We start from the raw sequence: 56,009 nt of genomic DNA on the forward strand, positions 1-56,009 counted from the left end.
GATGGTTGAAGAAGTCCCAGTGGGCGTCGACATGCCGGTCGAGATTCATGTTCATGAAGCCGGCCAGCTGCAGGAAGCCCGGATAGACCCGCCGGAAGGCGCCCGGATGGGGCATCGGCACGGTGTGGATCAGATTGTTCGCGAACCAGTCGAAGGGCTGCTCCTCGGCGAGCTTGTTCGGAACGGTCGGCGAAAGGCGCGTATCGATGGGCGAGCCCATGAAGGTCATCGAGGCCGGACGGGCCGGGTCCTCGTCCTGCGCCATCAGGGCAATGGCCGACAGGGTGGGCGGTCCCGGCTGGCAGACGGCGACCACATGCACGTCCGGGCCAAGCACGGCGATCATCTCGCGGATATAGGCAACGAAGGCGTCGAGATCGAACCGGCCCTCGTGCAGCGGCACCATGCGCGCATCCTGCCAGTCGGTGATGTAGACCTCGTGATCGGGCAGGAAGGCCTCGACCGTACCGCGCAGCAGCGTGGCGTAGTGGCCCGACATCGGGGCGACGAAGAGGACTTTCGGGTCCGGGGTCTCGCCGCGTGCAGCAATGAGCGCGTCGTGATCGCGCTCGAAATGCAGCAGATCGCACCAGGGCTTCGACCAGACGACCGTCTCGGCGACACCGACTTTCTGGCCGTTGATCTCGGTCTCTTCCAGCATCCATTCCGGCTTGCCGTAGCGGCGCGTCACGGACTCGAAGAGCTCGGCGGCGGCGGCCATGGTGCGGCCTGCGACCGTCTCTCCGACAGGATTCCAGGGCGCCCGCAGGGTCTGGCGGGTGGCGTTCGCAGCGGCGCGCCACGGGGTCATGGCGATACGATTGAATTCATAGACGCTGTAGAGCATGGACTCTCCTTATCGCGATGATGCGCGCGCTTCCTCAACGAAGTCTTGCAGGCGCGCCGCGATCGTGCGCGGATCGGACCCGTGCGTGAACACGTCGACGAATTCGCCGTCCGGTCCCATCAGATAAATGATGGACGAGTGGTCCATCAGATAATTCTCGCCCTCGCCGTTTTCGCCCGGGGCGCGGCGATAGACGACGCGATAGGCGTCGGTGACCGCTTCGATCTGGGCGTGGCTCCCGGTCAGGCCCGCAAGGCCGTCGGGAAAGGCGGGCGAGGTCACGTATTGCGAGAGCTGTTCGACCGTGTCGCGCTCGGGATCCACCGTGATCAGGACGGGCTGGTAGAAGGCCCGGTCCTCGGGAGAGAGCTGGTCCAGCGCAGCCGCCATCTGCTGCAGCGAGAAGGGGCAGACGTCCGGGCAATAGGTGTAGCCGAAATAGATCAGCATGGCGCGGCCGGCGAAATCGGCTTCGGTGACGGTGCGGCCGGTCTGGTCGACAAGTTCGAAGGGGCCGCCGATCGCAGCTTCACCGCTGACACGCGTGCCTGCGGTTCGCGTTTCTGCAGGGCCGCCATCGCGCAGCATGAGGGTGAAAAAGCTGATCATCAGCACAGCAGGCGCTGCGATCAGCAACCAGATCAGGGGACGCGGCATGCCGGCTCCATTCTCGAGACGCCCTGCGCCTGCAGGGCCGAATTCGATCCGCCAGCTTGGATTCGCCGATGCGGACGGGTTCATCGGAGCGGCGAAGCAGTTTATGCCTGATGCCGACCGATGCTGCACGTGCGAAGGTATGACGGCATGACCGGCCTGTCCATGGTTCAGCGCCGCCTGTCTTCGGAGATTGATTATGAGCGATCCGGATTGGGACCCCTACGGCAATACGGCTGCCCTGACGCCGGTCTTCGGGCGTTTGCGCGTCCGCACCCTCGTCATGCTGCGCTGGCTGGCCGTCTCCGGCCAGACCGCCACCGTCCTGGTCGTGCATTATCTGGTCGGATTCGAACTGCCGCTCGGCTTCTGTCTCGGTATCATCCTGACCAGCGTCTGGATCAATACCTGGCTCACCCTCGCCGTGCCGCCGCAGAAGTTCGCGCGTAACCGCGAAGCCTTCGTCCAGCTCAGCTATGATGTGGCCCAGCTCTGCGCCCTGCTGATGCTGACCGGCGGTTTGCAGAACCCCTTTATCGTCATGCTGGCTGCGCCGGTGACGATCGCCGTGGCTGCGCTGCCGGCGCGCTGGTCGACCGGCGTAGCGGCGATCGCCATGCTCGGAACCGGGGCGATGTGGCTGTGGAGCCTGCCCCTGCCCTGGCTCGACGGCGAAGCCTTGCACCTTCCGGGCATGTATGTCTTCGGCCTGTGGTCCGCGATCTTTATCGCGGTTGCCTTCACGGCAGTCTATTCCTGGCGGGTCAGCCAGGAAGGGCGGCGTATGGCGACGGCGCTTGCGGCGACCCAGAGCGTGCTGTCCCGCGAGCAGCGCCTCTCCGCGCTCGGCGCGCTGGCCGCGTCGGCGGCCCACGAACTTGGCACGCCGCTCGCCACGATCCAGCTGACGGCCAAGGAAATGCTGCACGAGCTGAAGGGCAATGATCTTCTGCGCGAGGATGCCGAGCTCATGGTGACCCAGGCCCGCCGCTGCCGGGATATCCTCAAACGGCTCGGCCAGCAGCACGAGGCCAGTGACGAGCGCCATGACCGTGTGGAGTTTCTCGCAGCCCTGGAAGAGGCGAGCGCGCCCCTGCGCGGGCTCGGACCGGTCGTCGACGTTCATCTTGCCGAGGGGACGGGCGCGCCGCCCATGCTCAGACGCATGCCCGAGCTTCTCTACGGGATCGGCAATTTCATCGAGAATTCCGTCGATTTCGCCGCTTCGCGCGTCATTGTGGAAGGGCGCTGGGATCCGACTAATATCTATATCCGCGTGTGCGATGACGGCCCGGGTTTCCCGCCCGACATTCTGACCAAGATCGGCGAGCCCTATGTCACCACGCGTTCGGGTACGCCCGGACAGGGCGGGCTGGGTCTCGGCGTCTTTATCGCCAAGACAATGATCGAGAAGTCCGGCGGCGTGGTCCGCTTCGACAATAGCGGTCCGGACGGGGGTGCTGCGGTATCCATGCGCTGGCCGCGCAAACTTGTGGAGGCTTCCGGCTCCGTGAGCTAGGAAGTAGGGACGCTGAGCTTTGCAAGCATGAGGATTGAGGCGTGAGCGATATCGACTACGAACTGCCCGAAGACAAGAGCCTGCTCATTCTCGACGACGACGCGCCCTTCCGGACGCGTCTCGGTCGCGCGATGACCAATCGCGGTTTTGTGGTGTCGGCCGTTGCGACCGTCGACGAGGCGAAGGAAGTCGCCCGCTCCAACCCGCCGGCCTTCGCCGTGCTCGACCTGCGGCTGGAAGACGGGGACGGGCTGGACGTCGTGAAGTCCCTGCACGCCTCGCGGCCCGATTGCCGCGTCGTCATGCTGACCGGCTACGGCAATATCGCCACCGCCGTCGCCGCCGTGAAGGCCGGTGCGGTCGACTATCTTTCCAAACCGGCCGATGCGGACGATGTCATCAAGGCGCTGCTCGCCCATCCGGAAGACAAGCCGGAGCCGCCGGAAAACCCGATGTCGGCCGACCGTGTGCGCTGGGAACATATCCAGCGCGTCTTCGAACTGTGCGATCACAATGTCTCGGAGACGGCCCGCCGCCTCAACATGCACCGCCGCACCCTGCAGCGCATCCTGGCGAAACGGGCCCCGCGCTGATCCGGTTCAGCCTGTCGGGTCGCGGAAGGTGACGGGCGGCATGGGGCGGCGGTCGATCTCGAGTTTGAAAATGTCCGGGCGTCCATAGTGACCTGCCACATCCAGCGACTTGCGAGCCCGGCGCGCCTCTTCCGGGTCGATCGTTGCGTAAAGGACATCCTTTTCCTCGACAAGCGGTCCAGCGACGACCCCGCCGAAGGGTTTGACCACGATCGCGCCGCCCGGATTGATCCATTCCTCTTGGGAAAAGAGCGCATCGCGGCCCGGCATTGATGCCGGCAGGTCCTTGCCTTGCACCGCAGTCGCCGTACTCAGGACCCAGCAGCCGCCTTCGCGCGCGATATGGTTCATGGAGGCGGTCCACATATCGCCATTGTCCCAGGTCGGCGCGATATGGATGTCGATATTCTGGGCATAGAGCGCCTGCCGGGCGAGCGGCATGTAGTTCTCCCAGCAGATCAGGGTGCCGATCCGGCCGACCGGCGTATCGACGACCCGCAAGCCGCTGGCATCGCCGCTGCCCCAGACCATGCGTTCCGGATTGGTCGGCATCAGCTTGCGGTGCCGGTTCAGCAGGGTGCCGTCGCTACCGATCACGACGACGCTGTTGAAAAGCGTGGTGCCGCTGAAGGCGCCGTCGCGTTCATTGAGGCCGATGACGACGACGATTCCGTGCTGTGCAGCCGCTTCGCACAGAGGATCGAGATCGCCGGCATCGATATCGACCGCATTCTGCCGCAGCAGGGCATGCAGCTCATTGCCCAGCGCCATGTCTCCGCCCGGCTTCAGCCGCCAGATCCAGGTGGGATAGCCGGGCAGAAAGGCTTCCGGGAAAACGATGAGCCGGGCGCTGGAGCGCGCTGCTTCATCGATGATATCCAGGGCACGCTGAAGACTCGCATCGCGGTCGAGATAGACGGGCGGCTTCTGGCTGATGGCGATTTTCACGTCCAAGGCGACCTCCGGAAATCTCTGCAACCGGAAGTGTGGGGGAGGTTCGGGCGCGGAGCAAGCGCCTCGTGCTAGCGCTCTCCGGCGGGGGCTTCCGGGCCGACATGGGCGTAGCCGTAAATCGGGCCGCCATGGGCGCCCTGGACGATGGCGACGGTGCCGTAGCGGCGCATGCTCTCGCCCATGAATTCAGCCGGGCCGCCGGACCACATGCCCAGATAGGTCAGTGATTTGACCATGTTGTAATGATCCATCACCAGGCCTTCATTCTCGCCGGCGGTGATCTCCATCTGCGACCAGCCGGGATGATAGGCGACCAGCCAGACGTCGAGGTCTTCCTCCGGCGCCTCGCCGTCCAGCCTCACGATGAAGGAGCCGAAGGGACCGTCCTCGATCTCGATGACCGGACTGTCAGGCATGGCTGTGAGGCGCTGGTCGACTGCATGGGCGACCTTGTCCTGGCGCCAGCCCGGCGCGTCGATCACGCCGTCGACGACGAAATGGGGCGTGTAGAGGCGCGGCACGTCGAGGCGCGGCAGATAGGTGCGCTGGCGCTGCACGTATTCCGGCCGGGCATAGGTGTCTTCCCAGCCATACATGTCCCAATAGCTGACGCCATAGGCGAGCACGAAGACGTTCTCGCGCTGGTCCAGCTCGCCGAGATAGCGATTGGCGTCCGGGCAGAGCCCGCATCCCTGGCTGGTGAAAAGCTCGACGAGGACCGGCCGTTCGGCCGCCGGTGTCGCGGTCGCGTCCGGTGTCTCCTGCGCGGACGCGTTCGAGGCCAGCAGACTGCCGGCCAGGACGCAAAGGGACAATATCGGTGCGAGGCAACGCATACGGACTAGATAACCACGCCCGCCCGCGACGGCCAATCACTTGGCTGTGACGCGGGCGGGAGCAGTCGTGTCCGTTCCCGACTACGAGCGCGCGAGGTTGCGCAGGACGTAGTGCAGGATGCCGCCATTGCGGAAGTATTCAAGCTCGTTCTCGGTATCGATGCGAGCGATCACATTGGCGGTCTTCTCGGTGCCGTCCGGGAAGGTGACTTCGACCGTCATGGTCTGGCGCGGCGTCAGGGATTCGATGCCCTTGATCGTGACCGTCTCGTCGCCGGTCATGCCCAGGGCTTCCCAGCTCTCGCCTTCCAGGAATTGCAGCGGCAGCACGCCCATGCCGATCAGGTTGGAGCGGTGGATACGCTCGAAACTCTCGGCGATGACGGCCTTCACGCCCAGAAGGCGCGTACCCTTGGCAGCCCAGTCGCGCGAGGAGCCCGTGCCGTACTCCTTGCCGCCGAACACGACCAGCGGCGTGTTTTCGGACTGGTAGTCCATGCAGGCGTCATAGATGTCGACCTGCTTGCCGTCCTTCTTGGTGAAGCCGCCTTCGACACCGTCCAGCATCTTGTTCTTGATGCGGATGTTGGCGAAGGTGCCGCGCATCATCACTTCGTGATTGCCGCGGCGCGAGCCGTAGGAGTTGAACTCCAGCACCGGAACCTGGCGTTCCTGCAGGTAGCGGCCCGCCGGGCTGTCGGCCTTGATCGAACCGGCCGGCGAGATGTGGTCGGTCGTGATGCTGTCGCCGAAGAGACCCATGATCTTGGCACCGACGACATCGCCCGGGCTTTCCGGATCCATCGTCATGCCCTCGAAGTAAGGCGGGTTCTGGACATAGGTCGAGGTGTGATCCCAGGCATAGGTCAGGCCGCCGGAGACCTCGATGTCGCGCCAGGCCTTGTCGCCCTTGAAGACGTCAGCATAGCGCTTGGCGAACATGTCCGGCGTGACCGCAGTACGGACCACTTCGGCGACTTCCGCCGAGGTCGGCCAGATGTCCTTGAGATAGACGTCATTGCCGTCCTGGTCCTGGCCGAGCGGATCGGTGGTCAGGTTGACCTTCATCGAACCGGCAATGGCATAGGCCACGACGAGCGGCGGCGAGGCCAGATAGTTGGCGCGCACGTCCGGGCTGATCCGGCCCTCGAAATTCCGGTTGCCCGACAGCACGGAGGTCGCGACCAGATCGTTCTCGTTGATCGTCTTGGAAATGGCGGGCGGCAGCGGACCGGAATTACCGATACAGGTGGTGCAGCCATAACCGACGAGGTCGAAGCCGAGCGCGTCGAGATCGTCCTGCAGGCCGGCCTTCTCCAGATAGTCGGTGACGACCTGGGAACCCGGCGCCAGGGAGGTCTTCACCCAGGGCTTGGTGGTCAGGCCCCTGGCGCGCGCATTGCGGGCGACCAGACCCGCGCCCAGCATGACGGAGGGGTTGGACGTGTTGGTGCACGAGGTGATGGCGGCGATGGCGACATTGCCGTTGGTGAAGTCGTAGTCCTCACCCGCGACCGGTGCGGACTTGTCCAGCTCGTGGCCCTTGCCGTACTCGGCTTCCATCGTCTTGGCGAAGCCTTCGGCGGCCTTGGACAGCTCGATCCAGTCCTGCGGGCGCTTCGGACCGGACACGGCCGGCTCGATCGTCGACATGTCCAGGTGCAGCGTGTCCGTGAAGACCGGGGTCTCGGTGTATTCCGGACGGAACATGCCCTGGGCCTTGGAATAGGCCTCGACCAGGGCGACGCGCTTGTCGTCGCGGCCGGTCGCCTTCAGGAAGGCAAGGGTTTCATTGTCGACCGGGAAGAAGCCGCAGGTGGCGCCGTATTCCGGGGCCATATTGGCGATCGTGGCCTCGTCTTCCAGGGAGAGGTGATCCAGGCCTTCGCCGTAGAATTCGACGAATTTGCCGACCACGCCCTTCTGGCGGAGCATTTCGACGACCTTCAGGACGAGGTCGGTCGCGGTCGCGCCTTCCGGCATCTTGCCGGTCAGCTCGAAACCGATGACTTCCGGGATCAGCATGGAAACCGGCTGGCCGAGCATGGCGGCTTCGGCCTCGATACCGCCGACGCCCCAGCCCAGAACGGCGAGGCCGTTGATCATCGTGGTGTGGCTGTCCGTACCCACGCAGGTGTCCGGATAGGCGACGGTCTCGCCGTCTTCATCCTTGGTCCAGACGGCCTGGGCGAGGTTTTCCAGATTGACCTGGTGGATGATGCCCGTGCCCGGCGGAACGACGCGGAAATTGTCGAATGCCTTGGCGCCCCATTTGAGGAACTTGTAGCGCTCGCCATTGCGCTCGTATTCGCGCTCGACATTCTTCGCAAAGCTGTCGGCCTGACCGAAATTGTCGACCATGACCGAGTGGTCGATGACCAGGTCGACGGGAACCTGCGGATTGATGCGCTGCGGGTCGGCACCGAGCTTGGTGGCCGCGTCGCGCATGGCGGCGAGGTCGACCACGGCGGGAACGCCGGTGAAGTCCTGCATGACCACGCGGGCCGGGCGGTAGGCGATCTCGTGGGTCGACTTGCGGGTCGTCAGCCATTCGGCCATCGCCTCGATATCCGCTTTCGTGACGGTCTTGCCGTCTTCGAAGCGAAGCAGGTTTTCCAGCAGGACCTTGAGCGAGGCCGGCAGGCGGGAGACGCCGGCCAGGCCGTTCGCTTCGGCAACTTTCAGGTCGTAATAGGTGTAGGTTTCACCGGCCGCGGTGAGGGTGCGTTTACAGGAAAAACTATCCAAAGAAGCCATTTCTGTTCCTCAACTTCCTAATCAGAGCCTCACCACGAGGGTGGCGGGCGATTTTCGATTGGGCGGCGCCACTGCCGGGGAGGGCAGGTGTCGGAAGACGGGCGCATCCGTCGGCTAGGGCGGATCCGGTCGTGACCGTTCGCGCGCGTTTTAGCCGCACAGCCCCAGCACCGCAACGCAGATACTGCGCGTTGACGCCGGAGTGTTGTTGGGGCGACATGCGCGACAATGTCTCGAACCGCCAACTCCATCGCGGAAAACGCCATTCCCGAACCGGCCAGGCTCGTCGCCGAGGGGATAACCCTGTCGCGCGGCGAGGTCCGCCTGATGGAGGGCGTCGGCTTCACGCTCGAGCCCGGCGGCGCCCTTTTGCTGACGGGACCGAACGGGACGGGCAAGACGACCCTTATGCGGGCGATTGCCGGTTTTGTCCGGCCCGATACCGGTTCGCTTTCGCTGAACGGGGAAGCGGCGGCCCTCCTGGCACCCGACCTGATCGGCTGGCTCGGCCATGCGGACGGGCTGAAACCCGGCGAGACGCTGCGCCAGGCCTTGCGCTTCTGGGCCGGGCTGCACGGGCAGGACCGCAAGGCCATCATGCCGGTGATGCGGACGCTCGCTATCGATCATCTCATCGACCGGACGGCGTCCAGCCTGTCGCGCGGCCAGCAGCGCCGCGCCGGCCTGGCCCGTGTCGCGCTGACGGGGCGCCCGCTCTGGCTGCTCGACGAACCGGCCGGCCCGCTCGACGGGGCCGGGCGCGACCGCCTGGCCGAACTGGTCGCGGCGCATCGTGCCCGCGGCGGCTCCGTCATCGCCGCCACCCACCAGGTGCTCGACTGGCCTGATGCGCAGATCCTCGATCTGGGCGCTCATGTGAACGGAGCGCCAGCATGAGTGTGCTGACAGACGTCTTTGCGCGCGAGGCGCGGCTCGCCTGGGCCGGCGGTGGCGGAGCGGCCGGTCCGACGGCCTTCTTCCTTGCCGCGATCACGCTGGCCCCGCTCGCCATCGGCCCCTCGCCGGAGCTTCTCTCGGCGGCCGGGTCCGGCCTGATGGGTTTTGCCGCCCTGCTCTCGGTTCTCCAGTCGGCCGAGCGCCTGTTCGGCGACGATGTCGCCGACGGTACGCTGGAGCTCTACGCCCTGACGCCCGCCAGCCTGACCGGCCTCGTCCTTGCCAAGGTGACGGGTCAGGCGACCGCGACGCTCTGGCCGCTGCCGCTGATCGGGCTGGTCGGCGGCATGATGTACGGACTTCCGCTGGAGGCCGCCCTCGTCCTGGCGCTGGCGCTTCTATTTGCCATTCCGGCGCTGTCGCTCCTCGCCGGCTTTGCCGGCGCGCTCGCCGCCGGGGTGAAGCGCGGCGGTCTCCTGATCGCCCTGATCGCCACGCCGATGATGGTGCCGGTCCTGATCTTCGCCGCAGGCGCCGGACGCTCCGCCCTGGAAGGCGACGACCGCATCTTCGCCAATCTCGGCCTCACCCTCGCCGTCTCGCTGGGGACGACGGCGCTGGCGCCGTTCGGGATCGCGGCGGCGGTCAGGAGCAGACTGGGTTAACCGGAACAGGCTGTCATCGGGTCGCAGTTGCCCAGACAGGCGCGCCGAAGTAAGTGAGCAGGCATGTTCTCGTATTTCGCCAATCCTCAGCGTTTCGACGTGCTGGCCCGGCGGGCGATCCCCGTTCTGGGGGGGCTGGCCGTGCTACTGCTGGGCGCCGGCGTTTACATGTCCTTCTTCGCCTCGCCGCCGGATTACCAGCAGGGCGAGACGGTGCGGATCATGTATGTGCATGTGCCGGCCGCCTATTTGGCGATGGCACTCTATGCGGCGCTGGCCGGGGCGAGCTTCGTCTATTTCGTCTGGCGTCATGCCATTGCCGATGCGGCTGCCGAGGTGATCGCGCCGATCGGGGCGGTCTTCACCGTGCTGGCGCTGGCCACAGGCTCGCTCTGGGGCAAGCCGATGTGGGGAACCTGGTGGGAATGGGATGCGCGGATGACCTCCGTGCTCGTCCTGCTGCTGGTCTATCTCGGCTATATCGCCCTGCGCGCCGCGCTCGAGGATGCCCAGCAGGCCGCCCGCGCGGGCGCTGTCCTCGCCATGGCTGGCGTGATCAATCTTGTGATCGTGAAATTCTCGGTCGAGTGGTGGTCCAGCCTGCATCAACCGGCCTCGGTGATCCGCTTCGACGGGCCGACCATCCACGGCTCCCAGCTCTGGCCGCTGGCGCTGATGGCGCTGGGATATAGCTGTCTGGCCGGCTGGCTGGTCTTTTACCGCCTGCGCAGCCGCGCCATTGCGCGCCGGGCGATCAACCTGCAGCGCAAGCGCGAACAAGCCGCCCGGCCGACACGCGCCGGCGAGGCGGCGCGCGGCGTCGAGACGGGAGGGGCGTGATGAGCGAGTTCCTCGCCATGGGAGGCTATGCCGCCTTCGTCTGGCCGGCCTGGGGGCTGTCCGCTCTCGCCATTGCCGGCCTGGTCGCCTACGCTCTTGCCGAACGCCGGGGGGCTGCCGAGCGCCTGCGCCGGCTGGAAGAGGACGAGGCCTGATCGATGCAGGGGGTCATGAGGGGGATAAGGCTGGCCGCGCTGCTGGCGCTCATCGCGCTGGGCGGCATGATCGGCTGGCGAGTCTGGCAGGACGCATCGGTGCCGGCCGAGCCGCTGCCTGAACTGTCCGGACTGGTCGCCCTGGAGGGCCGGGAGGCCTTCGATCCGGCTGCGATCGAAGAGGCGTATATTCTCAATGTCTGGGGCAGCTGGTGCGCCCCCTGCCGGATCGAGCATCCGGTCCTGATGGCGCTGGAGGCCGAAGGCATCCCGATCTACGGACTCAACTGGCGCGACGAGCCGGAGGCCGCCAACGCCTTCCTCGAAGAGCTGGGCGATCCCTTCGTGGCGATCATGCAGGATCCGGACGGCGTGGCCGGGCAGGCGCTGGGGATTACCGGGGCGCCCGAGAGTTTCGTGATCTCCGCGGACGGACGCATTCTCGTGCGCTGGCCAGGTCCGTTGACGGCGGATGTGCTGCGAAACCGGATCTATCCGGCGCTGGAAGACGAGGCCCGCCGGGCGGGCTAGCGCTCAGGCCGCATCTGCCGCCTTGGCGGCTTTTTCGGCCCTGGCGGCCTTCTTCGCCTTCTTCTCGAGCTTCTTGGCCTTGGCCTTGGCTTTTTCCTTCGCCTTCTTCTTGGCCTTCTTCTTCTTTTCCTTGGCCTTCTGCCTGGCTTTCTTGGCCGCTTCCTCGCCTTTTTCGAGCGTGATGGCGATGCGGCGCAGGGTTTCCAGGAAGCTTGCGCGCTTGTTCTTGGGCAGGGCCGAGAGGATCGCCTTGTCGGCCTCCATGGCGCCGAGCGTTGCCGCTTCCAGGAGCGTGCGGCCCTCAAGGGTCAGCTTGACCGCATTGGCGCGGGCATCGTCGGGCAGTTTCTCGCGCTCGAGCAGGCCGTTCTTGACCATGCGGGCGACGAGTTCGGCGAGGGTGGAGCGGTCGATGCCGGTCGACTTCACCAGCTCGGTCTGGGTCAGGCCCTCCTTCTGCGCGGTGGCATGGAGGACGGCGAACTGACGCTGGGTGAGTTTCGCGCCGGCCATGGCCTTGGTGAAGCGCTCGGCTGCGAACTGCTGGGCGCGGTGAAGGAGGTGGCCCGGCGATTCCGCAAGCTCGAAGGCGCTGACGTCTTTCTTGTCCTGCGGCATGACGGTCCCCGGCTTCACGCGAAAATCATCCTAGGGCTGATTTATAACGTGAAAATGACAATTGTCCGAGGACGGACTGCCGCGTCAGGCGTCGGCCGCATCCTTCGCCCGGGGCTGGTTCTTCAGGACGAGCGGCATCTGGGCTGCGGCGAAGATCAGGCTCAGCACCATCACGCCCAGCTTGGCGTTCGACCAGAGCGCTTCGGAGAATTCCATGCCCGCAAACCAGCGCGCGCTCTCCGGCACGACGCTGTCGGTGATGTGGCGCCAGAGGAATTCGTTGAGCAGGGCCAGGACCTGGAACCAGAGCGCCCAGCGGATCGCGAGGATCAGCCAGGCCCTTTCGGTGAGCTCGAAAATGTGCTCGAAGAAGATGCGCCAGATGTTATGGCCGAAAGCCAGACCGATCAGGATCATCCAGGACAGGAAGAGATTGATGATGGTCGGCTTGATATAGATGAAGATCGGGTCCTGCAGCACGATCCCGATCGTGCCGAAGCCCAGCACGATCGCCGTGGTGAAGACGAGCATGGGCGGGATGCGCTTCTCGGTCCGGATCGACACGATCAGCGCGATCGTCGCCGCGATCATGTAGGCGCCGGTGCCGTAGTAGATGGCCTGATCGGGCACGAAATTGCGCGCCAGATTATAGACCAGGATCCAGACGCCGATCGGGCCCGCATCGACGAGCAGGCGGGAGCTCTGCTCGGAGGTTTTCTGAGTCTGGGCCACGATTACGGCGCTCCTGTCGCGTTTACATCACCTGTAGCAATACGAGCCCCGCGGCGAGGCAGATTGCAAGCAGTGTTCGCCGCAGGCCGAAATCTTCCTTCAGCACCAGGGCGGCGAGGATGGCGCCGAAAACGATCGAAAGCTCGCGCAGGGCCGCCATCGGCGCGACCGGCGCCAGCGAATAGGCATAGAGGGCGAGGCCGTAGGTCGCGGCATTGAGTCCGAAACACATCAGGGCCGGGCGCGCTTCCTGCCTGACGGCCGCCCAGTACTGCCGGCCGCGGCGGACGGCGCCGGTCGGGGCTATGGTCAGGGCCGAAAGGACGAAGAACCAGCCCAGATAGACCGGCACATTGCCCAGGGCCCGTACGCCCGCCGCGTCGATCACGGTATAGGTCGCGGTCATACAGGCGGCGGCTATCGCAAGCAGAAGGACTTTAAGCTTAGGCGCGCCGTCCCGCTCCGGCCAGGCGAAGCCGACGAGGGCGGCGCAGGCGATGGCGAGGCCGGCCAGCTGGACCGGCTGCAGGCCTTCGCCGAGCGTCAGCCAGGCCACGCCGGCCGCCAGCGCCGGTGCCGTGCCGCGCATGACCGGATAGGCGAGGTTCATCGTGCCGTGCTCGAAGGCGGCGATCAGCAGCATGTTGAAGGCCCAGATCACGACCGCACCGGCGAGCAGGAAGCGCCAGACCTCGAGCGGGGGCAGGGGCTGGAAGACGAGCCAGGGCAGGAATATCACCGCGACGAAGACCTGGGTCAGGCCGCGAAAGACCAGCCGGTCCTGCGCCTTCTTGGTCAGCAATGTCATGACGGCGTGAGCGCTGGCCGAGCCGAGCATGGCCAGCGTGCCCGCCAGGAGCGGGGCGTCCAAGCGTCAGCCCTCGCCGGTCGCGGCTGCGGCGACCTCGTCGACGCCCGCAAGGGCACGGGAGAAGTCCCGCGCGGAGAAGGGCTGGAGGTCCTCTTCGCCTTCGCCGATGCCGATATAATGGACCGGCAGCTGGAATTTCTCCGCCACCTGGACCAGCGACCCGCCCTTGGCGGTGCCGTCCAGCTTGGTCATCACCACGCCGGTGACGTCGGAGGCTTCCAGGAAGGCCTCGGCCTGGGAGACGGCATTGGAGCCGACCGTGCCGTCGAGCACCAGCACGACATGATGCGGGGCCTCGGGGATTTTCTTGCGGATGACGCGGACGACCTTGCGCAGCTCGTCCATCAGCTCGGCCTTGTTCTGGAGCCGGCCGGCCGTGTCGATCAGGACGATGTCGTTTCCGTTGCGCTGGGCTGTTTCCAGGGCGTCGAAGGCCAGGCCCGCCGCGTCTGCGCCGATCTCGCGCTTGACGACGGGTGCTCCGGCGCGCTCGCCCCAGATGGAGACCTGCTCCACGGCAGCGGCGCGGAAGGTGTCGCCGGCGACGAGGAGCGGATTGCGGCCTTCGCGCTTCAGCTTCACCGCGATCTTGCCCAGCGTGGTGGTCTTGCCCGACCCGTTGACGCCGACGAAGAGCACGACGCGCGGTGCCTCACCGTCCAGGGCGAGCGGTGTTTCCAGCGGTTGCAGGGTTTCCGCTACGACATCGGCCAGCGCTTCGCGGACTTCCAGATCGGTGACTTCCTTGTCGAACCGGTCGCGCGCCAGCCGGTCTGTGACGCGCATGGCGGCGGCGGCGCCGAGATCGGCGGCGATCAGCGCGTCCTCGAGTTCCTCGATGGCAGCGCTGTCCAGCTTGCGCTTGGTGAAGATCGCGCTGACGCTCTCGCCCAGCTTGGAGGAGGAGCGTTTCAGCCCCTGCGCCAGGCGGGAAAAGAAACCCGGCTTTTTCTCACTCATCCGGCAATCACCCCGTACAATTCCCGTCCGTCATGCCGGTTCACATCGATATCGACAAGGGCTCCGGGGCGGGGAATTGCGTTTTCCGGCAGGCGGATGCCGGCGAAATTGCTCGCCCGGGCGAAACCCGGCTTTTCGATCAGGGCGCCCTTGACCCGGCCGATCATGCCGTCGAGGTGAGCCGAAAGCGCGGCATCAGCCTTCTCGCGCAGTCGGGCAGCGCGCGCCTTGATGACGGCTTTTTCCAGCTGCGGCATGCGCGCGGCCGGCGTGCCAGGGCGCGGCGAGAAGGGGAAGACGTGCAGATAGGCCAGATGGCACTCGTCGACCAGCTTCAGCGAGTTCTCGAACATCGCCTCTGTCTCGGTCGGGAAGCCGGCAATCATGTCCGCGCCGAAAGCGATCTCCGGCCGGGCCGCCTTGAGCCGCGTGCAGAGCTCGATCGCATGATCGCGCAGATGGCGGCGCTTCATGCGCTTGAGGATCATGTCGTCGCCGGCCTGCAGGGAAAGGTGGAGATAGGGCGCGACGCGCGCTTCTCCGGTGATCGCCTCGAACAGGGCGTCGTCGATCTCGATCGCGTCGATCGAGGACAGGCGCAGCTGCGGCAGGTCCGGCACCTGGGTCAGGATGGCCTGGACCAGACGGCCGAGCTGGGGCGTGCCGGGCAGATCGCCGCCCCAGGAGGTCAGGTCCACGCCGGTCAGCACGACTTCGCTATGGCCCGAGCCCACCAGGGCCTTGACCTGGTCGACCACTTCGCCGGCGGGCACCGAGCGTGAATTGCCGCGGCCGTAGGGAATGATGCAGAAGGTGCAGCGGTGATCGCAGCCGTTCTGGACCTGAACATAGGCCCGGGCGCGGCCTTCCATGCCCTCGACGAGATGGCCCGCGGTCTCGCGCACGCTCATGATGTCGTTGACGCGCACCTTTTCGGTACCGCCGAGCAGGTCGGCCGGTCGGAAGGTCTCCGCCTTGAGCTTTTCCGCATTGCCCACGACGCGGTCGACTTCCGGCATGGCGGCGAACATGTCCGGATCGACCTGGGCGGCGCAGCCGGTGACGATGATATGCGCGTCCGGATTGGCGCGGCGGGCGCGGCGGATCTGCTGGCGCGCTTGCCGGACCGCTTCATTGGTCACGGCGCAGGTGTTTACCAGGATGGCATTTTCCAGCCCTGCCTCGCGCGCATGCTTACGCATGACCTCGCTCTCCCAGATATTCAGCCGGCAGCCGAATGTCAGGATATCGAGATCGCCTTCCGGCGACGCGGGCGCTGCGGGCGGCGCGTCGGCTCCGGAGGCGGCAGGGTTGTCGTCGCGCGCGCTCATGAGGCGTGGATAAGTGGTGGACGGGCGCGCTCGCGTCAAGCGCCGCCCGGTTGTCATCGCAGGCGACATGAACGTGCTGTAATAATTCTGTTGAATAAAATATTCAGGTATTGGTAATTCCCCGTGATAATGATGGTTTAAACGAAACAGGGGAGACGAACATGAACCGTTTATCAGTTTTCTCGACGACTGCCTTGGCGGTTGTATTGAGTGCGTCATTGACATCGCCATTGCTTGCCCAGTCCGGAGGTGAAACCGAAGACGTCATCGTTGTGACCGCGACCAAGCGGGAAGCGGCGCTGCAGGACGTTCCTTTCTCCATCAATGCGCAGACGCAGGCCGATCTGCAGCGAACGGGTGCCGACTCCATCGAGGATGTCGCGCGCAATGTCGCCAGTCTGAACATCCAGAATCTCGGGCCGGGCCAGTCGCAGGTTTCCATTCGCGGCGTGTCCGCGGGCCAGATCGTCCGCGACCAGCCGGGTGTGAAGGAACAAGTCGGCGTCTATCTCGACGAATCGGTGATCTCGCTGTCGCTCTTCACCCCGGATCTCGATCTCTACGATCTCAATCGTGTCGAGACGCTGCGCGGCCCGCAGGGCACGCTCTTCGGCTCCGGCTCGATCGGCGGCACGATCCGCTACATCACCAACCAGCCGGATCCGAGCGGTTTCGAAGCCTCCGCCGAGGCCGAAATCAATTCGGTCGAGGATGGCGGTATGGGCGGTCATCTCAAGGGTATGGTCAACATGCCCCTGGACCAGAACTCGGCACTGCGCGTCGTGGCCTATCACACCGAGTATGGCGGCTTTATCGACGCCCTGCGTGAAGGCGGCGGGCGCAGCGAGGACGTGAATAGCGGGCAGCGCACCGGCATTCGCGCCGCGCTCGGTATGGATCTCAGCGATCGCGTCACCGTCACGCCGCGCGTCATCTACCAGGAAATCTCCGCCGACGGTTTCAACCGCCAGGAGCGTTTCAACCTCTACGCCAACCCGCACACCACGTCGCGGCCGGCCATCACTTTCGGTCCGCGCGAGCAGTTCCTTCTGCTCGACGAGGCGTTCGAGGACGATGTCCTGATCGCCGACCTGACGGCGGAAGTCGGTTTCGATGCGTTCGACCTGACCTCCGTGACCAGCTTTACCGACCGGTCCATCCTGGTCAGCCGCGACGCCTCGGCCCTGACGGGCTCGGTTTCCGTCGATCTGGGCTTCCCGGATGCCGGCGTGCTGCTTCCGTCCAATCTGCGCGACACCACGGAAGTCGAGTCGTTTACCCAGGAGCTGCGCATCGCCTCCAATGGCGATGGGCCGATCGACTGGATCTTCGGCGTCTACTATGCCGAGACGGACCGCAATTACGCGCAGCGCCTGCCGACCCCGGGCTATGACGCGTTCACCGACGCAGCTTTCGGACCAGGAACCTCTGCGGCTCTGGCCAACGGCTTCCCGCTCAACTCGCCCTATAATGCCGATCTCGACTACACGCTCGAACAGACGGCCGTGTTCGGCGAGATCAACTGGGCGGCGACGGACCGGCTCGATATCACGGCCGGCGGCCGCTGGTATGACTTCGAGGAAGTCCGGACCATTTCCCAGGGCGGCCTGTTCTCGTCCGGTTTCTCCAATGTCGAGGACACGACCTCTTCGGACGGCTTCACGCCCCGCGTGATGGCGGCCTATGAGGTGAACGACGCCGTGACGCTCAACGCGCAGGTCTCCCAGGGCTTCCGTCTGGGCGGCGTGAACGACCCGCTCAACGCGACGCTCTGCTCGCCGGCCGACCTGACCATTTTCGGCGGCTTCCAGGACTATGACGACGAGACGTTGTGGAACTATGAGGCTGGCATCAAAACCCAGCGCGGCGGCATGACCTTCAATGCGGCCGTCTTCCACAATGATATCGAGAACCTGCAGGTCACGCTCGATGCCGGATCGTGCTCCTCGCGGATCACCTTCAACGTTCCGGAAGCGCACACGACCGGCGCCGAGTTCGAGTTCGGCTCGCAGGTGACGAACAATCTCTTCCTCAGCCTGTCGGGCACCATCCTCGAGGCGGAGTTCGACACCACCGTCGTCGACGGAACCAGTTCTGTTCTGGGCGGTGTCCGGGAAGGCAATCGTCTGGCTTCGACACCGGAAGTCATGTTCTCGGCCAGTGCGCTCTATACTTTCGATGCGCCCTGGGCGGGTCCGACGGCTGAGGGCTTCTTCACGGCCTCCTACCAGCATGTCGGCAGCCAGTTCACGCAGCCAAGCGACCAGGAGCCCGGTGCCGGCGTCTTCACCTCGGGACTTCCCTTCGGGGGCGCCACGGGTGCAGAGCCGAACTATATGGATCTGGAGCTCGACCCCTATGGTCTCGCCTATCTGTCGGCGGGTATCGACTGGGGCGACATGCAGCTGACGATCTTCGTCGACAACCTGCTCGACGAGAACGCCAACCTGTCCTTCGACCGCGAGCGCGGCGGCCGGGCACGCCTGTCCTACCGCACCAACCAGCCGCGGACGATCGGCATCAATCTGCGCAAGCAGTACTGATCGCTTCCGGCGATTGACCCCAAGCGGAACGGGCGGCCTTCGGGCCGCCCGTTCTCGTTCGATCGTCCGTATCCGGTGAGATCAGCGGACGAGAGTGCGCCGCGTCGCTTCGCCGGTCAGGATGGCCCAGACACCGACCAGCGCGTGATAGATGTGCCAGTCGGCAAGGCCGAACGTCGTCGTCGCGCGACTGCTGCCCACAACCACCGACGCGAAGATCAGGAGCGCGAAGGCTGCGAGCCAGAGCGCGGCTGCCGGGCGCGGACCGCGCACGAACATGGCGACCGCGCCGATCGAGCCGGCGAGCAGGGCCAGTTGAGGCAGGAGGGCGACGAAACCCGCCAGGCCGGGCCAGAGCATCATGAAGGCGACGAGCACCGGGATCCCGACGCGCAGATAGCGCGTCAAGGCGGGTGCCGGATGCAGGTCCAGCCCTTTCATCACGACGGCGACAGCGATCAGTCCGAGACCGGCGGCCGCCGCGAAACTGCTGGCGAGGCTGTGTATCTCCGCCATGGCATCGACCTGGCCGGACGCGAAGCGGACCGCACCGGCAAGCGCCGCCAGCCCCATGAAGGCGAGGCCGAGCCGCACCATGCGAACGGCTCCGTCGCGGCGGGCTCGCCAGATGCGCCAGATGCCGACCCCGGCACCCAGCGTCACAAGCGCATCGGTCAGGGCGAAGGCGATCATTCCGCGTCCGCCTCGCCGGCCTCGATGGCCGCAGCCTGCGCCTCGATCCAGCCGGTCATTTTCGCTTCCAGCGCGGACAGCGGCATGGCGCCGTCCTCCAGGAGACGGTCGTGGAAGGCGCGAATGTCGAACGCCTCGCCGAGACGCTCTTCCGCCCTGGCGCGCAGGTCGCGCATGAGAAGCTCGCCGGACTTGTAGGCCAGCGCCTGACCGGGCCAGGAAATGTAGCGCTGTACTTCCGTGCGCACATTGTGCGGCGCCAGGGCCGAGTTCTCGAGCAGACAGGCTTCGGCCTGTTCGCGCGTCCAGCCCATATAATGGATGCCCGTATCGACCACGAGACGGCAGGCCCGCCACATCTCGTAGGTCAGCCGTCCGAACTCCTCATAGGGGGTCGTATAGAGGCCCATATCGGTGGCCAGGGTCTCGGTATAGAGGCCCCAGCCCTCGCCGAAAGCGGTGATATAGGCATTGCGGCGGAACTCCGGCACATCCTCAAGCTCGGCGGCGATGGAAATCTGGTGATGGTGACCGGGCACGGCCTCGTGCACGGTCAGCGCGGGCAGGGTGTAGAGCGGGCGCTGCGAGAGGTCGTAAGTGTTGACCATATAGCCGCCGGCAATGCCGTTCTCGAGATCGCCGCCCCAATAGCGCCCCGTCGTATAGGTGGGCGCCATCGTGTCCGGCACGGGTCGCACGCCGTAGGGCAGGCGCGGCAGGTGGCCGAAGAAGCGGGGCATCTGGTCGTCGGCCCGCTTGGCGATCCAGGCCGCTTGCATGAGCAGTTCTTCCGGCGTCTCGGCGTAGAATTGGGGATCGGTGCGCAGGAAGTTCAGGAATTCCGCGAAAGAGCCTTCGAAACCGGTCTCCTCGATCACGGCATCCATTTCCGCGCGAATACGGGCGACTTCGTTGAGACCGCGCTGATGGACTTCTTCAGGAGAGGTATCCAGCGTGGTGTGGTAGCGCACCAGCACCTGGTAGTATTCGCGGCCCCCGGGCACTTCGGAAACGCCAATGCTCTCGCGGGTCTGCGGGATATAGGTGTTCCGGAAAAAGTCGAGCAGGGTCTCGTAGGCCGGCAGGGCTGCTTCGTCGATCGCGGTGTCGACCTCGGCGAGGAGGCGTTCGCGCTCGGCCGCCGGCAGGCTCTCCGGCAGGGCCTCGATCGGTGCGCGCAGCAGCTCGCGCAGCGTGTCCGGATCGGCCAGCGCCTCGATCTGCGAGGTCACGCCCTCCGCGGTCTGGCGCGGCTGGGTGAAGCCGTCTGCCAGTCCCCGCTCCATCCAGGCGATGTTCTGGTCGAACCAGGCCGGCAGATTGTAGAGCCGCTGGATCCAGGCCTCGCCCAGCTCGATCGTGCGCGGCCGCGTCGAGGCGGCGGCATAGGTCGGCGCCGTAAAGAAGCCGCTATCATTGAGGAAGGGCCTGCGTGCCTCGTCGAAGCGGGCGCGTTCGACGCGATAGCGCAGCATATAGTCGAGCACCTCGTAGGAGACGCGCTCGCTCTCGGTCAGATCCGCAGCCTCGATCGCCTGCAGACGTTCCAGGAAAGCGGCTTCCTGCTCGGCCTGCGCGTCCAGGGCTTCGGCGGAAATGTCGAGCCACTGGCTGGCCGCCTCGACATCGCCTTCGCGCGCTCTTCGCCCGGGACTGTTCTCCCGCTCGAAGTCCTCGAATTCCTCGATCAGGGTCGCGAAGGCCGCCGAGGCTTCGGACATGTCGGCGTTTTCGGAACCGGTCCCGGCATTGGCCGGCTCGACCGCAGCGGGCGCGGTGGCGCTGCCCTCCGGCTCCTCCGGCCCGGAAGGCTGGGAACAGGCGGCCAGCAAGGCGATCGGAAGCGTCGCCAGGAACGGGCGGACACGGCGTGCGGTCATATCGGACTCCCCTTGAAATGCCGGGGGAGAATGGCGCGAGTGCCGGGACGGGGCAAGCGGCGCGCCCCGGCTGCTCAGCGGTATTTGCGCTCCAGCCCGACGCGTTTGGCGACCATATTGTCGACCATGCGGGCGGGCAGGATTTTCTGCAGGGACCAGTTGGCCAGCCGCTGCGGCACGATGGCGTAGCGGAAGCGCGGTCTGGCTTCGGTCAGCGAGCGGAAGACGCGATCGGCGATTTTCGAGGGCGGATAGCCGGCCGGTCCGTTCACGGTCATCCAGCTGCGGATGCGCATCATCGCGTCGTAGAAGCGGGTCTTGCGATAGGGCTCGGCATCGATTTCCTCCGCCTTGGACCAGATCGGCGTCGCGACGGCACCGGGGCCGATCACGACGACCTGGATGCCGAACATCATCAGCTCGCGGCGCAGCGATTTGGACAGCCCCTCCACGGCATGTTTGGAGGCGGTGTAGGGTGCGACGAAGGGAGCGCCCAACTCACCGGCGACCGAGGACATCATGACGATGCGCCCCGGTTCGCCCTCGAGGCTCTCATCCACGCCGAGCAGCGGCCCGAAAGCCTGGGTGACGCGCACCACGCCGGTGACATTCACGTCGATCTGGTATTCGAAATCCTCGAGCGGCAGATCCAGGAGAGGTCCCGCCACCGCGATGCCGGCATTGTTGACCAGGCCCTTGAGCGTCTGTCCTTCGAGGGCGTCCCGGACGGTGTTGGCGGCCGCGCGGACGCTCTCGGTATCGGTCACGTCCATGATGAGCGGCGTGACGGCGTCGCCGAGCTCGCTCACGAGGCGCTCGCCATCCTCCCGCTTGCGGACCCCGGCGAAGACGCGCCAGCCTTCCCTGGCGAGGCGTTCGGCGCAGGCATGGCCGATACCGGTCGATGCGCCGGTGACGACGGCGGAGGGGCGGTTCGAGGCGGGGTGTGGCATGTCGCAAGTCCTTGCTGTTCGCATCCAAGTGTAGGTCATTGCTTATGAATTTCCAGGATGCGTTTTCGGGGCCTAGAGTGGTGATACGCTCGAAGTGCATCTGGGGAGAAACAATCATGCGCATCTCGTCTTTCGTGCGGGCCGGTGTCCTGGCCCTGTCCGCCTCCGTTCTTGCCACGGCCGCAGCGACGGCCGAGGGCCGTCAGGCTCTGGTCGGCGGCATGCTGATCGACGGGTATGGCGGCCCGCCCGTGCATGACAGCGTCATTCTCGTCGAGGACGACCGCATCGTCGCCGTGGGCAATCAGGACAATACCCCGGTTCCGGACGGGTATGAGGTCGTTTCCACCGAAGGCATGACGGTCATGCCCGGCCTGTGGGAGATGCATGCCCACCTGATGCTCAACGGTCATTCCGACTACGAGCACTGGGACCGCACCTATCTCGACCGCCTGGAAGGCGAGATCATGCCGGCCTCCGCCGTGCAGCTCCTTCTGGCAGGCGTGACGTCCGCCCGCGATCTCGGAGCGCCCCTCGAGCCGTCGATTTCGGTGCGCGACCGGATCAATGCCGGCGAACTGCCCGGTCCGACGCTCTACGTCTCCGGTCCCTTTCTGCAGGACGAGCCCTATCCGGGCACCGAGGCCTTCCGCTGGGGCATCGACAGCGTGCGCGAGGCGCGCCAGCACGTGCGCACGCTCGCCGATGCCGGCGTCGACGTGATCAAGTTCGTCAGCCAGGACCTGGTCTCGCCCGAAGCCGCGCAGGCCGTGGTCGACGAAGCCCATGCGAACGGGCTGCGCGTGGTGGGTCACTCCCACCGGCCCGAGGAGATCATTCGCGGGCTCGAGATCGGCATCGACAATTTCGAGCACACCGGCCTGACCACGGCGCCGGAATATCCGCCGCACGTCATCGAGGCGCTGCGGGCACGAACGGCGCGGGGCCGGATTTCCGGCGGTCCGCTCTTCTGGACACCGACCATCGAGGGGCTGTGGAACTATTCCCGGACCCGCGAGAACAATGAATTCCTCGACAATACCTGCTGGCACCGTGGCCTCGAGGCCGACACCATCGCCGATATCGCCCGGTCGATCGAACATCCCGAGCGTCTCTCCTATACCCAGCTGACCCCGTTGCGCGCGCCGACCCTGCGCCGCAAGTTCGAGCAGCTGCGCGAGGCCGGCGTGGTCATGCTGCTGGGCACCGATAGCGGCATCCCGATGAAATTCCACTGCCAGTCGACCTGGAACGAGTTCGACGTCTGGACGCGCGAGCTCGACGTTCCGGTGATGGATGCGATCCGCTCCTCGACCTACTGGGCCGCGGTCTTCATGGGTGTGCAGGACGAGACCGGCTCCATCGCGCCGGGCATGGCGGCCGACATCATCGCCGTGGACGGCGACCTGCTGACCTATCCGAACCTGCTGCAGCACGTCGATCTCGTGATGAAGGGCGGCATCGTCTATGTCGAGGACGGGCAGGTGAACGAGCATCTCCTGCCGGAAAACATGCGTATGGACTAGCCGGTCCTGCGGCAAAATGGCGGTAAGTTGTCAGCGGTGCGCTTCCATCGCGTTGACCCTGACACCTTCCGCCCTATTGTGCTGCTCCGACGACGATTTTGCGCCGCAGCGCCAGGGCTGACGCGCGGCGAAAACCGGACATGACTGAGACCCGCCCGCATGCCTGCGAGGACGGGCAAGAAGCGAAAGGCTGCCACATGGCTTCCGACTGGTCTGATCCGCGTCCCATGTCGCCTCACCTGCAGGTCTGGCGCTGGCACGCAACCATGGCATCGTCCATCCTCCATCGCGCCACCGGCGTCGCCAATTATATCGGCGCGGTCGCGATTTCGGTCTGGCTCATCCTGCTGGCCTTCGGCGCGGAAGGCTCCGTCGCCTTCCTGTTCGAGGGCGGCATGGCCTGGGTGACCCGCTTCGCCCTGATCGGCCTGACCTATTCGGTCAGCTATCACTGGCTGAACGGTCTGCGTCACCTGGTCTGGGATTTCGGCAAGGGCTACGACCCGAAGGGCTCGAACACCCGCTCCATCCTCATCATCGTCGCCGCGGTCATCCCGACCGCGCTGCTCTGGCTGAATCTGGGGAGCTGAACATGAGCGATTATCGAACGCCCGCCGCCAAGGTTCGCGGTCTCGGCGCCTCCGGTCACGGGGCCAGCCACTGGATCGCCCACCGGGTTTCCGCCATCGCGCTCTTCTTCCTGGCACCGGTCTTCGTCTGGATGCTGGCCATGTCCGGTGCGCCGGATGCCGAGGCCAGCCGCGCCTTCTTCGCGAGCGCCGGCGGCGCCATCGTGACCCTGCTTACCCTCACTGCGGCGCTTTATCACGCCCGGCTGGGTATGCAGGTGATCATCGAGGACTACATCCACAAGCCGGGAACGAAGACGCTCCTCATGCTGGTGAACACTTTCCTGATGTCGGGGCTCTGGCTCGTCGCCATCTTCGCTCTCGTCAAAATCGCGCTGTAACGGACGCACACTATGGCCGAATACAACTGGATCGATCACACCTATGACGTGGTGGTCGTGGGCGCGGGCGGCTCGGGCCTCCGCGCTGCCCTCGGGGCTTCGCAGGCCGGACTGAAGACCGCCTGCATCACCAAGGTCTTCCCGACCCGTTCGCACACGGTGGCCGCCCAGGGCGGCATTTCCGCCTCGCTCGGAAACATGGGCGAGGACGACTGGCGCTGGCACATGTACGACACCGTGAAGGGGTCCGACTGGCTCGGCGACCAGGACGCCATCGAATATCTCTGCCGCGAAGCGCCGGCTGCCGTTTACGAGCTCGAGCACTGGGGCGTGCCCTTCTCGCGCACCGAGGACGGCAAGATCTATCAGCGCGCGTTCGGCGGCATGACCAAGAATTACGGCGAAGGCCCGGTGCAGCGCACCTGCGCCGCCGCCGACCGGACCGGTCACGCCATCCTGCACACGCTCTACGGCCAGTCGGTCCGCAACGAGACCGAATTCTTCATCGAGTATTTCGCCCTCGACCTGATCATGGACGATGACGGCGTCTGCCGCGGCATCACCGCGTGGAAGCTCGATGACGGCACGCTGCACCGGTTCCGCGCCCAGACCGTGGTGCTGGCGACCGGCGGTTACGGCCGCGCCTACTTCTCCGCCACTTCGGCCCACACCTGCACCGGCGACGGCAATGCCATGGTGCTGCGCGCGGGCCTGCCGCTGCAGGACATGGAATTCGTGCAATTCCACCCGACCGGCATCTATGGCGCGGGCTGCCTCATCACCGAAGGCGCGCGCGGCGAAGGCGGCTATCTCACCAACTCCAACGGCGAGCGTTTCATGGAGCGCTATGCGCCCTCGGCCAAGGACCTCGCCTCGCGCGACGTGGTCTCGCGCTCGATGACGATGGAGATCCGCGAAGGCCGCGGCGTGGGCGCCAATGGCGACCATATCCACCTTCACCTCGATCACCTCGACCCGGCGGTTCTCGCCGAGCGCCTGCCGGGCATTTCCGAAAGCGCGCGCGTCTTCGCCGGCGTCGACGTGACCAAGGAGCCGATCCCGGTCCTGCCGACCGTCCACTACAATATGGGCGGCATCCCGACGAATTATCACGGCGAAGTCCTGACCAAGGTCGGCGACGATGCCGACACGGTCGTGCCGGGCCTGATGGCCGTGGGCGAAGCGGCCTGCGTCTCGGTCCACGGTGCCAACCGCCTCGGCTCAAACTCGCTGATCGACCTTGTGGTGTTCGGCCGGGCCGCGGGCCTGCGTCTGGGCGAGACGACGAAGGCGGGCGCCAGCCAGCCGGAACTCAAGGAAACGGACGGCCAGAACTCGCTCGATCGTCTGGACAAGTACCGCAATGCCAAGGGCGGCACGCCGACGGCCAAGCTTCGTCTGGAAATGCAGCGCTCCATGCAGAACAATTGCGCGGTCTTCCGGACCGGCGAGGTTCTCCAGGAAGGCGTCGAGGCCATCAAGCAGGTCTATACCGGCATGCCGGATATCGGCGTCACCGACCGCACCATGATCTGGAACACCGACCTCATGGAAACCCTCGAACTGGACAATCTACTGGCCCAGGCCGCGGTGACCGTGAACGGCGCGTCCAATCGCGAGGAAAGCCGCGGCGCCCACGCCCGCGAGGACTTCTCCGAGCGCGACGACGAGAACTGGATGAAGCACACGCTCGCCTGGTGCGACGAGGCCGGCAATGTGAAGATCGACTACCGCCCGGTTCATACCTACACGATGTCCAACGACATCCAGTACATCGAGCCCAAGGCTCGGGTCTATTAAGGGGGACTAGAGATGGTTCAGCTGACACTCCCCAAGGGGTCCCAGCCCAAGAAGGGCAAGACCCATCCCAAGCCGGACGGCGCCAGGAATACGCGTTCCTTCCGCATCTACCGCTACGATCCGGAGAGCGGCAACGGTCCGACCTGGGACACCTACAAGGTGGACATGGACGATTGCGGCCCGATGGTTCTCGATGCCCTGTTGTGGATCAAGAACAATGTCGACGCCTCGCTGGCCTTCCGACGCTCCTGCCGCGAAGGCGTGTGCGGGTCCTGCTCGATGAATATCGGCGGCCGCAACACCATCGCCTGCACCTCCGGTATCGACGAGTACAAGGGCACGATCACGATCTCGCCGCTGCCGCACCAGCCGGTAGTGAAGGATCTGGTCCCGGACCTGACGCAATTCTACGCCCAGCACGCCGCTGTGAAGCCCTATCTCAAGACCGACACGCCGGCGCCCGAGAAAGAGTGGCAGCAGAGCCCTCAGCAGCGCGAGAAGCTGGACGGCCTCTACGAGTGCATCATGTGCGCCTCCTGCTCGACGGCCTGCCCGTCCTATTGGTGGAATGGCGACAAATACATGGGTCCGGCGGCCCTGCTGCAGGCCTATCGCTGGCTGGCCGACAGCCGCGACGAAGCCACCGGCGAGCGCCTGGACGATCTCAACGACCCGTTCAAGCTCTATCGCTGCCACACCATCATGAACTGCGCCCAGGTCTGCCCCAAGGGCCTCAACCCCGCAGAAGCCATCGGCGAGATCAAGAAAATGATGGTGGAGCGGGAAAGCTGATCGCGGGCGTTTTCATGTCATTTATGTATTAGCCCTCCGGACTTATGCCCGGAGGGCTTTTTTCTCGCTCAGACTCTATTTGCCGGCGCTGGTGCAAAAAATGCTGTCCGAAACGCGCCTGGTTGAAATGAGTCTAACGCTGTGTGATACTGTGTCTAACAGCTCGTTAGGTGGCGACAAATTTTTCTCCGCCTCATCGCGTTGGAGATAGAGAGATAGAGAGATAGAGAGACTGACAATGAACCAACTTCCTAGGCTCTCGGGCACAGAGCGCGAGGTGCTTCAACTATTGAAGACTGGAACGGAAATGTACGGTTTAGAACTTGTAAAATCGTCAGATAAACTCAAGAGAGGGTCGATCTATGTATACCTCAGCCGGATGGTCGATAAGGGCTTTCTGATTGATCGAGTCGAAAAGCGCGAAGGTCAGCCAGGAATGCCTCGGCGCCTCTATCGAATTTCGGGCCTCGGGCAGCGGATATTGGCTGCCGTCGACGCGTTCGAAGAGACCGGTGACATGCTGTCAGGAGCGGCTGGATGCTAGAGGTCCTTTCTTGGGTCGCGCGTAACTTGCTTGACTACCTAGGGCTCCTCGGGGTGGTTGTGGTTGGCTATACGATTTTGTTGAAGTCAGATTCGTTCCGGGTCGCCTTGCGCCGTACATTTCCCGCGTCAATGCGAGGTGTCCTTTGGATTGTGGTTAGTCTGTCTTGGGTTAGGCGTACTCGGCCTATTGACGCGGACGCAATTAAACGTCCGCCTGGGCATCTAGGTGCCGAACTCTTACGCACCATATTTCCAAAGAAAACCTATGATCGGGTTTTCTCACAGATTTTGGAAGATATGCGTGAAGAGTATTTCGCGGCGTTGGAGGAAGGACGTCCGCGGCTGGCGCAATGGCGCCATTTTCAGTTTTATGTGAGCTCGATCTACGCGGCGATTATCTGGCTTCTTGGGAAAATCTTGAACCCACTGGGCGAGGTGTTGAAGCGAGTCATTTCGCGCGATTAGCGCGAATGCTTTAGTCGCTAGGAGCGGGGCGCAAACTATTTCTCTCGCCGCGAATATTCACGCTTTGTATTCCTTCTCGCGCCAAGCGCAGCCCGCCCCTCCATCGCATGCCAGCCAGCAGGCCGCGCGGGTCCAGCGCCGACATCCCGGCAAGCGATGAATGGGGAAGTGGGCGCGGGGCGCGCCGCTCAGCTCCGGTTTCCCAGCTTGTTCAGGGGGAATCGAGATATTTCATTTCAAGCTGTCATCCCGGCCGGATAGCCCGCGCAGGCGGGCTGTAGAGCCGGGACCCATAAACGCGGGATGTTCCCGGAAGCGGACTCTCTTATCCACGCCGCGCCTTCTTCCGGCCAGCACCGGGCGTACGGGTCCCGGATCTCCGCCCGGCACTAGGCCGGGCATGCGTCCGGGATGACAAGTTTGGAGCGTTGAAAATCGAACTTATCCCCGCCCTCCAACTCTCCCCCATAATCACCCCCGTTCTCGCACCGCTCGAGGCCCGGCCTGGTTCGCCGGGGGTGTGGGGAGGACGGAGCTTGCCCGTCCTTGCCGGATTGACCACGGCAAGGCCCGGTGAGGCCATCGGTTCGGAGAGGCAGCAAAAGCGCTGACTGTCTATCCAGACCGGTTCGAGAAGGAGCCCGTGAGGGCTCCGGTAAATCTCCGTGTGCAGGGTCGTTCCCGATGCCACACAGCAAAACTCATCAGTTCCGGCATCGCCGGACACCCTGCACCCCTCATACCGCCAGGCCGGAAGGTCGTGGCGCTATCGGTGTTTCGTCCTCCCCCGCCGGGGGAGGTGTCCCGCAGGGACGGAGGGGGCCAAGCGGTACAGGACAAAACTCCCCCATCGACCCGCCGCTTCGCGCCGGCCCACTTCCCCCGGCGGGGGAAGACGATAACGGCACTGAGAACCCGGGACCACAGGTCCCGCAAGCGCGACCGCGCGCCGGCCCTTATGGGCCGCCCCATCGGAGGCGTCCGCGAAGCGGACTGCCGTGAGATCAAAAAACCTTCCCCTAACGGCCCCAGGCCATGGTCTCGCAGATATTGCGGAACATCTCGGTCACCTGGGCGTCGCTGCCGTCATCCTTGCCGACCGTCATCGGGCGGCCGAAATCGAGGCGGTAGCGGGCGTCGGCCTTGCCCATGAGGCCCTGGAAGATGGTCATGTCCTTCAGCTCCTCGTTTATCTGGGCGAGGGCGTAATAGAGCAGGGGCATGCGCTGGCGCACGGCGAGCGGGATCACGGGCGCGCCGAACTTGCGGGCGAGGCTGACGGCGGTCGGGTGCCAGGGGCGTTCCTTGAGCTGCCAGTGCTTCCAGCTCCATTCCGACATGCGGCCGGAGGGGAAGACGACGATGCAGCGCTCGTCCTTGAAGGCGTCGAAGGAGCGGCGCAGGACTTCGCGGCTCTGGGTGCGGTCGCGTTTCCGGTCGCGCCATTCGACCGGGATGATCCGTTCCTCGAGGCCCGGACAGACCTTGAGCGCGTCGCGATTGGCGAAATAGAGCATGTCGGGACGGCGCTCGCGCAAGACGTCCCAGAGGGCCAGGCCGTCGGCGATCCCGCCGGGATGATTGGCGACGATGACGCAGGCGCCGGTCTCGGGCACATGTTCCAGCCCGGTCGCCTGCGTGCGCAGGTCGAGAAAGTCCGCCGCCCAGTCGAAGCATTCCGTCCCGCCCATGCCGGTGATCGTGTCCACCATCGCCACGGCGCGCCGGTAGCCCAGCATCGGATAGCCGAGGAATTTGATCAGCGGCCAGAAAGGCGTGTGGATCAGGTGCGGGGCGCGATCCTCGATCAGCTCGTCGACGATGTGTTTCGCGTCTTCGCGGTGTTCGGAATCAATCGGGTCCATGAGCCGCATGAGACGGCTCGCGCGGCCTGGATGCAATCGGCTTTTTATTGATGGCGGTCTCGAGAGGTTAACAAGACGTCAACGAACTGGCCCGGCGATTGCGAGGTGTGGAGCCGGCATTAACACCTTGTTCACGATCGGGACACGCCATGACCACGACCCAGACCCTGCAAGCCGGCCGCATCCGCAAGGCTCCTGTTCGCCGGACCCGTATCCAGGACGATATGGTCGCCGACTATCTCGGCATGATCGTCAATCCGGGCGACCGGACGGTCCAGATCGGCGCCAGCGAGCTGGGCGCGGTCTGCCTGCGCCGCGGGGCCCGTCACGACATCGTCGCGCCGGTCCAGGCGATCGATGCGCTGACCGCCGATTGCGAGCGCCGCGGCGTCGCCACCGACAAGCTGCGCGGCAGCCTCGTGGCCCGCTCCCAGGATGGCGAGCGCGCCATCGACGTGGCGATCTTCGGACCCGATACGGGCTTCCCGGCCATGGCGGCAAACTGGCGTCACGTTGCGGGCCGTCTCAAGGAAGGCGGTTTCCTGGTCCTTCTCGGTGCCGATCACGGTGCGACGGCCCGCCTGGCCGATGCGCTGGAAGAGGACGAGGCCTTCGAGCTGCAGGACTGCATCGGCGGCGACGCCGCCATCTTCCGCAAGCGTTCGGCCTTCGCCGACGAGCGCGCGGTTCAGCGTCTGGCCAGCGTCGGCAATCCGGCCCGGTCGCCGCGCGGCATTCATGGCAAGGGTATCGGTGGAGTGTTCAATCGCCTGTTCGGCCGCCGTGTCTCGACCCTGCATCGTGGCGGAACGGCCTGAGCCCGGCGTTTCCGGCACCGCCAGCCCCGTTGCGGCGCTTGGCGTTGTCGCAAAACTTTCATTGAACCTGCAATCAGCAGTCATGCTGGTCCGCTACCCGGACAGCATGACTGCTCGTGATGCCGTTTCCGGGTTCGCTGCCCTGTCCCACCCCGTGCGCCTCGCCCTGTTCCGCACCCTGTGCGAAGCTGCGCCAGAGCGGATTTCCGCCGGCGATCTGGCTCACGGTTTCGACGTTCCGCCCTCCACCATGACGGGGCATCTGCAGGCACTCGAACGGGCCGGACTGATCAAGGCAGAACGGCGCTCGCGCTTCATGCTCTACTCGATCAATCCCGATGGTACGCGACGCCTTGTCCGCTATCTGATCGAGGATTGCTGCCAGAGGCGGCCGGAGTTGACGGACGCCGAAACCGACGCTGGCGATACGCAGGCGGACAGCCATGCAAATCTGGCGCACGCCTTCTGATCTGCGCCTTAAGTCCATAATCATCGACGTTGCTTTCCGCCCGGGGCGCGCCTCGGCCGCATTAGGACATTCCGCTTTTCGGCCGATCTGGTCTACAAATCGTCCAGCATGAGCGAATGTGGCGTTTCGATGTGTGAAGACGGGACATTCCGGGTCGAACTGGAGGAGATCCGGTTCCTCGAAGGGTTGATCGGTTCGGCAGGCCTGAATGCGCAGAAGCTGCTGCATGGGCTGGACCTGCCGGGCGATCTGTTCGCGATGCCGCCGGAAACGGCGGTCAGCTACGAACAGTATTTTCGGATCATGCAGGGTATTTCCGACGCTCTGGATGACGAGACCTGCGGAGCGTCCTCGCGCCAGCTGATGCACGGGACGACGCAATTCCTGCTGAACGGGCTGGCCGGCTCGCAAACCCTCCTGGAGGCCGTCAGGCGCCTGGCGTCGGCCTATAATTTCGTGCATGGCGGCGAGTTCAACCGCATCATCCTGCGGCCCCGCGAAATCGTCTATGTCATCGATGATCGCGACTTCCCCTATGCCTTCAGCGAGACGGACGGCGACCACCATGCCTTCATCGAGAGCGTTATGGTCTTCTTGCATGTCCTGTTGACGGAGATCACTGACAGGCCGCTGGACCGTCATGTGACGCGCATCTGGACCCGCCGTTCCCGCACCGCCCCGGGCGGGGCCTTTCTCGAATTCTGGGATGCCCCTGTGCGCCGCGCGGCGCCGAACTACGCAGTTCATTTCGACCGGACACTGGCCGATGAAAAGCTGGATGGAGGCTGGCGGGCGGACTTTCCGGACGGGCATGTTTACGACGTCGTGGCAAACCGCCTGTCCGCGGACCGGCGTTTCGGGCTGGGCCGGGCCTACTGGTCGCGCCGTGTGCGGGCTGCGATCGCATCGGGCATCGACAGCCAGCCCGGTGTCGCGGCCGCCCTCGGCATGAGCCTGCCGACCTTACGCCGGCGCCTGGCGGATGAGCAGGAGAGCTTTCGCGATATCAAGGCGCGCGTTCTCGACGAGCGCGCCAAATCGTTGTTGCGGAGCGGCTGGCCGCCGGGCGATGTCGCCGAAGCGCTCGGCTTTTCCGACCTGCGCAGTTTTTCGCGCGCCTTCAAGGCGCGCAATGGGCTCACGCCGACTGCCTTTCGTACCGGCACGTCGAGCTTGCCCGCGCCGAGTTGAGCGAAAATGTCCTCCAACATTGACGCTTCCTGTCATGTACGGGGTTTCGGCCCCTGCCTACTCTCCCCGGTAACCCGAAAAGAATGAAATTGCGGGGGGAGGACAAAGTGATAGTAAAAGCTTGCCGTTCCGGAGGAGCGCGTTCGCGCTCGAAATCCTTTCATCTGGCCTGTGCCTCGTCCATCGCTCTGAGCGCATTGGCCTTTCCGGTCTGGGCCCAGGACGCCGGGAGCGAGGTCGAGGTCGATCCGGGTATCGAGCGTATCGTCGTGACAGCGCGTCGTCGCGAGGAATCGCTGCAGGACGTGCCGGTTTCCGTTTCGGCCTTCACCGAGGACCGGATCAGCGAATTGCAGGCCGACGACCTGTCGGGCCTGCAATATTCCGTGCCCAATTTCTATTTCGATGAGGGCGACGCATCGAATGCGGTGATCTATCTGCGCGGTGTCGGCCAGAACGACTCGCTGGCCTTCGCCGACCCGGGCGTGGGCGTCTATGTCGACGATGTCTTCATCGCCCGCTCCCAGGCCGCTTTCCTGGAAATGTTCGATGTCGAACGGGTGGAGGTTCTGCGCGGTCCCCAGGGAACGCTCTACGGCCGGAATACGATCGGCGGCGCCGTCAAATTCGTCTCGCGCCGTCCCGGCGATGAACCGGAAGCCTATGTCGAGGCCGGTCTGGGCGATTACAACTTTGCCACACTGCGAGGGCGTGTCAGCGGTCCGATCGCCGAGGACCGGCTGAGCGGCAAGATCGCTTTCGCCTGGACCCGGCGTGACGGTTACAACACCAATGCCTTCACCGGTCAGGACGATGGCGACCAGAACACGCTGGCGCTGCGGACCGGCCTGTATTTCACACCGAGGGACGATCTGGAGATCGACATCATCCTGGAGGGCAAGATCGAGCGGCCGGACACGTCGCGGAACCCGACTCTGGTCACGCCGGCCGCCGGCATTCCCGATCCGGTCGGCGATCCGGGAACGATCGTTACCTTTCCGGTCCCGTCCCGTCCTTACGACGTAAACGTGAATGCGGGCGGCCTGTCCGACGCCACGACGTTCGGTGCGTCGGTGACGGCGACCTGGCAGGTCAGCGATGCACTGGAGATCGAGACGATCAGCTCCTACCGGGAGTTCAGTTTCGATCTCAACCTGGATACGGACGGCACACCTCTGCCGCTGCTCGACGTTCTGCTCGATCAGGACCAGTGGCAATTTACCCAGGAAATCCGTGCCACCTATGATGCGGGCGGCCCGCTCGCTTTCGTCGGCGGCGTCTACTATTTCCACGATGACGACCTGACCTTCAGCGGTGTCGACAACGGCTCTGCCGCGCTGTTCGGTTTCCCGGTCACGCTGTTCGGCCTGCCGACCTCATCGCTTGCGGATACGGATCAGACGACCGATTCCGTCGCGGTGTTCGGCGATGCGACCTGGCAGTTGACCGATGCCATCAGTCTCGGCGCGGGCCTTCGTTATACGTTCGAGGAAAAGCAGTCGACGCGCCGGTTCGAGTATTTCTTCGATCCGGACGTTTCGGTCATCCAGGATCTTCCGCCCTTCCTGTCCGGTGCGGGCGTGGCCGGTACGCCGATCTCCGGCGAGGCGGATTTCGAGGCGTTCACGCCACGGGTTTCGATCTCCTACGAGCCGAACGACAGGGTGCTCGTCTACGGGGCGGTCGCGCGCGGCTTCAAGAGCGGCGGATTCGACGGCCGGGCCAATAATGACTTCAGTTTCCAGCCCTTCGATCCCGAATTCGTCTGGAGCTATGAGACCGGTATCAAGACCAGCTGGGCCGGGGGTCGCGTAATCGCGAACGCGACATATTTCTATAATGACTTTACCGACTTGCAAGTGACGTCGTTCGGTGCCGATCCGGTCACCAATACGTTCGTCAGCCTGTTTACCAATGCGGCGGCGGCGACGGTCCAGGGTGTCGAGTTCGAGCTGATGGCACTGCCGACGGACCATCTCACGCTCAATGCCTCGCTGGGCTATATGGACGGCGCATACGACCGCTTCGAGACGCTGGTCGGCGGCGTGGCAACCGATGTCAGCGACCGTCCGCTGGTCAATACGCCGGAGTGGTCGGGCAGCGTCAGTGCAACGTGGGAAGCGCCGATCGGCGATCAACTCATCGGGGTCGCTCATCTTGACGCCGCCTACCGCAGCGAGACGGCCAATGAGGTGTCGGCCTCGCCGGAACTGTGATGCAGGACGCCTACTGGCTGAGCAACGGGTTTGTCGCCCTGCGGGATGCTGATGAACGCTGGGAACTGCGGGCCGGGGTGCGCAATATCGGTGACGAGGCAATTCAGGTCCAAGGCTTCAATCTGGCTGCGTTCCCGGGGCTGCAGGACGCATTCTACGCTGCGCCGCGGACCTGGGATGTGCGTGTGATCTACCGCTACTGACGGCGGTCATACAAGGACCGGCCGGACTTCGGTCCGGCCGGTGCCGACCTCATCCAACACGAGCCTAAAAGGGAATGCCCATGTGGTTTCGGCCATATTCGACACGGCCGGTAGGCGTACGCAAGGCGCGCCGGCGGCCGTTGTCCAAGGGGGCGCAGGCCTTTCTCGACCAAGCCGATCCCGAGGCGGCGCCGATCCGCGACCTGCCGGTTGAAACGGCGCGCGATGCGGTCGACACCCTGATGTCCGAGATCGACCAGCCCGGGCCCGAAGTCGCATCGGTCGAGGCGTGCGTGGGCCCCGGGGTCGAGGGGCAGGCTGCCGATCTGCATGTCTATACGCCGTTCGGAAAACCGCGGGGCGTACTGGTCTTCCTGCACGGCGGCGGCTGGACGCTGGGTAATGCACGGGCCTATGACGGTTTCGCGCGACGCCTGTGCAGGGCGACACGGCATATCGTCGCCAGTGTCGACTATCCGTTGTCACCGGAAAACAAGTACCCGGCGGCGATCCATGCTGGACTGTCCGCGCTGGCCTGGGCGCGGGATGCGGCCGACCGCGCCGGCCTCGGCGAGAGATCCGTAGCGCTGGCGGGCGACAGTGCGGGCGGTACGCTGGCGGCCGCCATCGCGCTGCGGACGGCCGACAGGTCTGACGTGTCGTTAAGTCATCTGGCCCTATTCTATCCGGTTCTGGTGATCCCGGAGATGGCCGAACATGCCTCGCGGGAATTGCTGGGGGATGGTCGCTATTTCCTGTCCCGCGAAGATGTGTCCTGGGCGGCGGGCAATTATCTTGCCGACCCTGGCTTGGCCAACACGCAGGACGTCTCGCCGTTATTGGCGGAGGATCTTACCGGTTTGCCACCGGTGACCGTAATCACGGCCGGCTATGATCCGCTGCGGGACGAAGGCGCCGACTTCGTCCGCCGTGCCCGTCGCGCCGGTGTCCCGGCAAAGCTCTACTGCTTTGACCGGACTGTGCACGGATTCATGGGGTTCAGCCATGTAATGGGTGAGGCCGCGATAGCCTTCGAGGTGTTGCGGAGGCGCTTTCGTTAGGTGTTACTTCCCTCCCCGGTCCGCCCGGCAATCGGGCGGGCCGGGATTTTTTCGCGCCATGCGTCCGTACGATGGTCCTCCACATATGGCGACCATCAGCCGCGCCACCTCGACACTCCGCGTCCGGCGTATTAAGTCACCGCCAACGAAGTGCCGGCCGATGAAGACCGGCTCCACAAGAGTTGCGGGAGCGAGTTCATGACGCGCGAGATCCACCATTTCATCAATGGCGAAAGCTTCACCGGGTCGTCCGGCCGGTACGGTGACGTCTACAACCCGAATACCGGCGAGGTGCAGGCGCGCGTCCAGTTCGCAACCACGGACGAGGTCGCACGGGCCGTCGAGCTGGCCAAGGAAGCCCAGCTCAAATGGGCCGCGACCAATCCGCAGCGCCGCGCCCGCGTGCTGATGAAGTACAAGGAGCTGGTCGAGGCGGAGATGGACGAGCTCGCCCACCTGCTCTCTTCCGAGCACGGCAAGGTGATCGCCGACGCCAAGGGCGACATCGTCCGCGGTCTGGAAGTGATCGAGTTCGCCTGCGGAGTACCGCACCTGATGAAGGGCGAGTACACCGAGAGCGCCGGCCCGGGCATCGACGTCTATTCCATGCGCCAGCCGCTGGGGGTGGTCGCCGGCATCTCGCCGTTCAACTTCCCCGCCATGATCCCGATGTGGTTCATGGGCATGGCGCTCGCGACCGGCAATGCGATGATCCTCAAGCCGTCGGAAAAAGACCCGTCGGTTCCGGTCCGTCTGGGCGAGCTGATGATCGAGGCCGGCCTGCCGGAAGGCGTGCTGCAGGTCGTGCACGGCGACAAGACCGCCGTCGATGCGCTGCTGCACAATGACGACATCAAGGCCGTCAGCTTCGTCGGCTCCTCGAATATCGCCCATTACATCGCCCAGACCTGCGCCGAGCAGGGCAAGCGCTTCCAGGCCATGGGCGGCGCCAAGAACCACGGCATCATCATGCCGGATGCGGACATGGACCAGGTCGTCAACGACTTCCTCGGCGCGGCCTTCGGTTCCGCTGGCGAGCGCTGCATGGCGCTGCCGGTCGCGGTTCCGGTCGGCAAGGACACGGCGGACGAATTCGTCGGCCGGGTGCTGGAAAAGGCGAAATCCCTGCGCGTCGGCGTGTCGACCGACGACCAGGCGCATTTCGGCCCTGTCGTCTCCTCGGCCCACAGGGCTTCGATCGAGAAGTGGATCCAGACCGGCGTGGACGAAGGCGCCGATCTTCTGCTCGACGGCCGCGGCTTCGAGCTGCAGGGCCATGAGAAGGGCTTCTTCATCGGACCGAGCCTGTTCGATAATGTGAAGCCGGACATGTCTTCCTACCAGGAGGAGATTTTCGGCCCGGTCCTGCAGGTCGTCCGTGCCGACAGCCTGGACGAGGCGGCGCATCTGCCGTCCGAGCACCAGTACGGCAATGGCGTCGCGATCTTCACGCGCCACGGTCTTGCCGCACGCGAGTTCGCCAAGAAGGTCCAGGTCGGCATGGTCGGCATCAATGTCCCGATCCCGGTCCCGGTCGCCTATCATTCCTTCGGCGGCTGGAAGCGCTCGGCCTTCACCGATACCAACCAGTACGGTACGGACGGCATCCGCTTCTTCACCAAGATCAAGACGGTCACCCAGCGCTGGCCGAGCGGTGAGATCGAGGACCAGGCTTTCGTTATCCCGACGATGCAGTAAATCCGGCGAGGCCATCACCCGCCGACATACAAAAGCCCCCGGCCGATGGGCCGGGGGCTTTTTGCGTATCGGTCTTGAGGGCGCCCGCGTCAGGCCGTCTCGGAGCGTCCTTCCAGCCATGCCATGGCCCGGTCCGCGTTCTGGAATCGGGTCAGGGCGCCGGACAGGCCGATCAGTCTGCTTTCGACCTTCTCGCGACTGATCTGCGGCCAGTGCCGCGACTCGACGAGCGCGACCGGAACCGGATGCTCCAGAGCCAGCATCAGATTTTCCAGCAATTCCGCTGTCAGACCAGGCGACATGCCCGCTTCGACTTCCACGGCGTCGAGCAGGATGCCCTTGACCCCGTCATTCCCGCACAGTTCGCGCGCGCGCTCTGTCGCCCAGCCAGCCTCACGCAGACTTGGGACGCCGGAAACCTCTATACATACAAATCGGCCCGCGCCAATTCGTTCGACCTTGATCGTCATACGCTGTCACCCAAGTGGTATTCTTGTTTGACGGGAGAATGGGCGGCGAGCCCGGGAGCGGCCAGTATTTGGAAATGAATCCTGGCAACCGCACATCCAGATCCGGACCCTTGCACCTTTTGGGGGCGGGCGTGTCCAGAGAAATCAATATCTTGGGCAATTGATGTTAACTGTAACATTTTAAAGTAAAATTTTGCTTTCGCAGCGTGATCGCTGCCGAGGTTCTGTTAGCCATGAGGGGTGCGACGCCGTGATTTTATCCCGCTTGGCCATACCGCACAGACTTGAACAGGTTTTTGCACCGCAACACTTGCCTTGTAGTGGTGATGCTACAACCATGGTTTGGCAAGCATATTCACACCTTTTGCGAGGCGCGTCGTCATGACCGGATTCGATTTTCGCACCGTACCCCATATTCATGTCGGCGCCGGCGCCTCGGGGCGCCTGGCCGAAATCGCCGCGCCGCTGATCGGTGAGCGGAAGCGCGTATTTCTCGTCACCGATGCCGGCGTTCGCGGTCTGGGGCTGATCGACACCGCGCTCGCAGGTCTCGATGCTGCCGGGCTCGCCGTTCGCGTCAATGACAGCGTGGTGGCGGACCCGCCCGAGGACATGGTGCTGGCCGTGGTCGAGGAGGCGCGCGCCTTCGGGGCCGAGCTGGTGATCGGTTTCGGTGGCGGTTCGTCGATGGACACCGCCAAGCTGGTCGCCATGTTGCTGGGCAGCGATCAGCCGCTGGCCGAGATGTATGGCGTCGACCAGGTGCGCGGCCAACGTCTTCCGCTCATCCTTCTGCCGACCACGGCCGGGACCGGGTCGGAGGTGACGCCGATCTCCGTGGTGACGGTCGGCGAAACCGCCAAGATGGGTGTGAACGACCCGGCGCTCTATGCCGATATGGCCGTTCTCGATGCCGAGCTGACCTATGGCCTGCCGCGCGCGGTGACAGCCGCAACCGGGATCGACGCCATGGTTCACGGGATCGAGGCCTATACCTCCAAAATCCACAAGAACCCGGTTTCCGACGCTCTGGCGCTGGCGGGTCTGAAAAAGCTTCACGGAGCGATCGAGAAAGCCTGCACGGACGGCAAGGACACCCGGGCCCGAGAAGACATGCTGCTCGGCGCACTTCTGACCGGTCAGGCCTTCGCCAATGCTCCGGTCGGTGCCGTGCACGCCCTGGCCTATCCGCTCGGCGGGATATTCCACGTACCGCACGGGCTTTCCAACTCGCTCATGCTGCCGCCCGTCCTGCGCTACAATGCCGAAGTGGCCGAACCGCTTTATGCCGAGCTTTCCGCCCATATCGGGTTGAAGAACCCGGGCGCTGCGGCGCTGGTCGAGGAAATGGAACGCATCGCGGACGCGGTGAAGATCGAAACGCGTCTCAGCCAGGTCGGCGTCAGCCATAACGACCTGCCCAAGCTGGCCGAGGACGCGATGAAGGTGGAGCGCCTCCTGGTCAATAATCCGCGCGAGATGACGCTGGATGCCGCCAAGGCGTGTTACGAGGCCGTGCTGTGATCGAGAAACGGACCCGCGAGGCCTACAGGCGCTGGCGCAAACTGCCGACGCGCTGGGCCGACAACGACATCTACGGACATATCAACAACGCCGCCTATTACGGCTTCTTCGACACCGCCGTGAACTGCTTCCTGATCGAGGAGGCCGGTCTGGATATCCATGAGGGCGGCGTGATCGGGCTCGTCGTGGAGACCGGCTGCAACTATTTCGCAGCGCTGGCCTATCCGGAAACCGTCGAGGTCGGTATCCGCGTCAGCCGGATCGGCAATTCCTCGGTTCGATACGAAATCGGCCTGTTCAGCGAAGGGGTCGACGAACCCGCGGCGCAGGGGCATTTCGTGCATGTCTATGTCGACCGCGAAACGCGCCGGCCGGTCAGCCTGCCGGACGGGATGCGTGCGGCGCTGGAGGGTATTACAGGCAAATAGGAAGCAGGCTCGCGGCCAAAGCCGCCGCGACTGCGGCCACGGCCAAGGATAGGACCGTCGCTCCAGATTCGAGTTCTCGGCCCAATCGTACGAGTGCGGGGCCTGATTGAAGGCCCCCTAGTTTGCTCGCCCAACGCTGGAGCTTGGCCCTGTCCTCGTGACTGCCACGAGCCGCAACACGGCGAAGACGTTCCGCGCCGACCAGCGCGTGGTATTCAGGCGAAATGGCCGCAACGAATACCGTGCCGATCGTGGCGCCTACCAGAAGCGAAACGGCAAGAATTGCCAGCGTCGAGGCGAGACCGGGTGCGCTCGGGCAGGTGGTCTCGGCTGGGCCTAAAGACAGGCCTGGTCCAAATGCCAGGATAAACCACGCGGACGGCACTACCGCGATGGCGACGCCGTGAAACATCCGCCGTGTAGGCTTGAAGAAAGGGTTTGGTGCCGGGGTGGCCGCTATCAGATTGACAAATTCGGGGTGGAAGCCCGCACTGTGCAAATGTTGCGTGGCATCCGGTCCGAACGGGGCGGACTGCCGGTTGAGTGATTTTAGCGCGTTGAACTGTCGGACCCGCCTGAAACGGTCAATCCGCGCATTGCCTAAACGTCGACCGGCGACGGAAATCTTTCGTCTTCGGTTGGACGGCATTTCAGACTTGCCTCGACAGCTTGTACCCCGCCGGGAATGATCCATGATTGCTGTTTGAGATCAATCCGAGTGATGTTTCTTCAATTCGCAAGGCTGAATGCCCATTCTGGTTCTGGATCGCTTTTCTCGCGACGCTCGCACTGGGCGTGTTCGTGGTCGCGCGTCTCTGGCCAGTTGCGTAATCTCCCCATTGACCGCATTGCGGCAAACTCCCATAGCCTGATGTCATGACGACGCCGATTTCAGTATGGCGCCAGCGGGTGGCAGAGGGTGTTCTGACGGAGGATGCGGACCAGGCGCGGGCCGCCGAGGCTCTGACGGAACTCGCTGCGCGTCTCAAACACTGGAAGAGCGGTCACAAACCCCTGTTCGGCAAGCCGAAGCCGGCACCGAAAGGGCTTTATCTCTGGGGCGGAGTCGGGCGCGGCAAGTCCATGCTGATGGACCTTTTCATGGACCATGCGCCGGTCCGGCCACGGCGGCGGGCGCATTTCCACGAATACATGCTCGATGTCCACGCCCGCATCGGGGCCTGGCGCAAGCTCTCTGCGTCCCAGCGCAAGCGGCAGCCCGAATATGTGAAGGGCGCGGGCGATGATCCGATCCCGCCGGTGGCGCGTGCCCTGGCCCGCGAGGCGCGCCTGCTCGCCTTCGACGAATTCCAGGTTACCGATATCGCCGATGCCATGATCCTCGGGCGGCTCTTCGAGCATCTGTTCGAGGAGGGCGTCGTCGTGGTGGCGACCTCGAACCGGCACCCGGACGACCTCTACAAGGACGGCATCAACCGGCAGCTCTTCCTGCCCTTCATCGACCTCTTCAAGCAGCGGCTCGACCTGTTCGAGCTCGACGGCGGGACGGATCACCGTCTGCGTCAGCTGGAAGCCGCGCCGGTCTATTACTGTCCGCTCGACATGGACGCCGAGCTGGCGATGGACAATGCCTGGGAACGCCTGACCTCGGGCGCGGTTCCGCAGCATGCCGATATCGATGTGAAGGGCCGAAATCTCCGGGTCGAGCGGGAAGCGGCCGGCGTGGCGCGTTTCGGTTTCGAGGAATTATGCGCCCGGGCGCTCGGCTCCGCCGACTACCTCGCCGTCGCGGCGCGGTTCCATACCGTTCTGCTCGAAGGCGTCCCGAAGCTCACGCCGGCCAAGCGCGATCAGGCCAAGCGCTTCGTGACCCTGATCGATGCGCTCTACGAGGCGAAGACCAAGCTTGTCATGAGCGCGGATGCCGAGCCGGTCGATCTCTATCCCGAAGGCGATGGCGCCTTCGAGTTCGAGCGTACGGTCTCGCGTCTCATGGAAATGCGGACGCACGAATACCTGGCGGCGGAACGGCCGGCCGATGTGTGCGATACTGAAACCTAGACCTCGCTGCGGGAGACGCCGATGTCACGATCGATCACGCTCGACGAGACCCTCACGGCCTATGTGCGGGATGCCAATCGCGACGAACCGCCTGCGCTGGCGCGATGCCGCCGCGAGACCGACGCCATGGGCGATATTTCGCGCATGCAGATTTCCCCGGAACAGGGGGCGTTCATGCAGATGTGCGCGCGGCTCGTGCAGGCCCGGATCGCGGTCGAGGTGGGCGTCTTTACCGGTTATTCCGCACTGGCGACAATTCTGGCCATGCGCGACATGCACGGCGATGCGGCCCGGCTGATCGGCTGCGACATCTCCGAGGAGTATACGTCAAAGGCGCGCGACTACTGGCAAGAAGCCGGCGTATCCGGCTCGATCGAGCTGCGTATCGGCGAAGCCCGCGACAGCCTGCGCGAACTCGTCTCCGAGGTCGGCGGCAGGGTCGACATGATTTTCGTCGATGCCGACAAGACCGGATACGACGCCTATTACGAGACCGGGCTCGAACTCCTGCGTCCGGGCGGTCTGATCCTGTTCGACAATGTGCTCTGGAGCGGAAGCGTTGCCGATCCCGCGCGTATCGCCGAAGACCCCGATACGGCTGCGCTCAAGGCCCTGGCGGACAAGATCCGCGACGACGACCGGGTCGACATGGCATTTACCGCGCTGGGCGACGGAATTCTCATGGCGATGAAGCGCTGAGGCAGGCGCCGTGTGCCAGCGACGAATGAGCGCGCTTGCTCCTTGGCCCTGCCAGCGCTAGACCGCAGCGCAGCAATTATATCCAATCCGATGAAGGAGCTTCTCCATGGCCCGTAACAAGATCGCCCTTATCGGTTCCGGCATGATCGGCGGAACCCTGGCACACATCGCCGCGCGCGAGGAACTGGGCGACGTCGTCCTGTTCGACATCGCCGAAGGCGTCGCCAAGGGCAAGGCGCTGGACATTGCCGAAGCCAGCCCGGTTTTCGGCAAGGACAGCAAGCTGGCCGGCGCCGACGATTATGCCGCCATCGAGGGTGCGGACGTCTGCATCGTGACCGCCGGCGTGCCGCGCAAGCCGGGCATGAGCCGCGACGATCTGCTGGGCATCAACCTGAAAGTCATGAAGGCCGTCGGCGAGGGCATCGCCAAATACGCACCGAACGCCTTCGTGATCTGCATCACCAACCCGCTCGACGCCATGGTCTGGGCGCTGCGCGAATTCTCCGGCCTGCCGCACAACAAGGTGGTCGGCATGGCGGGCGTGCTCGACAGCGCGCGCTTCCGTCACTTCCTGGCCGACGAGTTCGAGGTCTCCGTCGAAGACGTCACGGCCTTCGTTATGGGCGGGCACGGCGACACGATGGTGCCGCTGCTGCGCTACTCTACCGTGGCCGGCATCCCGGTTCCGGACATGGTCAAGATGGGCTGGTCCACGGACGAGAAGATGGACGCCATCGTCGACCGCACCCGCAAGGGCGGCGGCGAGATCGTTGCCCTGCTGGGCACGGGCTCGGCCTTCTACGCGCCGGCCGAGAGCGCCATCGACATGGCCGTCTCCTATCTGCGCGACAAGAAGCGCATCCTGCCGTGCGCCGCGCATCTGACGGGCCAGTTCGGCCAGAACGACCTCTATGTCGGCGTGCCGGTCGTGATCGGCGCCGGCGGCGTGGAGAAGGTCGTCGAGATCGAGCTCAATGCTGACGAGCAGGCCATGTTCGACAGTTCGGTCGAGGCCGTGAAGGGCCTGGTCGACGCCTGCAAGGGCCTCGAGCCGGCGCTCGGCTGAGCCCTGCGGCTACCGCGATGAAAAGCCGCCGGTCCATCGGGCCGGCGGCTTTTTCATGTCTGATTGTATGTGATCAGAGCCCGCCGCCGGCGAAGGTCGCGTCATTGTAGAGGCGCATCACCTCGAAATCGTGGATCAGGAGATAGGTGATCCAGGCGAAGGGGAACCAGAGCAGGACGCCGGACGGGCGGCAGCAGCGCTGGACCACGCCGACGGTGAAAAGGGCATAGACCCAGAGGGCGAGCGTCGCGACGAAGCCCATCACCACGTCCTGGCTGCCGTAATAGACATAGGTCCGCAGCAGGATGCCCGCGAGCAGGCCGACGATCTTGATGCTGGAGAAGAAGCGCCAGCCATCGCGCCCGCCGCGCTGGGCGATCCAGAGAGCGATGACGATGAAGGCCGGCATGACGACGCCGACGCCGGTGAGGATGCTGGCATTCGGGGTCCAGGCCGGATGCTGGAGCGTGCGCGCCCAGTCGGCTGCGCCGCTGGAATGGATCCATCCGGCCATGCCGCCCGCGAGCCCGGCCCCTGCGACGAGGTAGACCAGGAGACTGATGATGCCGGGACCTTTTTGCTCGGTCATCGTCGCTTACTCACTCCACAGACAGATTCACTCATCCGGTATTTTTGCAAGCTGCGCGCCAACCGATCCAGCGGGGCTGCGCAGTATTCAATCAGTGCGGTTGCCACTTTCGGGCGAGTATGGCGCCACGACCCGATTGGCCTGTGTTCGCGAGCGGAAACGTGGTGCTGCGCCGACAGGTCGCACGGGATAACGCCTTGACTTTTCGTGCCCAGCGGATCGCATTGACACATGGAAGGAATTCGCCTGGAAACCGACCGTCTCATTCTGCGCCAGCCGGCGCTCGACGATTTCGAGCCCTTGTGCGAGCTGATGGGCGACGAGGTTACGACACGCTTTATCGGCGGCGTCCAGTCGCCGCCGATCGTCTGGCGTTCCCTGTGCGGGATCGTAGGGCACTGGGCGCTGCGCGGATACGGCTTCTTCTCGGTTATCGAGAAGGAGAGCGGGGCCTGGCTCGGGCGGATCGGGCCGTGGTTCCCCCATGGCTGGCCCCAACCGGAAGTCGGCTGGTCGCTCAACCGGGCGAGCTGGGGGCGGGGCTACGCCACCGAGGCGGCGGCCGCGACGATGGATTACGTGTTCGACGAGCTGGGCTGGAGGGATGTGATCCATCTCATCCATGCCGACAATGCGGCAAGCCAGGCCGTCGCAGCGAAACTGGGATCCCGCAATTCGGGTGAAGAAGTCGAGGTGGCCGGTTTCGGCTTTCTCGTCGATGTCTGGGGGCAGAGTGCCCGGGACTGGCGCCGCCATCGCAAGGCCCTGGCGGGCTGACGAGGCGATCGAGGGAGACAAGCAAATGAGCATTCGCCGGGTCATCACCATTCTCAGCGGCAGCGACGACGATGCCGGACTACTGGAGCAGGCCTTGCCCCTTTGCCAGCGCTGGGGCGCGGGCATGGACGCGCTTTTCGTCCGGCGCAATGTCGCCAGCGGGGCGGACTTCCTGGGCAATGCCTTTTCGACCTACGGCATGGAAGCCGTGCTCGAGGCGCTCGACGATGCCGCGGCACAGGCGAGCCTGCGGGCGCACGAGGCCTTCGAGGCCATAGCGGACGACGCGCCGGACAAGGTGATGGGGCGCTATCTCGAATTCATCGGCCTTCCCGGCGAAGCGATGGCGGTGGAGGGCCGCCTGTGCGACCTCGTCATGCTGGCAAAGCCGGACGAGCACGACGCCTATGCCCAGCTTATCGCCATCGAGGCGGCAGCCCGGGAATCCGGACGGCCGGTTCTGGTTCTTCCGGCCGGGCGTGAGGCCACGAACGGGTTCAACCGGGTCGTGATAGCCTGGGACGGATCGCTGGAGGCGGCGCGGGCGGTGTCCGGCGCCATGCCGATGCTGGACGCGGCGAAGTCCGTGCATGTCGTTCATGCCGGGTCCGAAAGCGGATCGGCCTCGTCTCTGGGTGCGCTGGCCCGCTATCTCGAACTTCACGGCGTGCCCTGCACCACCGAGAGCGTCGATCCGAAGAGCGGGGTGCCGCAAGCGCTTCGCAGCGCAGCGGACGAGGCAACGGCAGACCTGTTCGTCATGGGCGGGTTCGGGGCGCCGGGCTGGCAGCGCGTGGTCGGACGGGACGAGACCACGGCCCTGCTCAAGCAAATCCCCTTCGCCATCCTCCTTGCCCATTAGGGCCGGCCGTCCCGATCGATTGGCGTTCAAGAGAGGTGTGCATCGCGCCCGCCGTGAACTGCCCAGCCGGAACAGGCTGAACGCGCCGGTGGTCAGTCCTTTTTTACGGCCGTGCCTTGGGACTGCTCCAGAACGCCAGCGCCAGTGTGGCGAATATTCCCGGTAGGACAGGCAGGAGCCATTCGATCTCCCGGAACGGGATCTCGTCCAGAAAGACGACATCGGTTCGCCAGTAGATCCAGTCGAACCAGAAGATGATGGCGAGCCCCGCGGTCAGCAGGCCGCAAATTGCGACGCCGAGCATACGGCCGATGAAGCCTGGCCAGCTCGACTTGGACGGCAGGAGCGACAAGCGCCGTTTCCCCGACACCAGATTGGTCAGGAGACGGGCCATGAGCAGTATGAGAACGATGCCGGCGCCTGCTGTGACGGCACTCAGTTTTCGGGTGACTGACAGTTCTCCCGCACAAACGTCTCCGGCCGTGCGGCCGGTCGCCCATGACAGCCAGGCACAACTCAGGTCGATATCCAGTTGGGCTCCGGTCGTCGTATTGGTGAAAAAATAGAAGCCGTCGCCGGTGCCGGGGCGCACGTATATCTGACCGTGCCATGTCGAATTATTCCCGCCATGACCGAGGATTATGCCACCCGGGCTCGACCGGCGCGTATAGCTCATTGCGCGGCTTTCACGGGTCTCCGACGGTTCTGCGAGTGCAACCAGGCTTTGCCGGTTCAGAACGCCTCCGCCATTGGTGTGAGCGAGCAGGAAGCGTTCCATGTCTTCGGCCGAAGACCATCCGCCGGCAGCTGTCAGCGCGACATCGACCAGGGACGGGATTTCATTGCCCCCGTGCGCGAAGGCAGCGCTCCGGATTGGCAGTCTGTCCGGGTCAAATCCGGTGGAATCCATGCCGAGCGGATGAAAGACCAGGGCGTAGGCGGCCCGATCGAGCGTTTCGCCGGTTACGTCCTCGATCATCAGCTGGAGCAGAACGTATCCGCCGCCCGAATAGCGCCATTGTGTACCGGGCTCGGCGACGAGCCGAACTTCATACCCCGAATCCATCAAATCCAGGACGTCTTCCGGGACGCGCTCCCCGGGTCCGTAGCCACCGAAGCCATGAATGTTCAGGCCTGCCGAGTGCTGGAGAATGCGTCTGACGGTGACGTCTTCGGGATCGAAGCGATCGCTTTCGAGCCGCCATCTCTGAAGATAGTCGTTTATCGGTGCGTCCAGCTCGATCTGCCCGGCTTCGGCAAGCGCCAGAACGGTCCAGACCGTGAGCGGTTTCGAAATCGAAGCGAGATTGAGGCTCGTTTCGCCGGTGAGCGGTTCTCCGTCCGGTTGCGCGAGCCCTTCGCGACTTCGCCAGACGACTTCGCCATTCCGGATGGCGCCAGCGACCGCTCCCGTGATCGAGTATTTGCGCATCGCCACGCTCATAACTTCGTCCAGGGAAGCCGCAAGCTCCGCATTGTCGGCTTGTGGTGTGATCGAAGTGAGTCTGCGCGCATCGAGCCAGACAAGTCCGGTCCATGCAACCGCGGCGCAAAGTGCGGTAATCCAAATGGTTCTGGCGTTGATCATCGAGGGCTCCCGGAGCGGAGATGGATGTTTCATGGCCACCGGGCTCGACGGCTCGGCTCGTGAGAGCTTCAATAACCGACATATGTCGGTAAAGTCAAATCCCTGCTCTCTGAGGGTCGCCAAGGCATCATTGTCCCGGGGCGATCCGTGCCTCGCCGGCTGAATTCGCATTTGATAAACCGACACGCGTCGGTATTGTGTGCCAATGCGAACGAGACTCTCTCAGGCCCGAAGGCGGGCAGACATTCTTGAGAAGGCGCGGCAGCTCATTGCCGAGCGCGGCCTGGCTGGAACGGAGATGGAGCACATCCGCCTGGCATGCGGGATTTCCCGCGGCGGGCTGTATCACCATTTCGGCAACAAGCGTGCGATCCTGGACGCGCTGGTCGAGGCCGAGGTCTCACGCCTCGTTCTGGATTTCGAAGCGGCCAGCGGGCCGCCGATAGCTGCGGTCTTGACCCTCGGCTCAAGCCATTTGGGCGGAGCGACCGGCGTGCTGGCGCATCTGAGCAAGCCCGAAGAGCGGCAGGATTACCTGTCCAGTCTGGACACGGCGGTATTCAATCTCCTCAGTCCCGTTCTGTGCCGCCGTCTCGCCTCGTGCGTGGAGGACGGGGTCGCGCCCGGACATGTGGCGGAGCTGTTTCTGACGATAAACTCGCACATCAACCGTCGGGAGATCATGGGCGACTGGGACCGGCGGGAAGCCGCCGCGTTTGCAGCGACGGCGCTCCTGTCACTCGAACCCCTGCTTCGCAAACCGACCGGACTGGCGCCGATCATAGAGCGTCTGGGAGTGGTGGCGGAGAGAGGCTGATGCCCTGGCTCTTCCTGGTCCTGGCCTTCGCTATCTCATCGGTCGGCTTTGTTGCTGTTTCCCGCATACCCGGCGCGCAAAACCCTGAGAGCAGGCAGGGCCTTCCGTTCTGGCTGCTTATGGTCTGGGGGCCGTCGCTCGCCGCCATCGTCGCAAGCCTTGCGAACGGGACGTTGGATGACCTGTTTTCGCGTGCATTTCAGGTATCGACCATCCCGGTGTCCGCCTGGCTGCTTGCCTTCGCGCCTCTGGGTATTCTGTTTTTTCTCGGCCGATCCGGCACGAAACGATGCGAAAGGCCGGACGTCGGCCTCGCTGCGAGCATGGTCGGTGTCAACCTGATCCTCGGACCGCTCGGCGAGGAACTCGGATGGCGCGGCCTTCTGCAGGAATCGCTCGGTCACGAGATTGGATGGCTGAAGGCGTCGATCGCCGTAGGGGGCATCTGGACCGTCTGGCATCTGCCCCTCTGGTCGATCGACTCGCCACAGTCGCGGATTTCGATGCCGGTCTTTGCCGCACATTGCATGCTCTATTCGATCATTCTGGGAGCCGCCTGCACGCTTTCCAGCGGATCGATCCTGCCAGCCATCTCGGGGCATCTGGCCGTGAATCTTGCGGCAAACTGGGCGGTCTATGGCGGCTATTCCGATCCGAACGCCTGGTTCAGTGCCAGCCTGCCCTTGTACGGCGTTCTGGCGATGTCCTCGATCGTCCTTGTCCAGGCACAATCGGGCGGGTTCGGCCTGTCGATCTAGAAATGTTCGCAGCCCGCAACCGCACACATCTTCATCTGAGAGATATCTCCGAGCTCCGGCCGCGAGAGGGGGCTAGTACCAGCCGGCTTCCCGCAGCCCGGGCGCATAGGTCCGGCTGACCGGGGCGACGACGCCATTGCGCAAGGTCAGGCGTGCGCGCCCGTCGCCACGCGAGACCGCGTCAACGGCACTGCGGGCGACCCACCAGGATCGGTGCGTGCGGGCCCCGTCGAGGGCATTTACTGCGACGATCGCGTCGCTCAGTCGCATCAGGATCAGCGCGTCTCCCGCTGCAGTATGGACGCGCAGATAGTGATCCTCGGCCTCCAGCGCGAAAATCTCGGCCCGGCGCAGCCGGTGCGGAAGCTTCTCGAGCAGGGCCTGACCGATAGCGGGTTCGGCCGCTCCGGAATCGGATTGTCTGCGCTGGATCAGCCAGCCGATCGTGGTGACCGCTGCAGACACCACCCACACATAGAAGAGTATCTGCGGGAGGACCGCTGCGGGGTAGGCCGGACCGATCGCGGCTTGAATGAGAACAGCTCCCGCGAAGACCGGCAGGGACGCACCGAGGGAGAGAAGGGCGTATCGGGGAAAGGTCCTGAGCCCGACCGCCCAGCGATCCATGAGCCGGTTGGTCGCGACCGCACCCAGCCACCCGATCGCCATCAGCGCCGTCCAGTAGAACCAGGCTCCGGGCATTCCGAGCTGGCGTGAATCATAGGGTCCCAGAATGGACAGCACGGTACCGATCACCAGGATCGACAGAAGCGGCGGCCCGAATTTCTCGATCTGCTCTCGCATGGCACCTGACTGTTCGCGATACGTGAAACGACACCTAGCGCAATTCGCGCAGCCTGGCAGCCCGCTCGCGCAAGCGGGGTTTCCCTGTCGGCGGCGGGCGACTGTCTTGAGGCGGGAACCAGAGGGGGTCCCGTGCAGCCAGGAGACAGTCCGTCATGAACTTCACCGCGCTTTTCGAGGTCTCGCCCGTCATCCAGATACATCTCGCAGCCGCGCTCGCCGCGCTGCTGATCGGGGGCATTCAGCTGTTCGGCCCCCGGTCGGGCCTGCCCCATCGGACATTGGGCATGCTCTTCGTCGGCCTCATGGTCGTCACGGCCGTGTCGGCGATCTTCATCCGGCAGATCAATGGCGGGCAGTTTTCGCCGATCCATATCTTCGTGCCGCTGACCCTTGTCAGTCTGGCCGTGCTCGTCTGGAATATCCGCCGCCGCCGCGTCGACGAGCACCGCAAGAGTGCGCGCAGCCTCTATTTCGGCGCCCTGATCCTCCCCGGTCTGTTCGCCTTTCTCCCCGGCCGCCTGATGTGGACCGTCTTCGGCGGGTGAAACGAGTTGACGCCTTGCCTCTCATTTGCATCTTGAGGGTGTAAACGGGGAGGTTGTCTTGCGAATTATTCTGGCGATCGGGGCCGGCCTCGCCTGGCTGGCAGGCGGAACGGGTCATGCCCAGCGCGATGTCCTGCTGGAAATCTGCAACGAGACCGGTTTCACGGTCGCGTCGGCAGCCGCCTATCGCACGTCGCCGTCTGCGGACAGAACGCTGCGGACCTGGTTTCTCGTCCAGCCCGGCGAGTGTCTGGATGGCGCGCTGAACGGCGTGGTCGGCGAGGATGTGGATCTGCACGTCATGTCCGGCGAGTGGCATTGGCCGGCCGGTAGCGCCGATGCGCAATATTGCGTATCCGCGAACAGCGCGACCAGTTTCGCATCGACCGCGCCCTGCGGCGCTGCGCGTGAGAGCCGGAGCTTCCGGCGGCTTCCGGTCAGCGATACAGGCTTGCGGGGGAGTGGCGGGCGCAATGTCGGGCGCGTGCGCTGGCGCATTCAGTGCTCCGGGCTGGATTCCCGCGATGCCGCTCTGTGCCCCGGGGCGCCGCAGGACGAGCGGGGGCTGGCGCAGCCGGTTCGCACGCTGGAAGTCTGCAACACGCTCGACCGTAATTTACGGGTCGCGATCCTCGAGGCGACTGCCGACGGCAATTTCCGTCTGCGCGGGCGTCACGCGCTTGCCGGCAATGAATGCGCGGACCTCTATCGGGGCTTTCCGTCCGGCGATGAACTGATGGTGGCGGAGATCCGGCACGTGCACAGCCGTCAGGAAGGCTTCTTCTGCCTCCCGGTTCCGGCAGCGGCCCGGACCGGTGAACAGGTGGAGGGGTGCGACGGACCGGACATGGAGCCGGTCGGCTTCCGGATGCACGCTTTCGGTCCGCGCACGGCACGTTACACCGCCTATGTAGGCCGCTGAGGCGTCGTCCGGCTCAAGCGCCGATGACGGGCCTTCACGCGAAGGTGACGCGGCGAACCGCTTCGTGAGTGGCGTCGGGGCCGGTGTTCTTCCTAACGTTATCGAGCGGGTGCTGCCGGCCATGGCCGCAGTCCCCGGCCGCCTGCCAAGCCGGGCCATGCCCTGGTCCGGTCGCAGACCGGTTGGCATCCGCACCCGATTTCTAGGAGAAGCTTTGACATGACGACGAAAACCCAACTCACCGCCCTGACGGCGTCGGCTCTGGCCCTGTCGCTCTCGGCCGCTGCGGCACATGCCGCAACCGCCGTCGAAGATAATGAGATGGAGCAATGCTACGGTGTATCGCTCGCCGGCGAAAATGATTGCGCTGCCGGTCCTGGCACCTCCTGTGCCGGTACGTCCACCGCGGACTACCAGGGCAATGCCTGGAGCTATGTCCCCGAAGGCACCTGCGAATCCATCGAAACGCCCTACGGCAACGGCTCGCTGACTCCGGTCGAGCGCCCGTAAATTCCGTTCGATCCCCCCGCCGGGGCGCGTTGTGCCCCGGCTAAGGAGGCCGTCCCGCATGCCTGTTGCCGCCTTGTCCCCCACGACAGGTCTCGGACTCAAGCCCGAGCACTATCGCGACGCGCTTGAATCCGGCGTGGACGGCCTCTGGTTCGAGGTCCATCCGGAAAATTACATGAGCGATGGCGGGCCACGGCTTGCCTGGCTGGCCGCCATTCGCGAGCGTTATCCGCTTTCCTTCCACGGAGTCGGCATGTCGCTCGGCGGCCCGGACCCACTGGACGCCGGCCATCTCGCGCGCTGGAAATCCCTCATCGACCGGTTCGAGCCGGAACTTGTCTCCGAGCACCTCGCCTGGTCCGCCCATGCAGGGACTTATTTCGCGGATCTGCTGCCGACCCCGATGACGACCGCCGCCCTCGACCGCTTCTGCGAGCATGTGGACAGCATGCAGACCGCTCTCGGGCGGCGCATCCTGGTCGAAAATCCATCTCGCTATCTGCGCCTTGATGAGGCTGTCCCGGAACCCGAATTCCTCGCGGAGACCGTCCGGCGGACCGGGTGCGGCCTGCTGCTCGACGTCAATAATCTCCATGTCAGCGCCCACAATCTCGGCTTCGCCGTCGATGCCTGGCTCGACGCTGCGCCCTTGCACGCCGTCGGTGAAATACACATCGCCGGGCATGAACAGGATCGCGAGCTGGGCGATGCGCTTCTGATCGATACGCACGGAGCGCCGGTGGCGACACCCGTTCTGGCGCTGTACCGGAAAGTCCTCGACCGCATCGGGCCGAAACCGACCCTGCTGGAGCGGGACAATGCCATACCCTCATTCCCGGAGCTGATGGCGGAGCGAGCCCTGGTCGACCGGGCTCTTTCCGGCGTCTTGGCGGCCGAACCGCATGCGGAGGCAGCCCATGCGTGACGCCTTGTTCGACGATTTCGCCAAAGGATTGCGGGGCGGAGACGCCAGTCTGACAGGGCTCGACGCTGAGAACCGCCGCCGCTTTGCCGTTTACGCCAATGCCGTCGCGAAAAACGGGATCGAGGCCCTGCGCTCGGCCTTTCCTGCGGTCGACCGGATCGTCGGCCCGAACTTCTTTTCTCCAATGGCGCACGCCTTTTGGAAGTCGCAGCCGCCGCGCGAGCGGACATTGACGCTCTACGGGGCAGGATTCCCGGAATTCATCGCAAGCTGGCCGTCTGCGTCCGGCCTGCCCTATCTGCCCGATATCGCCCGTCTCGACCGGGCCTGGCTGGAAGTTCTCTACGCGGCTGACGATCCCGTTTTGCGGCCTGAAAGGGTCGCGCGTCTCGATCCCGGACTGCTCCCCGGGCTGAGGCCGCGTCTGCACAGCGCCGTTCGAAGGCTGAGGCTGGCGCATCCCGTGCTGGATTTGTGGCGGGCTCAGAGGTTTGACGCGGAGCCGGGGCCCATGAGGGTCGGGCTGGGTGAGAGCGATGTCCTGGTCTGGCGTGGCCCGTCCGGTGTGCAGGCGGACATGATGACGCCGGGTCGCCGGGCCTTTTTCGATGCCCTGGCAGAAGGAAACACCATCGCCGGGGCCAGCGCTGCGGCATGCGCCACGGAGCCGGGGCTCGACCCTGCGGGCGAATTCGGTTTCGCCCTTGGTGCCGGGCTCCTGTGCGATCCGGAATCCAGACTGTCACCTCGGGAGCCCTCCTCATGACCCCAGCCAATCCATCGACCGCCAATGTCTCTGTGATCGCCCGGCTGAGGGAGTGGCATTCCCGAGGATTCAACGTGCTGGCCGGCTGGCTGGCCCCGGACTTTCTGCCGCTCCTTGCCCGGCTGACCCTCGCCGGCGTGTTCTGGCGATCGCTCCTTACCAAGGTCGAGACGGTCGGCCTGCTGACCTATACCGACTACATCAATGATTTCGCCGTCGAGCGATCCCGGCTGAAACTGCCTGCGTTCCCGCTGGAGCTGAAACCGGCGGCACTGGCCCAGTTCCGCAATGATTTCGCGCTCCCGGTCCTGCCGCCGGAGGCGGCCGCCTGGATGGCGGTGCTGGCGGAATTCGCGTTTCCCCTCCTTCTCCTCGCAGGATTGTTCACGCGTCTTTCCGCGCTGGCGCTTCTGGGCATGACGCTGGTGATCCAGATTTTCGTCTTCCCGCAGGCCTGGTGGGGGACGCATGCCCTGTGGACGGTTATGGCGCTCTACCTTGTGGTGCAGGGGCCCGGACGGATTTCGCTCGACACCCTCACGGGTCGGTTTTTCGCGCGATAGGTGCGCGGGTTTGCTCCGCGACCGGCGCTGCGGCATGGTTCTCCCCGGGGACTGAGCCGACAGGCCGGGGGAAAGATGATTTCGAACGAACGGCCGCGCTCGGCCGAACGCTTCATGCCGGACTGGATCGTGGGCGGGTTCATACGCCTGTCGCTGGCGCCTGGCCTCTGGTTCTGGGGCCGCGACAATGCTGCGGTCTGGCCGGACGTCATGCCGGGCACGATCGAGGCCGCCCACATCTGGGACGTCCCGCTCATCGCTCCGGACCATCTCGCCCAGCTTGCCGTCTGGGGCAGCCAATTGGTCGCCGTTATGCTCGTCCTCGGCTTCCTGACCCGGATTGCCGGGCTGGCCCTTCTGGCGGGATGTGCGGTGTATGCGACCTGGATTGCGCCGGAGGCCTGGCCGGCGGCGGTGATCGTGGCCGCGATGTCCTTCTACCTCTTCGCTCGCGGCGGCGGCGCTTTCTCGATCGACGGCGCCATTGCCGGAACGCTGCGCTGAAGGCGGTCCCGCCGCACCGATAATGATTTATTATTCGGTGAAGCCGAAGTGCGGATTTTGAAAAACGCTCATTAAATCAATCTGATAAATATAATTATCGGATTGGGTGAGGGTGGGGAAAATACAATCTGTAAATATCTGGGAGCTAGTGTCCGAGTCCGCGATTTGAAGGATGACGGAGTATGGTCAGTCAGGAACTGGTCAAGCGCCTGAAAGAAGCGCTCGCTGGTCGGGACTCGATCGACATCGGCGAGTTTCAGTGGATCAAGCTCGACATGGTCAAGGCGGAAGCCGGTGACCAGTGGACCCGGATCCGCAAGAAAATTTATCAGGTCTCGCAGAACTTCATCGAAAAACGTTTGAGCGATGGCGATGTGTTATTGCCCTGCCGGGGCGGCTTCATTGTCGTGCTGGCCGATCAGGACGGGCAGTCTTCAGCCGATCGCGTGGACGAAATATCCCAGGCGCTCAATCTGTTCTTTCTCGGTGACCGGATTCTCAGATCGCTCGAAATGCGGGCCGGAGTTCATGCGGTTGACGCGGCGGATCTCACCGAATTCATTGCCAAGACGGCACATGTTTCTGCGAGGCTCGGAGAAGATCAGAACGGTCGCGAAACCCCGGAAGCGGCAAGTGTCGTCGAGGATGCGCTGAGGCGAGAGGGTGAATGGCGGCCGCTGGATGCGGGCGGTATCGAGACGCAAGCGGCGGTCGTCGAACAGGGCCGTGACGAAGCGGCCGGCTATCGGGAAGCCCGCTGGGCCAGGGCGGAGGGTGCGGAGCAGGCCGCACGGCCGCCCACAATGGAACAGGGCCATGACGGAAAGGCGCGCCATCGCGAAGCGCGCTGGAAGGCGCAAGAGGCTGGCAGCAAGGCGAACGACAAGGGCTTCGGTCAAACCGCCCCTTCTGCCGAAGAGGCTACGCGAGCGGCCGGTTGCGGAGAAAGTGCCGCATCGGAGAATTCGCCGTCTTCCGGGGCGGTGGACGCAGACGAGCAGATACGCCGGCAGCTCCCGCGCGCGCGGTTCGTCGAAGATGAGAACATTTGGGACGACATCATTTTCGCTCCCTGCTGGGATGCGAAATATCAATACATAACAACGAATTTCTGTCTGGCTCGCCGTGTGAGGAACGGACAGGTTCTCTACGGGCGTGACACATTGCTGGGCAGAACGGATGCGGAGTCGCACCGGCGACTGGATCAGGCCGTTGCCATCGCTGCACAGCGTGGCTTCCAGCAAGCCTACGCAGACGGCAAGAAGACCGCGATCGCGATCGCGGTCCATTACGACACCATTATCGGTGTTACGGACCGGGTTGCCTATTTCTCGATCCTCCAGGGCGTGCCCCAGAAGCTCAGGAAATATTTCTATCTGCGAGTGGACAATGTCCCGCCGGGGGCGCCGCTCGGC

General features: G+C 64.6%; 57 protein-coding genes (2 of these 57 cut by a window edge). 39 read left to right on the forward strand and 18 right to left on the reverse strand.

Annotated features, from left to right (window positions below):
- Together AC13HB_RS11965 and AC13HB_RS11970 are read right to left on the reverse strand one after the other, a co-directional pair.
- Positions 1-847, reverse strand: the 5' portion of a protein-coding gene (locus AC13HB_RS11965; RefSeq protein ID WP_482949994.1) for a polyhydroxyalkanoate depolymerase. The gene continues 425 nt to the left of window position 1, outside the view; the window shows 847 of its 1,272 coding nt (coding positions 1-847); it begins with the start codon at positions 845-847; the stop codon falls past the left edge of the window.
- Positions 848-856: 9 nt separating this feature from the next.
- Positions 857-1,504, reverse strand: coding sequence for an SCO family protein (locus tag AC13HB_RS11970; RefSeq protein WP_482949995.1), 648 nt, complete (start codon positions 1,502-1,504; stop codon positions 857-859).
- A gap of 196 nt (positions 1,505-1,700) precedes the next feature.
- Between AC13HB_RS11970 and AC13HB_RS11975 the strand changes: the two genes are divergently transcribed.
- Complete coding sequence (locus AC13HB_RS11975) at positions 1,701-3,020, forward strand: ActS/PrrB/RegB family redox-sensitive histidine kinase (RefSeq protein WP_482949996.1); 1,320 nt, start codon at positions 1,701-1,703, stop codon at positions 3,018-3,020.
- A 41-nt stretch (positions 3,021-3,061) separates the two neighbouring features.
- Positions 3,062-3,613 (forward strand): ActR/PrrA/RegA family redox response regulator transcription factor, encoded by a 552-nt coding sequence (locus AC13HB_RS11980; RefSeq protein ID WP_482949997.1) that lies wholly within the window; start codon positions 3,062-3,064, stop codon positions 3,611-3,613.
- Positions 3,614-3,619: 6 nt separating this feature from the next.
- Here the strand turns inward: AC13HB_RS11980 and AC13HB_RS11985 are convergent, their stop codons facing one another.
- The 3 genes from AC13HB_RS11985 to acnA form a co-directional block, all read right to left on the reverse strand.
- Positions 3,620-4,567, reverse strand: a complete 948-nt coding sequence (locus AC13HB_RS11985) for a carbon-nitrogen hydrolase family protein (RefSeq protein WP_482949998.1) — start codon at positions 4,565-4,567, stop codon at positions 3,620-3,622.
- 68 nt (positions 4,568-4,635) lie between these two features.
- Positions 4,636-5,382: a DUF1223 domain-containing protein gene (locus tag AC13HB_RS11990; protein ID WP_482949999.1), complete on the reverse strand. Its 747-nt coding sequence runs from the start codon at positions 5,380-5,382 to the stop codon at positions 4,636-4,638.
- Between the two features lie 102 nt (positions 5,383-5,484).
- Positions 5,485-8,160, reverse strand: a complete 2,676-nt coding sequence (gene acnA, locus AC13HB_RS11995; RefSeq protein ID WP_482950000.1) for an aconitate hydratase AcnA — start codon at positions 8,158-8,160, stop codon at positions 5,485-5,487.
- Between the two features lie 228 nt (positions 8,161-8,388).
- Here acnA and ccmA point away from each other — a divergent pair, with 228 nt between their 5' ends.
- From ccmA to AC13HB_RS12020, 5 genes are all read left to right on the forward strand, one after another.
- The gene (gene ccmA / locus AC13HB_RS12000; RefSeq protein WP_482950001.1) at positions 8,389-9,057 is read left to right on the forward strand and encodes a heme ABC exporter ATP-binding protein CcmA; all 669 of its coding nucleotides are present in this window, start codon (positions 8,389-8,391) and stop codon (positions 9,055-9,057) included.
- A complete protein-coding gene (locus AC13HB_RS12005) occupies positions 9,054-9,722 on the forward strand; it encodes a heme exporter protein CcmB (RefSeq protein ID WP_482950002.1) in 669 nt (222 codons plus the stop codon). The genes ccmA and AC13HB_RS12005 overlap by 4 nt, the downstream gene beginning before the upstream one ends.
- Positions 9,723-9,785: 63 nt before the next feature.
- Entirely contained in the window at positions 9,786-10,562 is a 777-nt protein-coding gene (gene ccmC, locus AC13HB_RS12010) for a heme ABC transporter permease CcmC (protein ID WP_482950003.1), read from the forward strand.
- Positions 10,562-10,717 (forward strand): heme exporter protein CcmD, encoded by a 156-nt coding sequence (gene ccmD / locus AC13HB_RS12015; RefSeq protein ID WP_482950004.1) that lies wholly within the window; start codon positions 10,562-10,564, stop codon positions 10,715-10,717. Before ccmC ends, ccmD begins: the two co-directional genes overlap by 1 nt.
- Positions 10,718-10,732: 15 nt before the next feature.
- Positions 10,733-11,248, forward strand: a complete 516-nt coding sequence (locus AC13HB_RS12020) for a DsbE family thiol:disulfide interchange protein (RefSeq protein ID WP_482950005.1) — start codon at positions 10,733-10,735, stop codon at positions 11,246-11,248.
- A gap of 3 nt (positions 11,249-11,251) precedes the next feature.
- On the opposite strand, the gene AC13HB_RS12025 is transcribed toward AC13HB_RS12020, so the two are convergent.
- From AC13HB_RS12025 to mtaB, 5 genes are all read right to left on the reverse strand, one after another.
- Positions 11,252-11,884: a MarR family winged helix-turn-helix transcriptional regulator gene (locus tag AC13HB_RS12025; protein ID WP_482950006.1), complete on the reverse strand. Its 633-nt coding sequence runs from the start codon at positions 11,882-11,884 to the stop codon at positions 11,252-11,254.
- Between the two features lie 66 nt (positions 11,885-11,950).
- Positions 11,951-12,598 (reverse strand): inner membrane-spanning protein YciB, encoded by a 648-nt coding sequence (locus AC13HB_RS12030; RefSeq protein ID WP_482950007.1) that lies wholly within the window; start codon positions 12,596-12,598, stop codon positions 11,951-11,953.
- A gap of 22 nt (positions 12,599-12,620) precedes the next feature.
- Entirely contained in the window at positions 12,621-13,469 is an 849-nt protein-coding gene (locus AC13HB_RS12035; RefSeq protein ID WP_482950008.1) for an EamA family transporter, read from the reverse strand.
- A 3-nt stretch (positions 13,470-13,472) separates the two neighbouring features.
- Positions 13,473-14,429, reverse strand: a complete 957-nt coding sequence (gene ftsY / locus AC13HB_RS12040; protein ID WP_482950009.1) for a signal recognition particle-docking protein FtsY — start codon at positions 14,427-14,429, stop codon at positions 13,473-13,475.
- Positions 14,426-15,760: a tRNA (N(6)-L-threonylcarbamoyladenosine(37)-C(2))-methylthiotransferase MtaB gene (mtaB, locus tag AC13HB_RS12045; protein WP_482950010.1), complete on the reverse strand. Its 1,335-nt coding sequence runs from the start codon at positions 15,758-15,760 to the stop codon at positions 14,426-14,428. Before mtaB ends, ftsY begins: the two co-directional genes overlap by 4 nt.
- 161 nt (positions 15,761-15,921) lie before the next feature.
- On the opposite strand from mtaB, the gene AC13HB_RS12050 reads away from it, so the two are divergent.
- Positions 15,922-18,303, forward strand: a complete 2,382-nt coding sequence (locus tag AC13HB_RS12050) for a TonB-dependent receptor (RefSeq protein ID WP_482950011.1) — start codon at positions 15,922-15,924, stop codon at positions 18,301-18,303.
- An 81-nt stretch (positions 18,304-18,384) separates the two neighbouring features.
- Here AC13HB_RS12050 and AC13HB_RS12055 read toward each other — a convergent pair whose 3' ends face one another.
- The 3 genes from AC13HB_RS12055 to AC13HB_RS12065 all read right to left on the reverse strand — a co-directional run bounded on the left by AC13HB_RS12055 (position 18,385) and on the right by AC13HB_RS12065 (position 21,829).
- On the reverse strand, positions 18,385-18,996 hold the full coding sequence (locus tag AC13HB_RS12055) for a hypothetical protein (RefSeq protein WP_482950012.1): 612 nt from the start codon (positions 18,994-18,996) through the stop codon (positions 18,385-18,387).
- On the reverse strand, positions 18,993-20,876 hold the full coding sequence (locus AC13HB_RS12060) for a DUF885 domain-containing protein (RefSeq protein ID WP_482950013.1): 1,884 nt from the start codon (positions 20,874-20,876) through the stop codon (positions 18,993-18,995). The genes AC13HB_RS12055 and AC13HB_RS12060 overlap by 4 nt, the downstream gene beginning before the upstream one ends.
- A gap of 74 nt (positions 20,877-20,950) precedes the next feature.
- Positions 20,951-21,829, reverse strand: coding sequence for an SDR family oxidoreductase (locus tag AC13HB_RS12065; protein WP_482950014.1), 879 nt, complete (start codon positions 21,827-21,829; stop codon positions 20,951-20,953).
- 116 nt (positions 21,830-21,945) lie between these two features.
- On the opposite strand from AC13HB_RS12065, the gene AC13HB_RS12070 reads away from it, so the two are divergent.
- The 7 genes from AC13HB_RS12070 to AC13HB_RS12100 all read left to right on the forward strand — a co-directional run bounded on the left by AC13HB_RS12070 (position 21,946) and on the right by AC13HB_RS12100 (position 27,928).
- The gene (locus AC13HB_RS12070; protein WP_482950015.1) at positions 21,946-23,355 is read left to right on the forward strand and encodes an amidohydrolase family protein; all 1,410 of its coding nucleotides are present in this window, start codon (positions 21,946-21,948) and stop codon (positions 23,353-23,355) included.
- A gap of 140 nt (positions 23,356-23,495) precedes the next feature.
- Entirely contained in the window at positions 23,496-23,945 is a 450-nt protein-coding gene (gene sdhC / locus AC13HB_RS12075) for a succinate dehydrogenase, cytochrome b556 subunit (RefSeq protein ID WP_482950016.1), read from the forward strand.
- Between the two features lie 2 nt (positions 23,946-23,947).
- Positions 23,948-24,325 (forward strand): succinate dehydrogenase, hydrophobic membrane anchor protein, encoded by a 378-nt coding sequence (gene sdhD, locus AC13HB_RS12080; RefSeq protein ID WP_482950017.1) that lies wholly within the window; start codon positions 23,948-23,950, stop codon positions 24,323-24,325.
- Positions 24,326-24,337: 12 nt separating this feature from the next.
- A complete protein-coding gene (gene sdhA / locus AC13HB_RS12085) occupies positions 24,338-26,125 on the forward strand; it encodes a succinate dehydrogenase flavoprotein subunit (protein ID WP_482950018.1) in 1,788 nt (595 codons plus the stop codon).
- A 12-nt stretch (positions 26,126-26,137) separates the two neighbouring features.
- Positions 26,138-26,917, forward strand: a complete 780-nt coding sequence (locus tag AC13HB_RS12090) for a succinate dehydrogenase iron-sulfur subunit (protein ID WP_482950019.1) — start codon at positions 26,138-26,140, stop codon at positions 26,915-26,917.
- Between the two features lie 238 nt (positions 26,918-27,155).
- Positions 27,156-27,461 (forward strand): PadR family transcriptional regulator, encoded by a 306-nt coding sequence (locus tag AC13HB_RS12095; RefSeq protein ID WP_482950020.1) that lies wholly within the window; start codon positions 27,156-27,158, stop codon positions 27,459-27,461.
- Positions 27,455-27,928 carry a hypothetical protein gene (locus tag AC13HB_RS12100; protein ID WP_482950021.1) on the forward strand — a complete coding sequence of 158 codons (474 nt, stop codon included), beginning with the start codon at positions 27,455-27,457 and terminating at the stop codon, positions 27,926-27,928. The genes AC13HB_RS12095 and AC13HB_RS12100 overlap by 7 nt, the downstream gene beginning before the upstream one ends.
- Before the next feature lie 1,019 nt (positions 27,929-28,947).
- Here AC13HB_RS12100 and AC13HB_RS12105 read toward each other — a convergent pair.
- The gene (locus AC13HB_RS12105; protein WP_482950022.1) at positions 28,948-29,793 is read right to left on the reverse strand and encodes a 1-acyl-sn-glycerol-3-phosphate acyltransferase; all 846 of its coding nucleotides are present in this window, start codon (positions 29,791-29,793) and stop codon (positions 28,948-28,950) included.
- A gap of 149 nt (positions 29,794-29,942) precedes the next feature.
- On the opposite strand from AC13HB_RS12105, the gene AC13HB_RS12110 reads away from it, so the two are divergent.
- The 7 genes from AC13HB_RS12110 to AC13HB_RS12140 all read left to right on the forward strand — a co-directional run bounded on the left by AC13HB_RS12110 (position 29,943) and on the right by AC13HB_RS12140 (position 37,449).
- Positions 29,943-30,611 carry a hypothetical protein gene (locus tag AC13HB_RS12110; protein WP_482950023.1) on the forward strand — a complete coding sequence of 223 codons (669 nt, stop codon included), beginning with the start codon at positions 29,943-29,945 and terminating at the stop codon, positions 30,609-30,611.
- 106 nt (positions 30,612-30,717) lie between these two features.
- Positions 30,718-31,080: an ArsR/SmtB family transcription factor gene (locus AC13HB_RS12115; protein WP_482950024.1), complete on the forward strand. Its 363-nt coding sequence runs from the start codon at positions 30,718-30,720 to the stop codon at positions 31,078-31,080.
- A 129-nt stretch (positions 31,081-31,209) separates the two neighbouring features.
- Positions 31,210-32,271, forward strand: a complete 1,062-nt coding sequence (locus AC13HB_RS12120; RefSeq protein ID WP_482950025.1) for a helix-turn-helix domain-containing protein — start codon at positions 31,210-31,212, stop codon at positions 32,269-32,271.
- A 107-nt stretch (positions 32,272-32,378) separates the two neighbouring features.
- Positions 32,379-34,487 carry a TonB-dependent receptor gene (locus tag AC13HB_RS12125; RefSeq protein ID WP_482950026.1) on the forward strand — a complete coding sequence of 703 codons (2,109 nt, stop codon included), beginning with the start codon at positions 32,379-32,381 and terminating at the stop codon, positions 34,485-34,487.
- The gene (locus AC13HB_RS12130; RefSeq protein WP_482950027.1) at positions 34,487-34,690 is read left to right on the forward strand and encodes a hypothetical protein; all 204 of its coding nucleotides are present in this window, start codon (positions 34,487-34,489) and stop codon (positions 34,688-34,690) included. The genes AC13HB_RS12125 and AC13HB_RS12130 overlap by 1 nt, the downstream gene beginning before the upstream one ends.
- A gap of 80 nt (positions 34,691-34,770) precedes the next feature.
- Entirely contained in the window at positions 34,771-35,751 is a 981-nt protein-coding gene (locus AC13HB_RS12135; RefSeq protein ID WP_482950028.1) for an alpha/beta hydrolase, read from the forward strand.
- A 198-nt stretch (positions 35,752-35,949) separates the two neighbouring features.
- Positions 35,950-37,449, forward strand: coding sequence for a CoA-acylating methylmalonate-semialdehyde dehydrogenase (locus AC13HB_RS12140; RefSeq protein WP_482950029.1), 1,500 nt, complete (start codon positions 35,950-35,952; stop codon positions 37,447-37,449).
- Between the two features lie 89 nt (positions 37,450-37,538).
- Here the strand turns inward: AC13HB_RS12140 and AC13HB_RS12145 are convergent, their stop codons facing one another.
- Positions 37,539-37,919: a hypothetical protein gene (locus AC13HB_RS12145; protein WP_482950030.1), complete on the reverse strand. Its 381-nt coding sequence runs from the start codon at positions 37,917-37,919 to the stop codon at positions 37,539-37,541.
- 381 nt (positions 37,920-38,300) lie between these two features.
- Here AC13HB_RS12145 and AC13HB_RS12150 point away from each other — a divergent pair, with 381 nt between their 5' ends.
- From AC13HB_RS12150 to mdh, 5 genes are all read left to right on the forward strand, one after another.
- Positions 38,301-39,443, forward strand: a complete 1,143-nt coding sequence (locus AC13HB_RS12150; protein WP_482950031.1) for an iron-containing alcohol dehydrogenase — start codon at positions 38,301-38,303, stop codon at positions 39,441-39,443.
- Positions 39,440-39,871 (forward strand): acyl-CoA thioesterase, encoded by a 432-nt coding sequence (locus AC13HB_RS12155; protein WP_482950032.1) that lies wholly within the window; start codon positions 39,440-39,442, stop codon positions 39,869-39,871. Before AC13HB_RS12150 ends, AC13HB_RS12155 begins: the two co-directional genes overlap by 4 nt.
- Before the next feature lie 876 nt (positions 39,872-40,747).
- The gene (gene zapE / locus AC13HB_RS12160; RefSeq protein ID WP_482950033.1) at positions 40,748-41,893 is read left to right on the forward strand and encodes a cell division protein ZapE; all 1,146 of its coding nucleotides are present in this window, start codon (positions 40,748-40,750) and stop codon (positions 41,891-41,893) included.
- Positions 41,894-41,914: 21 nt separating this feature from the next.
- Complete coding sequence (locus AC13HB_RS12165; RefSeq protein ID WP_482950034.1) at positions 41,915-42,592, forward strand: O-methyltransferase; 678 nt, start codon at positions 41,915-41,917, stop codon at positions 42,590-42,592.
- Between the two features lie 106 nt (positions 42,593-42,698).
- On the forward strand, positions 42,699-43,661 hold the full coding sequence (gene mdh, locus AC13HB_RS12170) for a malate dehydrogenase (protein WP_482950035.1): 963 nt from the start codon (positions 42,699-42,701) through the stop codon (positions 43,659-43,661).
- 73 nt (positions 43,662-43,734) lie between these two features.
- On the opposite strand, the gene AC13HB_RS12175 is transcribed toward mdh, so the two are convergent.
- Positions 43,735-44,250: a tryptophan-rich sensory protein gene (locus AC13HB_RS12175; protein WP_482950036.1), complete on the reverse strand. Its 516-nt coding sequence runs from the start codon at positions 44,248-44,250 to the stop codon at positions 43,735-43,737.
- A 231-nt stretch (positions 44,251-44,481) separates the two neighbouring features.
- Between AC13HB_RS12175 and AC13HB_RS12180 the strand changes: the two genes are divergently transcribed.
- A complete protein-coding gene (locus AC13HB_RS12180) occupies positions 44,482-45,027 on the forward strand; it encodes a GNAT family N-acetyltransferase (protein WP_482950037.1) in 546 nt (181 codons plus the stop codon).
- A 25-nt stretch (positions 45,028-45,052) separates the two neighbouring features.
- Positions 45,053-45,889, forward strand: a complete 837-nt coding sequence (locus AC13HB_RS12185; protein WP_482950038.1) for a hypothetical protein — start codon at positions 45,053-45,055, stop codon at positions 45,887-45,889.
- Between the two features lie 103 nt (positions 45,890-45,992).
- Here AC13HB_RS12185 and AC13HB_RS12190 read toward each other — a convergent pair whose 3' ends face one another.
- A complete protein-coding gene (locus tag AC13HB_RS12190) occupies positions 45,993-47,477 on the reverse strand; it encodes a serine hydrolase domain-containing protein (protein WP_482950039.1) in 1,485 nt (494 codons plus the stop codon).
- Positions 47,478-47,682: 205 nt separating this feature from the next.
- Here AC13HB_RS12190 and AC13HB_RS12195 point away from each other — a divergent pair, with 205 nt between their 5' ends.
- Positions 47,683-48,294 (forward strand): TetR/AcrR family transcriptional regulator, encoded by a 612-nt coding sequence (locus AC13HB_RS12195; protein ID WP_482950040.1) that lies wholly within the window; start codon positions 47,683-47,685, stop codon positions 48,292-48,294.
- The gene (locus AC13HB_RS12200) at positions 48,294-49,052 is read left to right on the forward strand and encodes a CPBP family intramembrane glutamic endopeptidase (RefSeq protein WP_482950041.1); all 759 of its coding nucleotides are present in this window, start codon (positions 48,294-48,296) and stop codon (positions 49,050-49,052) included. Before AC13HB_RS12195 ends, AC13HB_RS12200 begins: the two co-directional genes overlap by 1 nt.
- Before the next feature lie 72 nt (positions 49,053-49,124).
- Here AC13HB_RS12200 and AC13HB_RS12205 read toward each other — a convergent pair whose 3' ends face one another.
- A complete protein-coding gene (locus AC13HB_RS12205; RefSeq protein WP_482950042.1) occupies positions 49,125-49,856 on the reverse strand; it encodes a LytTR family DNA-binding domain-containing protein in 732 nt (243 codons plus the stop codon).
- A gap of 155 nt (positions 49,857-50,011) precedes the next feature.
- Between AC13HB_RS12205 and AC13HB_RS12210 the strand changes: the two genes are divergently transcribed.
- The 8 genes from AC13HB_RS12210 to AC13HB_RS12245 form a co-directional block, all read left to right on the forward strand.
- Positions 50,012-50,404, forward strand: a complete 393-nt coding sequence (locus AC13HB_RS12210; RefSeq protein ID WP_482950043.1) for a DUF2306 domain-containing protein — start codon at positions 50,012-50,014, stop codon at positions 50,402-50,404.
- Between the two features lie 58 nt (positions 50,405-50,462).
- Entirely contained in the window at positions 50,463-51,326 is an 864-nt protein-coding gene (locus tag AC13HB_RS12215) for a hypothetical protein (protein WP_482950044.1), read from the forward strand.
- A gap of 219 nt (positions 51,327-51,545) precedes the next feature.
- Entirely contained in the window at positions 51,546-51,836 is a 291-nt protein-coding gene (locus AC13HB_RS12220; RefSeq protein WP_482950045.1) for a BufA1 family periplasmic bufferin-type metallophore, read from the forward strand.
- Positions 51,837-51,909: 73 nt separating this feature from the next.
- Complete coding sequence (gene bufB, locus AC13HB_RS12225; RefSeq protein WP_482950072.1) at positions 51,910-52,761, forward strand: MNIO family bufferin maturase; 852 nt, start codon at positions 51,910-51,912, stop codon at positions 52,759-52,761.
- Positions 52,754-53,527, forward strand: coding sequence for an HvfC/BufC family peptide modification chaperone (locus AC13HB_RS12230; protein ID WP_482950046.1), 774 nt, complete (start codon positions 52,754-52,756; stop codon positions 53,525-53,527). Before bufB ends, AC13HB_RS12230 begins: the two co-directional genes overlap by 8 nt.
- Positions 53,524-54,090 carry a DoxX family protein gene (locus AC13HB_RS12235; RefSeq protein WP_482950047.1) on the forward strand — a complete coding sequence of 189 codons (567 nt, stop codon included), beginning with the start codon at positions 53,524-53,526 and terminating at the stop codon, positions 54,088-54,090. Before AC13HB_RS12230 ends, AC13HB_RS12235 begins: the two co-directional genes overlap by 4 nt.
- Before the next feature lie 75 nt (positions 54,091-54,165).
- Positions 54,166-54,594 (forward strand): DoxX family protein, encoded by a 429-nt coding sequence (locus AC13HB_RS12240; RefSeq protein WP_482950048.1) that lies wholly within the window; start codon positions 54,166-54,168, stop codon positions 54,592-54,594.
- A 182-nt stretch (positions 54,595-54,776) separates the two neighbouring features.
- A protein-coding gene (locus AC13HB_RS12245; protein WP_482950049.1) for a hypothetical protein crosses the window boundary here: on the forward strand, positions 54,777-56,009 show its 5' portion. 372 nt of this gene lie beyond the right edge of the window; the window shows 1,233 of its 1,605 coding nt (coding positions 1-1,233); its start codon is at positions 54,777-54,779; its stop codon lies off the right edge, out of view.

The sequence above is a fragment of the Maricaulis sp. B-26 genome (assembly GCF_056857855.1).

Coding starts and splice junctions, on each gene's coding strand:
- sdhD (WP_482950017.1), top strand. CDS start 23,948: ATGAGCGATTATCGAACGCCCGCCGCCAAGGTTCGCGGTCTCGGCGCC.
- mdh (WP_482950035.1), top strand. CDS start 42,699: ATGGCCCGTAACAAGATCGCCCTTATCGGTTCCGGCATGATCGGCGGA.
- AC13HB_RS12230 (WP_482950046.1), top strand. CDS start 52,754: ATGCGTGACGCCTTGTTCGACGATTTCGCCAAAGGATTGCGGGGCGGA.
- AC13HB_RS12195 (WP_482950040.1), top strand. CDS start 47,683: ATGCGAACGAGACTCTCTCAGGCCCGAAGGCGGGCAGACATTCTTGAG.
- AC13HB_RS12100 (WP_482950021.1), top strand. CDS start 27,455: ATGCTAGAGGTCCTTTCTTGGGTCGCGCGTAACTTGCTTGACTACCTA.
- AC13HB_RS12210 (WP_482950043.1), top strand. CDS start 50,012: ATGAACTTCACCGCGCTTTTCGAGGTCTCGCCCGTCATCCAGATACAT.
- AC13HB_RS12095 (WP_482950020.1), top strand. CDS start 27,156: ATGAACCAACTTCCTAGGCTCTCGGGCACAGAGCGCGAGGTGCTTCAA.
- AC13HB_RS12180 (WP_482950037.1), top strand. CDS start 44,482: ATGGAAGGAATTCGCCTGGAAACCGACCGTCTCATTCTGCGCCAGCCG.
- AC13HB_RS12115 (WP_482950024.1), top strand. CDS start 30,718: ATGACTGCTCGTGATGCCGTTTCCGGGTTCGCTGCCCTGTCCCACCCC.
- AC13HB_RS12150 (WP_482950031.1), top strand. CDS start 38,301: ATGACCGGATTCGATTTTCGCACCGTACCCCATATTCATGTCGGCGCC.
- AC13HB_RS12145 (WP_482950030.1), bottom strand. CDS start 37,919: ATGACGATCAAGGTCGAACGAATTGGCGCGGGCCGATTTGTATGTATA.
- AC13HB_RS12235 (WP_482950047.1), top strand. CDS start 53,524: ATGACCCCAGCCAATCCATCGACCGCCAATGTCTCTGTGATCGCCCGG.
- ccmC (WP_482950003.1), top strand. CDS start 9,786: ATGTTCTCGTATTTCGCCAATCCTCAGCGTTTCGACGTGCTGGCCCGG.
- zapE (WP_482950033.1), top strand. CDS start 40,748: ATGACGACGCCGATTTCAGTATGGCGCCAGCGGGTGGCAGAGGGTGTT.
- ccmA (WP_482950001.1), top strand. CDS start 8,389: ATGTCTCGAACCGCCAACTCCATCGCGGAAAACGCCATTCCCGAACCG.
- AC13HB_RS12060 (WP_482950013.1), bottom strand. CDS start 20,876: ATGACCGCACGCCGTGTCCGCCCGTTCCTGGCGACGCTTCCGATCGCC.
- AC13HB_RS12130 (WP_482950027.1), top strand. CDS start 34,487: ATGCAGGACGCCTACTGGCTGAGCAACGGGTTTGTCGCCCTGCGGGAT.
- ccmD (WP_482950004.1), top strand. CDS start 10,562: ATGAGCGAGTTCCTCGCCATGGGAGGCTATGCCGCCTTCGTCTGGCCG.
- AC13HB_RS12185 (WP_482950038.1), top strand. CDS start 45,053: ATGAGCATTCGCCGGGTCATCACCATTCTCAGCGGCAGCGACGACGAT.
- AC13HB_RS12240 (WP_482950048.1), top strand. CDS start 54,166: ATGATTTCGAACGAACGGCCGCGCTCGGCCGAACGCTTCATGCCGGAC.
- AC13HB_RS12120 (WP_482950025.1), top strand. CDS start 31,210: ATGTGTGAAGACGGGACATTCCGGGTCGAACTGGAGGAGATCCGGTTC.
- AC13HB_RS12135 (WP_482950028.1), top strand. CDS start 34,771: ATGTGGTTTCGGCCATATTCGACACGGCCGGTAGGCGTACGCAAGGCG.
- AC13HB_RS12175 (WP_482950036.1), bottom strand. CDS start 44,250: ATGACCGAGCAAAAAGGTCCCGGCATCATCAGTCTCCTGGTCTACCTC.
- AC13HB_RS12020 (WP_482950005.1), top strand. CDS start 10,733: ATGAGGGGGATAAGGCTGGCCGCGCTGCTGGCGCTCATCGCGCTGGGC.
- AC13HB_RS12205 (WP_482950042.1), bottom strand. CDS start 49,856: ATGCGAGAGCAGATCGAGAAATTCGGGCCGCCGCTTCTGTCGATCCTG.
- sdhA (WP_482950018.1), top strand. CDS start 24,338: ATGGCCGAATACAACTGGATCGATCACACCTATGACGTGGTGGTCGTG.
- AC13HB_RS12220 (WP_482950045.1), top strand. CDS start 51,546: ATGACGACGAAAACCCAACTCACCGCCCTGACGGCGTCGGCTCTGGCC.
- AC13HB_RS12005 (WP_482950002.1), top strand. CDS start 9,054: ATGAGTGTGCTGACAGACGTCTTTGCGCGCGAGGCGCGGCTCGCCTGG.
- ftsY (WP_482950009.1), bottom strand. CDS start 14,429: ATGAGTGAGAAAAAGCCGGGTTTCTTTTCCCGCCTGGCGCAGGGGCTG.
- AC13HB_RS12190 (WP_482950039.1), bottom strand. CDS start 47,477: ATGATCAACGCCAGAACCATTTGGATTACCGCACTTTGCGCCGCGGTT.
- AC13HB_RS12065 (WP_482950014.1), bottom strand. CDS start 21,829: ATGCCACACCCCGCCTCGAACCGCCCCTCCGCCGTCGTCACCGGCGCA.
- AC13HB_RS12110 (WP_482950023.1), top strand. CDS start 29,943: ATGACCACGACCCAGACCCTGCAAGCCGGCCGCATCCGCAAGGCTCCT.
- AC13HB_RS11975 (WP_482949996.1), top strand. CDS start 1,701: ATGAGCGATCCGGATTGGGACCCCTACGGCAATACGGCTGCCCTGACG.
- AC13HB_RS12140 (WP_482950029.1), top strand. CDS start 35,950: ATGACGCGCGAGATCCACCATTTCATCAATGGCGAAAGCTTCACCGGG.
- AC13HB_RS12070 (WP_482950015.1), top strand. CDS start 21,946: ATGCGCATCTCGTCTTTCGTGCGGGCCGGTGTCCTGGCCCTGTCCGCC.
- AC13HB_RS12090 (WP_482950019.1), top strand. CDS start 26,138: ATGGTTCAGCTGACACTCCCCAAGGGGTCCCAGCCCAAGAAGGGCAAG.
- sdhC (WP_482950016.1), top strand. CDS start 23,496: ATGACTGAGACCCGCCCGCATGCCTGCGAGGACGGGCAAGAAGCGAAA.
- AC13HB_RS12055 (WP_482950012.1), bottom strand. CDS start 18,996: ATGATCGCCTTCGCCCTGACCGATGCGCTTGTGACGCTGGGTGCCGGG.
- acnA (WP_482950000.1), bottom strand. CDS start 8,160: ATGGCTTCTTTGGATAGTTTTTCCTGTAAACGCACCCTCACCGCGGCC.
- AC13HB_RS12105 (WP_482950022.1), bottom strand. CDS start 29,793: ATGGACCCGATTGATTCCGAACACCGCGAAGACGCGAAACACATCGTC.
- AC13HB_RS12165 (WP_482950034.1), top strand. CDS start 41,915: ATGTCACGATCGATCACGCTCGACGAGACCCTCACGGCCTATGTGCGG.
- AC13HB_RS11970 (WP_482949995.1), bottom strand. CDS start 1,504: ATGCCGCGTCCCCTGATCTGGTTGCTGATCGCAGCGCCTGCTGTGCTG.
- AC13HB_RS12200 (WP_482950041.1), top strand. CDS start 48,294: ATGCCCTGGCTCTTCCTGGTCCTGGCCTTCGCTATCTCATCGGTCGGC.
- mtaB (WP_482950010.1), bottom strand. CDS start 15,760: ATGAGCGCGCGCGACGACAACCCTGCCGCCTCCGGAGCCGACGCGCCG.
- AC13HB_RS12050 (WP_482950011.1), top strand. CDS start 15,922: ATGAACCGTTTATCAGTTTTCTCGACGACTGCCTTGGCGGTTGTATTG.